This is a genomic window from Streptomyces sp. NPDC052910 (genome assembly GCF_055585605.1).
The window spans coordinates 597685-651031 of record NZ_JBVJJR010000004.1; the positions used below are offsets into that span (position 1 = coordinate 597685).

The window sequence follows — 53347 nt, forward strand, 5'->3', positions numbered from 1 at the left end:
AGGTGGGCGCTCCGCCCCAGCCGCCGGGGCGCGCTTCCATGCCGTCCGGCGGGGGGTAGGCGCCGTTCGGCGCGGGCGTTCCCGCGGCGGGCGGCGAGCTGTCGGTGAATTCCGGGCCGGGGCCGCCCGCCGGGTGGTGCCCGGATGCCTCAAGCGGGGCGGAGGTGGGCGTTCCGCCCCAGCCGTCCGGGCGCGCTTCCGTGCCGTCCGGCGGCGGAAAGGACCCGCTCCGCAAGGGTGCCTGCACGCCGGGCGCCGGGCTGTCGGCGAATCCCGCGCCGGTCGCCGGGGCGTCACCGGTACCGCCGGCGTAGGGATCCGGCCGCCGGGAGGACGGGTCCGCCGCCGGGACCGTGAGGGGTTCCGTCGGCGGCCACGGCGGGAGGAGGTCCGCGACCGCGCGGCGGTGCGGCTCGGGGGCGCCCTCGTCGTACGGGTCGGGGGTGGCGGGGACCTGGAGGCGGTGGACCGGGCCGGTGCCCAGGCGGGCGTAACCCCGGCCCGGGGGCACCTCGTTGACGGGCGTGGTCTGCGGCAGTTCGCCGAGCGTGCCGCGCACCTGGCCGGCCGCGACCGGGCCCAGCACCACCCGGGCCCGGGTGTGGGCGAGCACCGCCTCGGTCAGCAGCCGCTCGCTCTCCAGTTGTTCGCCGAGGGCGACCGTCACGTTGGCGGCCCGGCCGTGCCGCAGCGGCACCTGGAGCAGCTCCTGCGGGTCGGGGCGCCCCTCGGCGACGGCGAGGGCGCTGAGCGCGGCGGGCCGGTCGACGACGACCCACAGCGGGCGGCGGACGTCCTCCGGGGCCGGACGGCCCTGCTGCCGCGCCGTGTTGGTGGCGACCAGCCGCCGCTGGGTCTCCTGCGCGGCCCACTCCAGGGCGGCCACCGCGCCGGACGGCGAGGACTCCACGGCCAGGACGCCCTCCCGGCCGGCCAGGCACGCGTACTCGCCCGCCCCGCCCCCGTCCACGACCACCACGTCCCCGTGGTGCAGGACCTGCAACAACACCGACCGCAGCAGCGTGGTGACGCCGCTCGCGGGCCGGCCGAGGGCCAGCAGGTGGGGTTCGGACGACCGCTGGCCGGTGCGCCAGATGACGGGCGGCACGTCGCGCGTCCCCTCCCCGTCGGTCACCGGCAGGGTCCGCTGGACGGCCTCGGGATCGGTGAAGCCCAGCAGGACCTCGCCGGGGGCGGTCACGAAGCGCTGCGCCCGGATGCCGGCGGGCAGGGCGGGCAGCGCGGACAGGTGGAGGACGCCCTCCTCCTCGTCCCAGACGAAGCGGTACTCCCGGCCCCGGCCCGCCTTGGTCTGGAGCAGGTGCTCGATGCGGGCCCGGGCTTCGCTCTCCCCGTCGGTGAAGTAGGCGGGGTAGCGCAGCCGCAGCGCGACCAGCCGGCCCTCGTCGTCGAAGGCGTGGTCGTCGAAGGCCTGCCGCCAGACGCCCCCGTGGGAGTAGAGCGGCGTCGGGTCCAGGGGTGAGGAGAAGTACGGCACCAGGGCCTCGTAGAGCGCCTGGAGGCGGCCCTCCAGCGGGCCCTGCCGGGTGGCCGGCGCCGTGGCGCGGTCCCGGCCGCGCCACGCCCCGGCGGCCAGCAGGGCGGCGGCGGCCAGCGGGGGCCCGTAGGGGATGAGGGCGACGATGAGCATGCAGGAGGCGGCCAGCAGCAGGGCGGCGCCGCGCCGGTCCCGGGGGGTGCGGGCCCAGCCGCGCCGGCCGGCCGCCGCCAGCGAGCGCAGGCCGCGGCCGATGGTGATGACCGGGTGCAGCACGTCGCGGGCGCTGTCGGTGACGCTGTGGGCGAGCTCCCGGCCGGGGGAGGGGGCTCGGTCGGTCAGGGTGCGGGGGACTCCGCGCCGGCCCATGGCGGCCTCCTGACGTCGGGGTGGGGTGGGACTTCGGGGTGGACGGGCGCCGCGGGCGGCTGGACGGACCGGCGCCGCGCGCGGCGCGCGGTCAGAACCGCAACCCGCCCAGCAGCCCGGCGAGACTGGCGCCGCCCGCCTTGATGCTGGGGGCGATGGCGGTGCCGGCGAGGTAGAAGCCGAACAGGGCGCAGACGAGGGCGTGGCTGGCCTTGAGACCGTCCTTGCGGAAGAACAGGAACACGACGATGCCCAGCAGCACGACGCCGGAGATGGAGAGGATCATGGAAGGTCTCCTGTTGGTGGGGCGGTCACCATGAGTCCTCCCAGCGTCACAGCAAGCAGGGATCCGGACATCCGGGAAGAGGCAAGCGAGTGACGCGCGGCCGGTTCACCCGCTCGGCCGCGAGCGGGCCGTCCGGGCTCCGGGCGTGGGGCGGGCGTACGTAGGGTGGGCCCTGGGAAAGATCGGTAACCGGACCGGGTACCCCGGTCCCGAACCAGCCCGTACGGGCCCGGAGGGGCCCGCCGACGCCCGGCCCCGCCGTGGGCCCCGACCCCGAGGAACGCCGACCATGCCCGAGCCGACGCCCGCCGCCGAGCCCGCCCCCGAACCCGCGCACGACCCCGAGGTGCTCCAGTTGGCGGCCAAGGTCTTCGACCTGGCCCGGCACGGGGACACCGACACCCTCGCCGCCTACGTGGACGCCGGGGTGCCGCCGAACCTGACCAACGACCGGGGCGACACCCTCGTGATGCTCGCCGCCTACCACGGGCACCCCGGGACCGTCGCCGCGCTCCTGGAGCGGGGGGCCGACCCGAACCGGGCCAACGACCGGGGGCAGACCCCGCTGGCCGGTGCCGTCTTCAAGTCGGCGGACGAGGTGGTCCGGCTGCTGGTGGACCACGGCGCGGACCCGTCGGCCGGGACGCCCTCGGCGGTGGAGACGGCGGGCATGTTCGGACGGCAGGACCTGCTGGAACTGTTCGGCGGCGCGTGACCAGGCCGCGCGAGCGGCACACGGCGCGCCCGGCCCCGGGGGACGCAGGTTTTACGTGTGACGTGTGGGGCAAGACGCATCCGCGTGAGCCATAAGCGAATAAACAGCGCCAAAGTGCGTACCCGTACCGGAAGGGACCAACGGGACCACACATCCCCCCGGACTCTCCGACAGGTGATCATGGGCGCCGAGCGCAGACGAACCCCGAACACCGTACGGGGTGCCCCCGCCCGGGGCGGCACCTCGTCCACGGACCGGCTGCTCCGCACGCTGCTGCGGCGGAACAAGACGGCCTTGAGCATCGAGGAGGTCACGGTCGCGGACCGCCCGGAGGTCCGCCGTGCCGTGTCCGCCGCGGCGCTCGGCAACATGATGGAGTGGTTCGACTTCGGGGTGTACGCCTATGTGGCGGCCACCCTCGGCAAGGTCTTCTTCCCCTCCAGCTCGCCCGGCGCCCAGGTCATCTCGGCCTTCGCCACCTTCGCCGCGGCCTTCCTCGTCCGCCCCCTGGGCGGGCTGGTGTTCGGGCCGCTCGGCGACCGCGTCGGCCGGCAGCGCGTCCTCGCCGCCACGATGATCATGATGGCGATCAGCACCTTCGCCGTCGGCCTGCTCCCCACCTACGGGACGATCGGCGTCGCCGCGCCCGTCCTGCTGCTGCTGTGCCGGCTGGTGCAGGGCTTCTCGACGGGCGGCGAGTACGCCGGGGCCACCACGTACATCGCCGAGTACGCCCCCGACAAACGCCGCGGCTTCCTGGGGAGCTGGCTCGACTTCGGCACCTTCGTCGGCTACGCGCTCGGTTCCGGCCTGGTCACCGTGCTCACCGCCGTCCTGGGCGACGACGGGATGACGGACTGGGGCTGGCGGCTGCCCTTCCTGCTGGCCGGCCCGCTCGGGCTGATCGGCCTGTACATGCGGATGAAGCTGGAGGAGACACCCGCCTTCCGGGCGGCGGCCGAGGCCGGGGTCGCCCCCGCCGCCCCGGACGCGGACGCGGTGGCCGAGGGCACCGAGGAGGCCCGGCAGTCCGGCCACGGCCGGCTCCGCGAGATCTTCACCAAGCACTGGCACGCGGTGCTGATCTGCATGGGCCTGGTGATCGTCTACAACGTCACCAACTACCTGGTGACGTCCTACCTGCCCACCTACATGACCGAGACGCTCGGCAAGGACCCGACCACCGCCCAGTTGCTGATCCTCGGCACCATGATCGTGGTGGCGCTCACCATCACCACCGTGGGCCGCTCCTCCGACCAGTGGGGGCGGCGGCCGATGTTCATGGTCGGCAGCGCCGCGATGATCGCCCTGGCGATCCCGGCGATCCTGCTGATCCGGGCCGGGGGCACGCTGCTGCCGGCGCTCGGCTGCCTGATGCTGGGGCTGCTGCTCGTCGTCTTCGCCGGCACCGCGGCCTCCACGCTCCCCGCCCTCTTCCCGACCCGGATGCGCTACGGCGCGCTCTCGGTCTCGTTCAACATCTCCGTCTCGCTGTTCGGTGGCACCACCCCGCTGGTGGTCTCCGCGCTGCTGGAGCAGACGGGGGACCGTATGATCCCCGCCTACTACCTGATGGGCGCCGGCGCCGTCGGCTTCGTCTCGGCCTTCTTCCTGCACGAGACGGCGGGCAAGCCGCTGCGCGGTTCCGGACCGATGGTGGAGAGCCCCGAACAGGCCCGCCGCCTGGTCGCCCGCAGCCGGACCGAGGCCGGCCGCCGGGCCAGGGACGTCTGGCTCCACCTCCGCCACCCGGGCCGGGCGCACGAGGACTCCGGACACTCCGGACCGCCCTCCGACGGGCCGGGGGACGACCGCTCCTGAAACCCGCCCGCTCACCACACGGCCGCGCCGCCCTCCCGGGAACCCGGGAACGGGCGGCGCGGCCGTGTGGTGCGGCCGATGCGGCGGGCGCGCCCGGGCGGACCCGCCGCATCGGCTCAGGCGGTCCTGCCGTCCCCGGCCTCGGGGGCGGCGCCGGTCTCCGGGGCGGTGCCTGTCTTCCCGGCGGTGCCGTCCTCCTCCGTGGCGCCGGGCGCGGCGTCCGTGCCGTCGTCCGGCACCCGCAGCCGGTGGGTGAGCCGGCGGGCCTCGGCCAGCAGGGAACCGATCAGCTCCATGGCCTCCGGATCGGTCGACGCCCGCTCGGCCAGCCGCGCCCGCAGCGTCCCGTGCGCCTCCTCCACCCCGCGCAGCTCCCGCAGCAGCTCCTCCCGGGCGGCGGCCGGGTCGTCCCCGGTCACCGTGCGGCCGTACGCGCACAGGGCCCGGGCCACCCGGTGCAGGAAGTCGCCGTACGGGCGGGTGGCCTCCGGGCCGGGCAGCCGGCGCGGGTGGTGCTCGTCCGTGGCCTCGACCAGGGTGCGGGACAGCCCCTCCAGATGGTCGACGACGTGCTCCAGCGTGTGCGCGGTCTCCTCGTACGACGGCTTCGCCCGCCACAGGAGCTCGCTTCGGCGCCGGTGCGGGTTGAACCGCGCGCTCTCCTCCGCCCAGCCGATCGCCGACCGCACCCCGCCCAGCAGCCGGGGCAGCCGCCGGACCCGCTCCTGCCAGCCCACCGCCCGGCCGTGGTCACAGCCCTCGGCCACCCCCTCGGCCATCGCGTCCAGGACCGTTCGGCACTCGGTGACCACCTCGCCGATGGCGTCCCGGGCGCTGCGCAGCGAGACCGGCGGCAGGACGAACGCGTTCACCGTCACCCCCACCACCGCCCCCAGCAGCGCGGCCAGCACCCGGTCGACGGCGATGTCCACCGACCACTCGCCCCCGGCGAGGGTGAAGAGCGCCGAGGTGGCGCCCGCCAGCCCCTGGTCGCCGAAGTGCTGCCAGTTCCCGACCAGCAGCGCCACCGGCAGCACCACGGCCATGGCCGTCATGGTCCCGCCCAGCAGCATGCCGCCGGCCGTCGCCATCACCGTCCCGAGGGCGATGGCCGCCGTCTGCTGGGCCGCCTGGGCGAGCGACCGGTAGACCGTCGTCCGGACCAGCAGCAGCGCCACCCAGGGCGCCATCAGCGCCAGCGTGTTCTTCAGCAGCCAGGCGGCGAGGGCCCAGGCGGCCACCGACGCCAGGGTGGCCTTGAAGGCCAGGACCACCAGCTCTCGCTCCCGGCCGGGCCCCTGCCAGGCCCGGCGCAGCGCCCTCCCCGCCGCCGAGACCTCTTCCACCGTTCTGCGCCACATCGTTCTCTCTCGCCACACCTCTTGTGTGTGCCACGTCCGGCCGGATCCATGTCCGCCCGACCGGCCCACGAGACCGGGGCGCCCAGTTGTGAGAACGCTTTCTTACGTGCGTTCACTATCAACTCCTCATGCGCATCACCACCTCACGTCACGTCGTCCGCGCCGTGGCGGTCGCCCTCGCGGCGACCCTCCCGTGCGTCACCCTCGCCACCACCGCCGACGCGGTCCCCGCGCCCTCCCGGGCCGCGGCGGCCGGCCCCCGGGTCCACGGCGGCCTCGTCGACCTGCCCGTCCGCGGCGGCACCGCGACCGTCGACACCGCCACCCTGCGGGTGACGGCCCGCTTCGCCGGCGGCGGCACCGCCGAACTGTCCGCCCCCGCCGCGGGGGCGCTCGGCACCCCCGGCCGCGTCACCGTCACCGCCGACGGGGCCCGCTGGGACTACCCGCGGACCGGACTCACCGTCACCGCCCGCGCCGACCACGGCCGGCTGCTCGTCTCCCTCCGGGCCGGCGGCACCGCCGACACCACGCTGAACTGGCCGGTCACCGGCGCCGACCGGGCCGCGTCCAGCCTCCAGCTCCCCCGCGGCGAGGGGCTGTCGCTGCCCGTCGCCGACCCCTTCTGGAACTCCCCGCGCGCCGGCCTGGTGGACGGCGAGATCCCCGTGGAATCCGGCCTGTCCCTGCCCCTGTGGGGGTACGGCCTGGGGCAGGGGCGGGGCGTCGGCTACCTGGTGCCGACGGACATCGGCACCACCCTGCGCGTCACCTCCGAGAGCGGCCGGCTGCGGACCGCCGCCGCCCACCGCTTCTCGCGCGGCGACGCCACCACCGAGTACACCGTCGCCTTCGCCCTCACCGACGGCTCCCCGGTCGCCCCCGCCCGCGAGTACCGCGCCTGGCTCGCCGAGCACGGGCGGCTCGGCAGCCTCCGCCGCAAGGCCGAGGCCCTGCCCGCCACCAGGAAGCTGCTGGGCGCCTTCCACGCCTACACCTGGGGGCAGGCCCGCACCGCCGACGGCGTCCGCGCGCTGCGCGCCCTCGGCGTGGACCGGATGTGGCTGGGCTACGACGCCGACGACACGCCGATGGACGCCAAGGCGGTCGCCGCGGCGAAGGAGGCGGGCTACCTCGTCGGCCCCTACGACTCGTTCGCCAACGGCCAGGACCCGAAGACCTCCGACGCCCCCACCTCCGTCTGGCCCGGCACCGTCTACCCCGACTTCTGCGTCCGGCGCGCCGACGGCAAGCGGGAGCCCGGCTTCCACGACCGGGGCTGCTACCTCAGCTCGGAGGCGTTCGAGAAGGCGGAGTCCGGCAAGCACTACCTCGCCGACCGCGCCCGCGCCATGACCAAGAACGGCGCCGACAGCTACTTCCTGGACGTGGACGCGGCCGGCGAGCTGTTCCGCGACCACAGCCCGGCCCACCCGATGACCAAGGCCCGCGACCGCGCCAACCGGCTGGCCCGGATGGGCCGGCTGGCGCGGCACGACCGCCTCGTCCTCGGCTCCGAGTCCGCCGGCGCCTGGGCCAACGGCGTCCTCGCCTTCGACCACGGCTCCGGCACCCCGGTGGCCGACGGACTGTGGAAGGCCGAGCGCGACAAGGAGAAGTGGGGCGGCTACACCCCCGCCAAGGCCCCCGGCATGTTCTTCAAGCCCGCCGAACTCCCGGCCGACGTCGCCAAGGCGATGTACGACCCCGCGTACCGCGTCCCCCTGTACGAGACCGCCCTGCACGACTCCCTCGTCAACACCGAGCGCTGGGAGCTGCCCTACGACAAGCTCCCGCGGCAGAAGACGACGCGGGCCCTGCTCGCCATGCTCTACAACACCCCGCTCAACTTCGTCCTCGACGGCCCGTCGATCAAGGAGCGGGGTGCCGAACTCGCCGCCCTCCAGCGGTACTTCTCGCCGCTGCACAAGGCGGCGGGAACGGAGGCGATGACGGACTTCCGGACGCTCACCGGCGACCGCACGGTCCAGCGGACGGTCTTCGGCAACGGCGTCCTCACCGTGACGGCCAACTTCGGCACGGCCGCGTACCAGGGACTGCCGGGCGGCTGCGTGGACGCCGAGCTCAAGGGCGACGCCAAGCCGCGGCGGCTCTGCCCGGCGGACGTCAACCGGTAGCGAGGGGCGCGCGGACACCGGGCACGCCGCCCGGCGTCCGCGCCCGTCAGGACGGCCGGTCGGCGTGCGCCGTCAGGGGAGATCCCGCGGACCGAAACCGGCGAACACCGGCCCCGGGGAACATCGGTACAGTGGTGATCGATGAGAACGATCATGGTCCGGTAGGCACGAGTGTGCTGACGCGGTTCTCGTCCTAGCGGTGGGCCTTGCGCTGGGCCGGGACCGCGGGGGCGCCCTGGCCGCCGTCGAGCGGCCGGCACGGGCGAGGAGCTGGTGGTACACGGCGGGGACGGCGCCGACGTGCAGGGTGGGGCCCTGGCGCGCCGTACGGTCACGCCGTGGTCGAGCGCCGCGTTCGGCGGACTACAGCTCAGCTCGCCCGGGGCCTGGCGTCATGTCCGGTGGGGAGCGTGTCGGTCACAGCGGGAGGGGAGACTGCCGCACGCGCGGGGGTTGCGAAAAAAGCGGCCAGGCGGCCGTCCTCCGGTTCCTCCGACATGCTCGGCCGGTACTCCTTCCAACTCCCGGATATCCCGGGTGGGATGCGGCCCCTACGCGACCCGGACACCGCCGACGAGCAGTGGTGGCGCTCCAGCGGCACTCCCAGTCGCCCGGGATTCACGACAAGATTCTCCGGTCGTCCTGTCGATTCTCCCTCCGGCCATTCGTCATGCCTGCGCAACCGACCCGCTGCACGAGGAGCCCATCGTGAAGTACCTGCTGCTGATCAACACCCCGTCACCCGATTCCGACGAAGAGCGACCGGCCGAAGGACCGACCGTGGAAGAGTTCATGGCGTTCGACAAGGCCGTCTCCGACGCCGGCGTCAAGCTCGACGGCAACGCCCTGGACATCTCGAACGCGACCACCGTGCGCGTCCGCGTGAACGGCGAGCGCGTGGTGACCGACGGGCCGTTCGCCGAGACCCGGGAGATCGTCGGCGGCTATTACCTGATCGACGTCCCCGACCTCGACGCCGCGCTCGACTGGGCGGCCCGGTGCCCTGGCGCCCGGTACGGCACTGTCGAGGTCCGTACGGTCTGGGAGCCCGACCAGTCGTGAACGAGCAGCGAGCGGCCCGCTCCGTGGAGGCGGTGTTCCGCGAAGACCGGAGCCGGCTGCTCGCTCTGCTTGCCGCCCGGTTCGGTGATCTCGACCTTGCCGAGGAGACCGCCTCCGAGGCGATCGAGGTCGCGCTGGAGCGGTGGCCGGTCGACGGGGTGCCGGACAAGCCCCTGGCGTGGTTGCTCACGACGGCGCGCCGCAAGGCCATCGACCGGATCCGGCGCGACCGGGCGTACGCGCGGCGGCTGGCGGTGCTGCAGGTGGAAAGCGACCGGGGCGCTGCCACGGACCCCGTCGAACCCGGCTTCGACGACATCCCCGACGAACGGCTGCAACTGTTCTTCACCTGCTGCCACCCGGCCCTCTCACCGGAGGCACGCACCGCGCTGACACTGCGTTTTCTCGCGGGCCTGACGACACCCGAGGTCGCCCGGGTGTTCCTGGTGCCCACCGCGACGATGGCCCAGCGCATCGTGCGCGCCAAACACAAGATCCGCAGCGCGCGCATCCCGTTCCGCGTCCCGGGGCCGGACGAACTGCCCGCACGGCTGCCCAGCGTGCTCCGGGTCATCTACCTCGTCTTCACCGAGGGCTACGCCGCCAGCTCCGGCGACCACCTCGTCCGCCCCGACCTCGCCGAGGAAGCCATCCGGCTCGCCCGCATCCTGCACCGGCTGCTCCCCCGAGAACGAGAAGTGACAGGGCTGCTCGCACTGCTCCTCCTCACCGAAGCCCGGCAGGCGGCCAGGATCGACGCCAAGGGAGGCCAGGTGCTGCTCGAAGACCAGGACCGCGCCCTCTGGGACGCTGATCTCATCGCCGAAGGGCAGCGGCTCCTGGTGCCGGCCCTGACCGGTCCCGGTGTCGGGACCTACGCGGTACAGGCGGCCATCGCGGCGCTGCACGACGAGGCGACCTCCTTCGACACGACCGACTGGCCGCAGATCGTTGCCCTGTATGACGTGCTGCTCCAGATCGAGCCGTCCCCGCTCATCGCGCTGAACCGCGCCATGGCCATCGCCATGCGCGACGGTCCCGAAGCGGGTCTCACCCTGCTGGACGGCCTCACCACGTCCGGAGAACTGCGCGGTTACCACCTGCTTCCCGCAGCACGAGCCGACCTGCTGAGAAGACTGGGCCGCACCACCGAGGCGGCAGCCGCCTACCAGGCCGCACTCGAACTCGTCGGCAACGAACCGGAGCGAGCCACGCTCGCCCGCAAACTCGCGGAACTCACCCGCCGGTGACCAGCCTCACCGACCCCGGCTCCGGCCGCCCGGTCACCGCCGGACGCCGGGGCGTTATCGGCCCTGGCACTGGTGGGCTCGCCTATTGAAGGGTCGCCAATTCCTCGTGAGGTTCACCCTGCTCGTGACCGTGCGTGCCTGCCGACAGCGATGTCAGCGGCCGCTGCCAGGATGATCGCCATGACACACACCACGGGGATGGTCCGTCAGGACGCGGCGGATCTCGCAGAAGCCCTTCTCACCCACGCCGACGCCGAGCTGGACCGGCCATTCCCCATCCTGACGCACCAGGAGGCAAGTGGCCTGGTCGAACGCCGTGAGGCCCTGCGGCCGGCCTACGAGGCCATCGTGGCGCGCATCGGCCGGCCCACATTGCCGGGCGGCACCACACACGGACCCAGCGTCCGGTGGAGCAACCACGAGCGGACACTGCTGCTGTCCGGGGACCATGGCGCAGTGACACTGTCGGCGCACCACGCAGAATCGTTCGCCCGGGACGAGTTCTGGAGCTTCGACTCGGGCCGCCTGCCCTACACGTGGCAACTGGATCGCCACGGCCCCGGCCATGATCACGGCTGGACCTTCAACGGACATTCGGCAGCAGACGACTGGAACTCGGCAGAGGAGCGACTGGCCGGGATGCTCGCCTCCTGGGCGGAACACATGCCCCTGCAGGCCCCGGGCGACTGGGCGGGCTTCAAGCTCTGGGCGTCACGGGACTGGGGACGCACCATGATCGTGTCCTTCAATCCGTCAGACACGAACCGCGAGTTCCACCTCGCCATCGAGGACCGAGACCATGAGCAGACGCCCGAGCGCGCAGCGCAGATGCGCGCTCGGGGCTGGCAGAACGTGGACGAGCACCGATGGTGGCGCACCGAGCTCCCTGAGACGGATCCAACGGCAGCCGCCCTGCTCGCGCGAGTGGTCGTCACCGATCTGCGGGCCCGCGGCACTACATGCCCGGCCGAAGTGACCGCCTGGGACATCAGTGCCGGCGACGACGGCGAACTGTGGGTTCCCGGCCTTGGGGTCGAGGTACATCCGCGCCGCGGAGAGCACTACTAGGTCGAGCGGCGCCCGTACCAGCAGGTTCTCGGGGTGCGAGACTGGTGGGCCCGCATGTTGAGGTGTCGCGTATTCGCCGGTCTTGCCATTGCTCCGGCTGCTCTTCGTAGCTACGGCGGCGTCGGGAGGGGAGCCGGTCGTGGGCATTGGGGACTGCGTGTTCTGCGCCATCGCTCAGGGAGAAGCGGAGGCCAGTGTTGTCCATGAGGACGAGACAGTGCTGGCGTTCATGGATCTTCAACCTGTGACTCCTGGCCATCTTCTGGTCGTTCCCAGGACACACGCGGTCGGATTGGAAGACCTGGATGTCCGGACCGGGGCGAGGATCTGGGAGGTAGCACACCGTCTTGGGCGGGCACTGCGTCGCTCGGGTCTCCGTTGCGAGGGCGTCAACCTGTTCCTGGCTGACGGTGAGGCCGCCTTCCAGGAGGTCTTCCATGTGCACCTTCATGTCTTTCCGCGGTTCGCGGATGATGGGTTTCGGTTGGATGCCGAGTGGCGAGTGCGTGAGCGCAGTGAGCTCGACGCCACTGCAACAGCCGTGCGTGGAGGGCTGTCCCAAATCCGCGATGGCGTCTTCGGAGCGGGTTCATCGTGAGCGTGAGTGGCCGCCGGGGGCGTATCGGCTCCAGGTGCCGCCGGCTTCGGTGACCGGCCTTGCGGCGGTCTTGTCGTGGTAGCCGAGGGCCTTGGCGATGACGGGGGCCGGGGCTTGGAGGACGAGGTGGCGGATCGATGAGGTCCGGGCCCGCTGGAGAGGAACACCGAGCTCGCGCAGTCCCTCCCGCAGGGTGCCCGGGTGCATCGGCTGGTTCGCCCGGCAACCTGGGAAAAGCCAGCGGGAGTCAGCGTTCACTGCCGGGGTTCTGCCGGGCAGGGCCGTCATGTGGCCCAGCAGCAGGGTCGCGACCGGTTCGGGGACCGGCGAGGGAGGGTCACCGAGCCGCAGCAGAACGTGGGCGTCGTCGCGAAGGACGTCATCGGTGGTCAGACGGACGATCCGGCTCATCGGTCGAGCGAAGAGGAGGACCAGACAGGCGGCGATCCGGACGCGTGGTCCGCTGCTGCCGTCGGCAAGCACCCGTCGCAGGGTGGCGAGTCGTTGATGCCGGCCGAGGGGGTGCGGGTTCGTCGTCGGCCTGTTCGGGAGGGACAGGCGGGGCATGCGGCGGGTGTCCATGCGCCATCGCAGGAATGCCTGAGCCGGTCGCCGGGTGGCGTACTTCTCCGCATGCCAGGCATCGAGGTCGGTCCGAGTGGCCGCATCCAGAGCGACGCCGCGTTCGGCGAGCCACTGGAGGAAGGCTGCGGCCTGGGTGACCTGCTGTCGGCACTCCTGCGTCGTGCCGGCGCCCAAGGAGTGTTCGCGGGCTTTGGTCCGGAGCTTGCGGAGCCGGTGCCAGTGCGCGAAGTGCTGGAGAAGCCGGGCATGTTCGGGGCTTTCGGTGGAGCCGAGGCGTTCGGCGAGCCACCGCTCGAAGAGCAGGAGCCGGCGGTCGAAGCGGGGAAGGATGCCGCTGTCGATCAGCAGGTCGCGGAGGTAGGCGACGGTCCGCCGGTTCGGGAGGCCCTGGAGGGCCTCGTGGGTGAGCGGGACGTGCCCGGAGGCAAGGTCGCGTAGCAGTGCTGGGACCTGGGGGTTGCGCAGCCAGATCAGGCGGCCCTTGGGCCGTTCCATGTCCACCAGCAGGTCATGCAGGGGCACCAGGCGGGGGTGGATGCGGCCGGTGCCGTCGTCCAGGAGCACGGCGAGCTGGTCGGCGAGCGTGCAGCGTTCGCAGAGGCGTCCGCCCAGCAGCATGCCCTCGAATCCGCACCGGGCGCAGAAGAAGTTGCGGGTGATGCCGGCGCAGTCGCGGCAGATGGCGGCCCCGTCCGGGCTTCTGCCGGGAAGGAGGCGCCTGGTGCCGCTGCCGTGGCACTGCCCGCGGGTGTGCATCGCCCGTTCGAAGCAGGTGCGGCAGATCGGCCCGTCGCTCCACTCGGCGGCCTTGGCTGCTCGTCGGCCGCAGCGTGTGCAGTCGCGGACGTGCCAGCGCTCGTATTGCTCGCGGTTGCTGTAGGCCGGGCTCATGACTCCGGGGTGAGGCGGACGCGCTTGGGCCGTCGGGCGGACAGGTCGATCGGGGCCTCTTCGCCGACCGCACGGCGGGCCGGGAGGTTCTGTGCGGAAATGGCGATCAGGTCGGCCGGTGTGCAGTCGAGGATGTCGCAGAAAGTGGCAAGCACCGGCAGGGACAGCCGTTCGGGGGTCCCGGAGACCAGGCGGTGAACCTGGGAGGAGGAGAGGGTGATGCCGCGTTCGACCAGGCGCGGCATCAGCTCGGCGACGGTGAACATGCCGCGGATGGCCATGAATTCACGCAGCCGCCACCGGTAGCTGATCTGGCGTGGCATCACGAGGTCCTTCCCGGCCGCAGGGCGGCCTCAACGGTGGCGTCCAGGGCGCGACGCAGCGTGCGCGTGCGGAAGTCGGAGGAGACGCAGGTGTAGATCGCGGTCGTTGAGGCGTACTCGTGGCCGACCTGATGCTGGACGAACAGCGGGTCGAAGCCGTCCTCGATCAGGTGGGTGATGGAGGACCTGCGCAGCGAGTGGAACTCCAGCGCGGGGTCGAGTTTGAGGGCGTCCCGGTAGGCGGCGAGGCGGAACATCTCGGAGACGTGCACGGTGTCGCCAGGCCGGGCGTAGGCGAGCAGATCGCGGAACTGCGGGCGCTGGAGGGGGTGGAGGCGGCTGGAGGTGACGCCGTCCTCCTCGACGACGAACGGGTCCTCGATCCCGGCCGTCTCCGCTCTCGGCGGGGGCGGCGGGCTGGTCTGCTTGCCGGGAATCGGATCGCCAGCAACGGGGTTGGTGGGGGACGAGCCGTTATTGGAGGGTCATGCGAGCGATTCAGGTGTACGAAGTGGGCGGTCCCGAGGTGCTGCGGGAGGCCGAGGTGGACCAGCCGCGGCCGGGTCCGGGCGAGGCGGTCGTGGAAGTCGCCGCATCCGGGGTCAACTTCCTCGACGTCTACCACCGCGAAGGCCGGTACAGCCTCCCGCTGCCCTTCACCCCGGGGACCGAGGGCGCCGGCACGGTCGTCGAAGTCGGGCCCGGCGTCGCTGACGTCGCAGTCGGGGACCGGGTCGGTTGGGTGGAGATTCCCGGCACGTATGCCGAGCGGGCCGTCGTGGACTCCTCCCGGCTGGTGCCGCTGCCCGACGACATCGGCTTCGAGACAGCCGCCGCCGTGCTCCTCCAAGGCATGACCGCGCACTATCTCGTCAAGGACGCCTACCCGGTTCAGGGGGGCGACACGGTGCTCGTACATGCGGCCGCTGGTGGCATGGGGCTGCTTTTGACCCAGCTCATCACCCATCTCGGCGGCAGGGTGATCGGCACGACGTCGACCACGGCGAAGGCCGAGTCGGCGAAGCGTGCCGGGGCCGTTGAGGTGATCCTTTCCTCCGCAGTCGACGATCTCGCAGCCGAGGTGAGGCGGCTCAACGGCGGTCAGGGACTGCCGGTTGTCTTCGACGGCGTCGGCGCGCACACCTTCGATGCGAGCCTAGCCAGCCTGCGGACGCGCGGCCATCTCGTGCTCTTCGGCGCGGCGAGTGGTGCCGTGCCGCCGTTTGATCCGATTCGGCTCGCCCGCGGCGGTTCGCTGACCCTGATCCGGCCCAGCCTCGGGGACTTCATCGCCGATCGGTCCGAACTGCTCCGACGGGCCGCCGATGTGTTCGAGTGGGTGCGCTCCAAAGCGCTTGAGGTCACCGTAACGGGCCGTTACGCATTGTCCGAGGCCGCCCAGGCCCACAGCGATCTGGAGGCTCGGCGTACCACCGGCAAGCTGCTCGTCGTACCCGATGCGGCCGCTATACCACGCAGGTGAAGTGCCTGACCACGTTCGCCAAGAAGGGCGGCAAGGAGCTTCGACGCCGAGTTCGCCAAGGTGATCAAGGGCAGTGACATCACCCCGCGCGCTCCCCGGCAGCGGTGCGCGACGGCGGTGAAGCGGCTGACCAAGGCGAGGTCCCGCAAGCTCATCACCGCGCTGGTCGGCCACGACCAGTCCGGCCGGCCGCCGTCGTCGATCGTTTCCTCGGCCCGTGAGCGGGCAGACGGCCCGCGCCGGCCCTGGGGCCGAGGACGCCGGGCGGGCCGGGGCCCCCGCGGGTGACATCTACCCATGAGGGGCGGGCCCAGGGAACGCCGTAGCACTCGTCAGGTCGTCCACGACCGCGGACAGGCCACCCGCGCGGTACGCGGCCCGCTGACGGTGCGCACCCGTCCCGTGGACGGCCAGCCGGTCGAGGAAGGCCGTGGCCCTTTCCAGGTCCCCCAGTTCCTCCAGCACCGCACGGATGTGGTCCACGAGCCGCCTGGCGCGTTCGGGCGCGGGCAGCATGCGTCCGGACAGGGGATCCAGGCCCTGTCCGGGCCAGCCGTCGCGTGTGCCGCGCCAATAGACCCCGCGCAGCAGCTCGCTGCGCAGCCGCGGGCCGTTGTCGCCGTGCTCGACCAGGCGGGCGCAGGTCACCACCAGACCGCGCACGAGGGCCGCCAACGCCGCCGAGTCGGCGGGCTCGGCCGGCACGTCCATGCAGCGGACCTCCAGGGTCGGCAGGTGCGGGTGCGGGCGGACGTCCCAGAACGGGAGTTCGGCGAAGGACATCGCTCCCGCCTCGGCCATGGCCGAGGCGATGCGCCGGTAGTCGTCGAAGGACTCGACGTACGGCTGCGGCCCCTGCCCGGGAAGGCGCAGGCGGATCACCGAACGCCAACTCGCGTAGCCGGTGTCCCGGCCGTCGTAGAACGGTGAGTTCGCGCTCATCTCCACCAGCATCGGCAGCCACGCACGAAGGTGATTGCCCACCAGGGCCGCCACTTCCCGGTCGGGCAGGGACACGTGGACGTGCAGCGAGCAGACGGCGAAGTCGTCCATCAGCGACCGGAACAGGTCCACACCGGCCCGGTACCGGGGGTGATCGCCCACGGGTACCCTGCCGCCGCCTCCGATCACCGGTGTCCCGGACGGGCAGATCCGCAGGCCCTCCACGGCCGCGTACGCGGCAACGCTCCGGCGCAGTCGCACCAAGTGCGCGTGCAGTTCGTCCGTCGTGGTGCACGGCGGTGTCCGCACCTCGAGCTGCAAGTCCGTGAACTCGCCGGCCACCGCGTTCCCCAGATCCCGGGCAGCCCGGTCCGCCACCCGCGGCCCGGCCGGTGCCACGGCACGGGTGTCGGCGCGCACCAGGAAATACTCCTCTTCCACCCCCACCGTCGGCATCCCGCCGCTGTCCCCCATGCCTCCCGCTTCTCCCGGTCCGGGAAGCCGGGAATCCGTTCCGTGTGCTTCGCCGTCGCCTTCCACCAGGCCAGACTCGGCTCTCCGCCCCGCCCTGTCACACCCACCCCGCAAACGGCCCATCGCTTCCGGCCCGGGTTCCGCCGGTCATCCCTCCCGGCGGACCGCGGGAACGCGGGGCGCCGCGGGTCAGCCTCGTAGCCGGGTGTCATAGACCCCCACGCCGATGAGAAGCAGGCAGCGCGCGCCGGGGCCGGGGGCGGGGCCGCGTCGCATGGGGGCGACGTAGTGGCTGACGTGGGGGTCGTAGAGGCCGTAGGACTCCAGGGGCTGGTCGAGAGTGAAGGCGGCGTGGACGTCGTCGGGCGCGATCTCGTCGGGCCGGCGGCCGGCGCACTGGGGGCGGGCGATGAGGTTCTCGCCGCCGACGATGTTCGTGCGGCTGATCAGATGGGCGAAGACAAAGGTGTCGTCACCGTCTTGGTGGATGCGGTCGGGTGAGGCGACCGCGACGTCCTGTGCCGTGCTCGGGGCGAACTTCATCAGGTGGACCTCGAAGTACAGCGGGTTGCGCCGGTACTCTCGGCGCCACTGGGTCCGCTGCGCGTCGAAGCGCAGTAGGTGCGTCAGCAGGGCGTTGTGGCGCACCTCCGCCGGGATGGCGGGCAGCGTCCGCCCGTCACGGTGGTCGGGGTGGCGGGTCTGCACGAACTCCGCGACCGCGCCGTACTCGGCGTCGGGCTCGCCGGGGATCCAGGAGATGGTCCGGTCCCAGGGCAGGCAGACGGCACGGGAGTAGCGGCGGAACCGGTTTTCCGTGGGGGCGGCGTACGGATCGCGGGGCAGGTCCTCGTAGGCCCGGGTGAGCCGTGCGAGGTCCTCGGGCCACGAGCCGCCGTAGGCGTCCGGTTCCATGTCCTGCGGGCCGTAGTAGGCGTAACCCCGCTCTTGGAGAACACGGCAGTCCTCCTCGGCCCTTGACGTGCCGGGCACGGCACGTTCGGTGCGGATGTCAGTCACTGCCTCCTCCTCACCGTGCTCGGCCCCGTGCGATGGACGCGTGCCGGCCGCGCACACCTTCCTCACGGTCCCCCAGGGTGGGACTCACCGCCGCGCCGGCCGGCCCCGAACGGGTGACGGGAGCGGAGCCGCCGTGACGGGCCGCTCCGGCGCGGATCACGCGGGGCGGCGCCGGACGGGTTTCGGGCGCGTCCCACCGCTCGCTCCGCGCTCTCGGCAACAATGCCGGCACAGACCGCCGCCGTCTCGCCTCCCGGACCGGGGAGGGGAAGCTTCCCCCATGCCGTCGTCAGGGCGGCGGCTCCCCGCCCGCCGCCGGATCCTCCCCGGCCGGGCGGATGCCGGTGGCCGCCGCCGACGCCAGGACCCTCTCCACCGTGTCCGCGTCCTCCGCCCGCTTGTCCTCGCGGTAGCGGAGCACCCGGGCGAAGCGCAGCGCCACGCCCGCCGGGTAGCGGGAGGAGCGCTGGAGCCCGTCGTAGGCGATCTCGACGACCAGTTCGGGGCGGACCGTCACCGTCCACCCGTCGTCGTGCACCGCCAGCTCGCCCAGGCGCCGCGTCTGCCACTCCAGCATCGCGTCCGTCAGGCCCTTGAACGTCTTGCCCAGCATGGCGAACGACCCGTCCGCCCGTCGTGCGCCCAGGTGCAGGTTGGAGAGCTTCCCGGTGCGCCGGCCGCTGCCGCGCTCGGCGGCCAGCACCACCAGGTCCAGGGTGTGCACGGGTTTGACCTTCAGCCAGGAGGCGCCCCGCCGGCCCGCCGTGTACGGCGCGTCGAGGGCCTTGAGCACGACGCCCTCGTGGCCGCGCCGCAGCACGTCCTCCGCGAACGCCCGGGCCGCGGCCCGCGTCTCCGGGTCGCCCGGGTCGGCGGCCACCAGCCGGCGCACGCGCAGCGGTTCGGGCACCACCCGGGCCAGCTCGGCGTGCCGGTCCGCGGTGGAGAGCTCCAGCAGGTCGCGGCCGTCCACGGCCAGCGCGTCGAAGAAGACCGGCGACAGGGGCAGACCGCCCGGTGCGCCGGACCGGGTGCCGACCCGGCCCGCGACGTCCTGGAACGGGTGCGGCCGGCCGGCCGCGTCCAGGGCGATCACCTCGCCGTCCAGAACGGCCGACGTGACGGGCAACTCCAGGGCGGCGGCGGTCAGTTCGGGCAACCGGTCGGTGATGTCGTCCAGGGTGCGGGTCCAGACGCGGACCTCGTCGCCGTCCCGGTGGACCTGGACGCGGATGCCGTCCAGCTTCTCCTCCACCGCGCACGGCCCGAGCCGGTCCAGCCCCTCGTCGACGTCCTTGGCCGTCTGCGCGAGCATCGGCTGCACCGGGCGCCCCACCCGGAGCCGGAACGCCTCCAGCGCCGCCGGGCCGTCCGCCAGCAGGGCCCGGGCCACCGTGCCCAGCGAGCCGCCGAGCATCACCGCCCGCCGCACCGCGTCCGGCGGGGTGCCCGTGGCCGCCGCCAGCCCCTCGGCGGCCAGCGCGTCCAGCGCCCCCTGCCGCAGTTCGCCGCCGATCAGCCGGAGCAGGAAGTGCTGTTCCTCCTCGGTGGCCCGGGCCAGCAGCGCGTCCACCCGGCGCTTCCGCTCGGTCTGCGCCCCCTTGCCGGACACCGCCGCGATCGCGGTGAGGGCCGCGTCCACCTCGGCGACGGTCAGCGAGGGCGCCGTTGCCGGGGGAGGCGGGTTCCGCAGGGTGCTCCAGCCGATGCCGGTCCTGCGCTGGGGCAGCCGGCCCGCCAGGTACGGCACCACCAGCGGCCCCTCGTCCGGCTCCGCGTCCCGGAACAGCCCGGCCAGCAGCGCGGTCTTCGCGGACCGTGCGCGCACCGCCGCCACCTCGGCGGACACCCGGGCGAGCTCGGCCAGCAGCATGTCCCCATCGTGCACCGGGACCGGCCGGGCCGCAGTCCGGGGTCAGGCGCCGTGCCGCTCCCAGAACGCGCAGTGGTGCGCCGCCGCCGCGTCCACCGGCCCGGTTGCGCCCGCCCCGGGGGCCAGTGACAGCACCCGCGGCGCCCGGCCGGCGTACCGCGGCCACCGTGGGGCGGGGGCGGAGGTCCGCGCGAACCGCGTCCACGCCTGGGTCATCCGCTCGGACAGGGCCCGCTGCCCGGCCGTGAACGGCGCCGGGACGTCGAACAGGTACGTCAGCTCGAACCCGTGCGCCGCCCCGTACGGCACCTCGGGGACGGCGGGCAGGCCGAAGACGTTCGGCGCGTTCCGGTCGGCGAACTCGTACCCGTACACCGGGACCCGCGCGGCGAGCAGCCGGTTCGCGCGCAGGGTGGTGCAGGTCCAGGAGCGGTCGGTGAGGACGGCGGCCCAGGCCAGGGCGGGTGTGGGGTACGCGCGGGCCGGGTAGCGCGCCTCCACGGCCCCGGCCGCGTCCCCGAAGGAGCCGCGCAGCCGGGCCCGGTAGTCCCGCTCGTCCCGGACGGGGAACGCGGCGAAGGCGTCGGCCACGAAGTACCGCATCTCGTCCCGGTTGGTGCCCTGGACCACCGGCACCCGCCGGAAACGGCCCGCCCGCAGGGCCCGGCCCGGCTCCTCGGGCAGCAGCCGGTTGCCGTAGGAGACGGAGGAGAACCCCCGCATCAGCTCGGGCGTCGCCAGCTTGGCGGCGGGCAGTGCCCGCAGGCAGCGCAGGGCGTCCGCCGCCCGCCCGCAGCCCAGTCGGCGCGCGGCCGCCGCGCCGGCCGCGCGGGTGTCGCGCTCCCGCGCCCACGGGGACCAGGCGGGCCTCTCGGGTGTCACGGCTCCCTTCGGCATACTCGTCAGACACGACCCGCTCTGCAGGATCGCGCTCCGGAACAGCCCGGCGGACCCCGGCGCGACGAGGTGCACGCAGGCGCTCAGGGCGCCCGCCGACTCGCCGGCAAGCGTCACACGCCGGGGGTCACCGCCGAACCGGGCGACGTTGTCCCGTACCCAGCGCAGGGCGGCCCGCTGGTCCGCGAGGGCGAAGTCCGGCGCTCCGCCCAGCGCGGGGTGGCCGAACAGGCCGAAGACGCCGAGCCGGTAGTTCACCGCCACCACCACCGCGTCCCCCCGCGTCGCGAGCCGTCCGGCCGGGTAGTCCACGGCCGAACCGCGGACGAAGGCCCCGCCGTGCAGCCACACCAGCACCGGCCGGCCCCCGGCCGGCGCCCGCCCGGCGGGCCGGGTGACGTCGAGCCGCAGGCAGTCCTCGGACCCGACGGACGCTCCGGTCCGCAGGTCCGCCTGCGCGCACCGCGGCCCGGGCGCGGTGGCGTCCCGCACACCCCGCCAGGGCCGGACGGGCACCGGGGCGTGCCAGCGCAGGGCGCCGGTCGGCGGCTGGGCGTACGGGACGGCGCGGAACGTCTCGTACGTTCCGTGCGACCGCCCCCGGACGGCCCCCTGCGCGGTGCGCACCACGGGACCGGCGCCATGGGGCGCGGCATGGACGGGCCCGGGGGCGGCGACGGCCGCGCAGACGAGGAGGACGGCGGCACCGGCGCGCAGGGCGGCGCCGCGGCGGGCGGGGCGGGTGGAGCGGGGGTGGCCTGCGGGGCGGAGGTGGGGCATGCTGACGCTCCTTCGTGGGGAGGCGCGCCCGGTCCTCCGGTCCTCGGCGCGGCGCGCGCGTGCCTTTCGGGCTTCGAGTTTTTCCGGGTATGGCGGGTGCGTGCTTCCCCGGGCCTCATGAGACACGTGCGTCCCGGGAGGCACGCGTCCCCGGGCGACCGCTGACACGCGCCTCCCGGGATACTGCCCGCCCACCGGGTCCGTACGGCACGCGTATCACCGGATCGGTGTGACCGGCCGGGCCCGTTCCGCCGTTCGCCACTCCGGTTGGCCCGGACGCCGGCGCGTCACCCCGGGCGCGTCACCCCGGGCGCGCCGCCTCGCGCTCCCGTCCGGCCGCGTCGCTGATCCGCAGCAGCAGCGCGATCATCAGCCAGTTGGCGACCAGCGAGGAACCGCCCTTGGCGAGGAACGGCAGCGCCTTGCCGGTCAGCGGGATCAGCCCGAGCACACCGCCCGCCACCACGAACACCTGGAGTGCCAGCGCCGCCGCCAGCCCCACGGCCAGCAGCTTGCCGAACGGGTCGCGGGAGCGCAGCGCCGTGCTCAGCCCGCGCTGCACCAGCAGCGCGTAGACGAGCAGCACCGCCATCAGCCCGGCCAGGCCCAGCTCCTCGCCGACGGTGGTGAGGATGAAGTCGCTGCGGCCGGCGAACCCGATGAGCTCCGGGTGGCCCAGGCCCAGCCCGGTGCCGGAGAGACCGCCGCTGCCGAACGAGAACAGGGCCTGTGCGGCCTGGTCGGAGATCAGCCCCGGGGGCCGCTGTTCCTTGGGCAGGTAGATGTCGAAGGGGTGCAGCCAGGCCACGATACGGCCCTTGACGTGCTGTTCCGTCGAGCCGACGGCGGCTGCCCCGACCACGGCCATCAGCAGTCCGCACAGCACCCAACTGGTGCGTTCGGTGGCCGCGTAGAGCATCACCACGAACAGCCCGAAGAAGATCAGGGAGGTGCCGAGGTCCCGTTCGAGCACCAGCACCAGCAGGCTCAGCACCCACACGGCGAGGATGGGCGCGAGCTGCCGGCCGGGCGGCAGGCGGAAACCGAGGACCTTGCGGCCGGTGAGCGCGAGGGCGTCGCGGTGGGCGACCAGGTAGCCCGCGAAGAAGATCGCGATCATGGTCTTCACGAACTCGCCGGGCTGGAACGACAGCGGCCCCAGGAAGATCCACCGCTTGGCGCCGTAGGTGTCGCCGGGGAACGCGGCGGGTGCCATCAGCAGGATCAGCGCCACGGCCATCGTCAGGTAGATGTACCGCTGGAGCCACCGGTGGTCCCGCAGCGTGACGAGGACGCCGACGCAGACGGCGACGCCGATGACCGTCCAGAGGAGCTGGCCGGGGGCGGTCCCGGGGGAGTGGTAGCGCGCCGCGTAGGCGTGGTCGAGCCGGAACAGCAGGACGAGGCCGAGGCCGGACAGCAGGGTGGCGAGCGGCAGGATCAGCGGGTCGGCGTGGCGGGCCCACCGGCGCAGGACGAGGTGCGGCACCAGGGCCAGGCACGCCATGGCGCCGGCGAAGCCCGGCAGGCCGTCGGGGACCCGCCCGGAGGTGGCCAGACCGGCGTACAGGTAGCCGAGGACGCTGACCGCGACGGCCAGGCACAGCAGCACCGCCTCGTGCAGGCGGCGGCGTCCACGGGAGGCCGGGGCCGCGGCGGGAGCCTCGTCGCCGCCGTCCGCCACGCGTACCGGTTCCACGCTCACACCCGTCATGATGATCGGCCCGGGCCGCGGGAAACCCGGGAGGGCTCATGATTCCTTCGCAATCCGGCGACTCCCGTCCCATCCTCGACATTCGCTATGTGCACGCCACCAGCGTCACATATCCGACAAGGAGGACTGCTCTCCGGCGCTCCGTGGTAGCCCTGCGTCATGATCGGATCGCCAGGGTGGCTCAGGGGTGTTCCGGTGCCGCCCCCGGTGACGGGCCCGCCTCGGCGCGGGCTTTCGCCCCGGTGGCGTAACCGGCCCGGGGCGGCACTGGTTGTCCCCTCGGCGGCGCGCGGTCCCGCGGGCCGCCGCTCACCGGGCCCGCGGCGCGGGCCCCTCGTGACAGGACGGAGAGTGGTTCATGAGCAAGCGCCAGAAGGGCCGCAGGCACCGCCGGGTCAACCGGACCCCGCGGCCGGTCGGCGGCTCGTCCCGCCGCCCGGAGGTCCGCCGGGAGCCCCGGCCGGAGACGCGCGCGGAGGCGCCGGTGACGGTACGGGTGGAAGCGCCGTCGGCGGCGCGCGGGGAGGCGTCGGCGTCAGTGCGCGGGGAGGCGCCGGCCGAAGCCGGGACGAAGGCGGCGGCGGAAGGCCGGGCGGAGACGCTGGTGGGGCCTCGGGGTGAGGTCCGTCCGAGTGCCGGGGCCGAGGCCGGCGCCACGACCCTGCCGGATGCCCGCGCCGAAGTCCGTCCCGGCGCTCCCGCCGAGGCTCGTCCGGACACCCCCGGCCGGGTCCGCCCGGACACCTCGCCCGAGGTCCGTTCCGGCGACCTTCCGGCGGGGCGGCCGGGGGCCGTCCCCGGACTCGGCCGGCACGAGGCCCGCACCTGGGACGGGCTGCGCTCCCGCGGAGCGGACGGAGCGTCAGTCGACGATCTCTGCGCGGCCGTCGGCTACCAGCCGCGCACCATCCTCAAGCACGTCACGGGACTGGCCGGACACGGCCTGGCGGAGCAGCGCGGCGACCGCTGGTACGCGCGGACCGGCGAGGGGGTCCTGGCCGGGGCGCAGGGCGGCTGACCGGCCCCGGCGGTCGCCCGTCGGCGGATTCGTTCATCCGCCCGGGTGAATGCCCGTGAACCCATGCGGTGTCGAGGTCTGATGATCTACTCTCGCCCGCATGCCCGACATGGATGAGATCATCGGACGGATCCGCCGTGACATGGACACACAGTTGCGCAAACGCGCGCGGCGGGCGCTCGGCGAGGGAGTGGACCGGGCCGGCTGGGCCGCCGAGGCCGGCCCGCCCCCGCAGGGTGTGACCGCGCCCCCGGCGGCCGGGGGCGCGGAGGCGGTGGCGGCCGCCGCGCGGCGGGCCGCCGGTGAGGGCGCGGGCTCCGCGGAGGTCCTGACGCACTGAATCGCCGGGGCTGTGGGATGTGCCCCGGCCGCTGTGGCGGGTGGACAAGGTGTGGACGGGGCAAGGGCCCGCGCCGCCGCTCGTGGGGCGGTCGCGCGGGCCCGGTCGTCCGCCCGCGCCGCCGCGGGCGGGTGTCGGACCGTCAGTGCCGGGCGGACGCCGGCCGGACCGGTACGGACGCCCGCCGGCCGGTCAGCGCCGGGCGCGGGCCCTGCTCACGCCCATGCCCGCCAGGGCGAGGGCGACCACACAGCACAGGGCGCCCACGATGACATTGCTGACGTTGGCACCGGTGGTGAACGAGTGCCCCGACACGACCCAGGGCGAGATGATCGTCCAGGCGCCGATGGCCAGAGCGGCCCAGCTCATGGCGTGGGTGCGTTCGTAGGCCGATCCGAAGCCGCCGACCAGGAGGGCGAAGGCGACGCCGGTGATCAGGTTGTTCGCGGTGAGGGTGGAGAAGCCGTTGAAGCCGACGATCCAGGGCGAGGCGGCCAGGTAGACGCCGCACAGCAGGGCGAGAGCCTCCACGGCCTGGGCGGCGGGCATCGCCGTCGTCTCCTCGGAGTGGGCGCGGAGCGCCATGATGTCCGGGTGCTGGTCGATCCGGGGTGACGTAGGGGCGGTCACGTCAGCCACCTTCCTTCCCAAACGAGGATTCGGACCTTCTTGTAGTTTAACCGGATTGGCGGCAAGTTCACCTGAAAGGAGCCGTATGCCGGGTTCACCCGGCTCACCGGAAAGGTCCGGGATCGTCCGTTCCGGTGACGCGGCCCCGCCCTCGCGTACCGGACGAATGTGCGGGGAAGGCATTGCCTTCCGGGGCCGGTGCCCCCGGCCCATCGCACGACACCCCAGGGGGAGGTACCACCCATGGACAACCCCACAGGACAGGAAGAGCGGGTCCAGCCGCGCATACCGGTCCTCGACACCACGACGGGCCCCACGCCCGTCGGCCCGCCCGCCCGGCGCGCGGCCCCGCGCGGCGAGTACGACCCGGCGGGCGACGACGACGATCCCGAGCCGCACATCGTCCGCGGCACGGACTGACACCACCGGCGGACCCGGCCACCGGGCCCGCCGGCGCGGGCGGCCCGCCCGCACCCCGTGAGGGCAACGCTCACGGTGCGTTCCCCGGCCGGAAAGATCCCCGTGGCCCGCGGCACGCCCGGACCGCCGACAACAGCGGTATGCGCGTCGCCATCGTCACCGCGTCATTTCCCCCGGACGTCAACGGCATCGCCCACCAGACCTGGGAGACCGCCCGGCAACTGGCGCTCAGCGGCCACGAGCCGCTGGTCGTCACGCCCTCCCGGCCGTCCGGCCGGTGCGCGGGCGGCATCCCCGGCGAAGGGCGCGCGCCCGTCGTCCCCGTCGTCAGGGTTCCCACGCTGCCGCTGCCGGGGCACCCCGCCACCGTCCGCAGGCCGCCGCTGCCCGGCGGCCAACTGGCCCGGGCCCTCGCCGACCACCGCCCGCACGTCGTCCACCTGGCCACACCCGGCCGGCTCGGCGCGCGCGGCCTGGCCGCCGCCGCCCGGCTCGGCGTCCCGACGGTCTCCGTCCAGCTTGCCGGCGCCCCCGACCGGGGAGCGTTCCGGCCGAACGCCGCCGAGGCCGCCTCCTGGCGGCGGGCCCGCGCCCTGCACACCGCCGCCGACCGCGTCCTCGCACCCTCGACGGAGACCGTCGGCGCCCTGGCCCACCACGGTGTGCCCGGCGCCCACCTCTGGCCCCCCGGCGTGGACGCCGACCGCTTCCACCCCGACCGCCGCGACCTCGCGCTGCGCCACGCCCTCGCCCCCGGCGGGGAACTGCTGGTGGGCTACGCCGGCCGGCTGGCGCCCGCCAAGCGGCTGGACCTGCTGGCCCCCGTGTGCGCCCTGCCCGGCGTACGTCTGGTGCTGGCCGGCGACGGCCCGTCCGCCGCCGCCCTGCGGACGGCCCTGCCCGGTGCCCGCTTCCTCGGCTGCCGCCGGGGCGACGACCTCGCCCGGATCCTGGCCTCCCTGGACGTCTTCGTCCACCCCGGCCGCCGGGAGGCCTTCTGCCACACCGTCCACGAGGCGCTCGCCAGCGGCGTCCCCGTCGTCGCGCCCGCCGCCGGCGGCGCCCCCGACCTCGTCCGCCACGCCCGCACCGGCCTGCTCGTGCGCCCCGACGACGCCCGCGCCCTCGCCGAAGCGGTCCTCACCCTGGGGGCCCGCCGCCGCCAGCGCGCCGACTACGGCCTCGCGGCCCGCGCCTCCGTCCTGGGCCGTACCTGGCCGGTGGCCGTCGACGAACTCCTGGGGCACTACAGGGAAGTGGAGGTGCGGGGGGTGCGGGCGGGGGTGAGCGGGTGAGGCGCCCGCCCGGCGGGACGGGCGGGCGCTCCCGGGTCGCCGGCATCGCGGCCGCGCAGCGGGGTCCCCGAGCTCCCTCGGCGGAGGGCACCCCCGACGGGCCGGATCACGCTCGCGTCACCGCGAAGCGGACCGGCGTGCCCGGTGGCGCCTGGGCCGCCGCCGCCAGGGCCGGTTCGGGGACGACGCCGATGACCGGGTAGCCGCCCGTCGTCGGGTGGTCGGCGAGAAAGACCACCGGGCGGCCGTCGGGAGGGACCTGGACGGCGCCCAAGACCATGCCCTCGGAGGGGAGTTCGCCCGGAACCGAGCGTTCCAGGGCGGGGCCCTCGGTGCGCAGGCCGATGCGGTTGCTCGCCGACGACACCCGGTAGGCACCGCGCGCCAGCGCGTCCAGGGCCGCCGGGGCGAACCAGTCGGCACGCGGGCCGGGGACGAGGGGCAGCACCAGCACGTCGGCGGGGGGCGCCGGCCAGGGGACCGCGTCCACACCGGCGGGCGGGCCGCACGGAGGGCCGAGCGGGAGCACCGCGCCGTCCGTCAGCGGCTCGGGGCCGAGGCCGGAGAGCAGGTCACGGGAGCGGCTCCCCAGGACCGCGGGGACGGCCACCCCGCCCGCGAAGGCGAGGCAGGAACGCAGGCCCGCGCGGGCCCGGCCCACGTCGATCACCGTGCCCGCCGGGACCCGCACCGGAGCGCCCCAGGCGACCGGCCGGCCGCCCGCCCGGACCGCGCAGGGCGCTCCGGTGACCGCGAAGGTGACGGCCGCGTCGACGCGTACGGCACAGCCGTCGACCGTGGTCTCCAGGGCCGCGTACGTCTCGGGGTTGCCGACGAGCCGCTGGGCGAGCCGGTGGGCGGGGGCGTCGAGGGCGCCGGAGCGGGGGACGCCGAGGTGGGCGTGGCCCGGCCGGCCCAGGTCCTGGACGGTGGTCAGCGCGCCCGCGCGGACGACCGTCAGGGCGGTCATCCGCGCACCTCGAAGCGGACCCGGGTGCCGGGGGCGAGAAGCGCGGCCGGTGTGCGGCCGGGGTCCCACATCACGGCGTCCGTTCGGCCGACGAGCAGCCAGCCGCCGGGGGAGGAGCGAGGGTAGACGCCGGTGTACGGCCCGGCCAGCGCGACGGAACCGGCGGGGACGGCGGTGCGCGGGGTGGCCCGGCGGGGAACGTGCAGCTCCGGTGGCAGGCCGGTCAGGTAACCGAAACCGGGGGCGAAACCGCAGAAGGCGACCCGGAAGTCGAGGGCGGAGTGGACGCCCGCCACCTCCGCCGCGCCGACGCCCCACAGCGCGGCCACCTCGGCGAGGTCCTCGCCGTCGTACCGCACCGGGATCACGACGGGTTCGCCCCCGGCCGGCGGCAGCGGCGGCACGGTCCAGCGGGCGAGGTCGGCCGCGAGGGCGTCCGGATCGGCCAGCCCGTCGAGCAGGACCGTGCGCGCGGCGGGCACGATCTCGGTGACCGGCGGCAGGGTGCCCGCCGCGCGGCGGCGCAGGAGTTCGGCGTGCAGCGCCTGGGCGGCGGCGGTGTCGGCGACCTCCACGAGCAGCGCGTGCCGCCCGACGCGCAGCGGGCGCGGGGCGCCGTCGTCCCGGCGGCCGCTCACGCGAACGCCTCCAGCCGGACACCCGCCGCCTCCAGCGCCGCCCGCACCCGCCGGGCCAGCGCCGCCGCGCCGGGCGTGTCGCCGTGCAGGCAGAGCGAACGGGCCCGGACGGTGACCTCCTCGCCGGTGAGCGCGGTGACGGCGGCGTCCCGGGCCAGCCGTACGGACCGGGTCACGACGGCCTCCTCGTCGGTCACGACCGCGCCTTCCTCGCGGCGCGGGACGAGCGTGCCGGCGGCGGTGTACGCGCGGTCGGCGAACGCCTCGGCCACGGTGGGGAGTCCGGCCTCCCCGGCCGCCGCGAGCAGCCGGGACCCGGGCAGGCCGAGGACGGGCAGTCGGCCGCCGGCGCGCAGGACGCCCGCCACCACGGCCGCCGCCTGTCCGGCGTCGGCGACGGCGCGGTTGTAGAGCGCGCCGTGCGGCTTCACATAGGCGACGTCACCGCCGGCCGCCCGGGCGAACACCCGCAGCGCGCCGATCTGATAGGTGATCTCGTCGGCGAGTTCGTCCGGCGGTACGTCCATGGCGCGGCGGCCGAAACCGGCCAGGTCCCGGTAGGAGACCTGGGCGCCGATGCGGACGCCGCGGGCGACGGCCTGTTCGCAGACGCGCCGCATGGTGGAGGGGTCACCGGCGTGGAAGCCGCAGGCGACGTTGGCGCTGGTGACGACGGACAGCAAGGCCTCGTCGTCGGTCAGCCGCCAGCGCCCGAAGCCCTCGCCGAGGTCGGCGTTGAGGTCGAAAGCGTCGGAAGCGGAAGCGCCGGAAGCGTCGGGAGCGTCGGAAACGGAGGCGTCGGGAACGGGAGCGGGGTGCGTCACGGGCGGTTCTCCAGCATCGTGTCGACGATGAGCTGCCGGGCGTCGTCAAGGTAGGCGGTCAGTTCGGCCTCGGCGCGGTCCGTCCGCCCCTTGGCGAGATACCGTTCGATGGTGCGGTTGCGGATCAGGAACGGCTGGTGGAAGCCGCGCGGCGACGGCATCGCGTGGAAGGCGAGCCGGAGTTCGGCCAGCAGCCGGTCCATCGTGGCGTCGATCCGCGGACTGCCGCTGAGCGCCGCCAGGGCGCGGTGGAAGCGCAGGTCGGCGGTGGCGACCGTGCGCCAGTCGCCGTCGTCGGCCGCCCACTCGGCCTCCGCCACGGCCATCGCGACGGCCTCGCGCAGCGCTCGGGGTGCCTGCTCGGCGGCGCGCACCCCGGCGATCTCCAGGGCGGCGCGCAGCCGGTAGATGTCGGCCACGTCCGCCGGGCCGGGCGACCGGACGAACACGCCCCGGTTCAGTCGGTGTTCGACGAGGTTGTCGTGGACGAGGAGGCGGAACGCCTCGCGCAGGGTGTTGCGCGAGACGCCGAGATCCTGGCCGAGGGCCTCTTCCGAGAGCTGGGTGCCGGGCGACAGGACACCGCCCTCGATGCGGTCGCGGAGCACGGCGGAGACGCGCTGCGCGGTGGAACGGGCCATGACTTCTCCCGGGGAGAGAGTGACCGGTGTGTCTCGTGAGCGGGGGCGGGGCGGTCCGGTGGTGAAGGCCGCGCGCGAACCCTTGAGGATTGTTGAACAACATCTTAGCCTCCTCGGCAAGCGACCTCACCCTTTTTCCCGGCGGGCGGAGGCGCGAACGGGCCCATAACTCCCGGTCGTTCCGGGGGATTTCGCTGTTCCCCGGGATTCCTTGACACCTGCGCACCGACACCTGCGCACCACATCGTTGAACAAACGGAAGGCGGGGCCCATGCTCGTACTCCTGGGCGTCCTCGTGGTCGTGGCCGGATTCGCCACGCGACGCAACCCCCTGCTGGTGGTCGGCGTCGCCGGCATCGTCACCGGCCTGCTCGGCGGCCTCTCGCCGCGCGAGGTACTGGCCGCCTTCGGCACCGGCTTCGCCTCCAGCCGGGGCGTGACGATCTTCGCCGTGACCCTGCCGGTCATCGGCCTCCTGGAACGTCACGGCCTGCAGATCCAGGCCCGCCGGCTCGTCGCCCGCTTCGCCCGGCTCACCACCGGCCGCTTCCTCGCGCTGTACCTGCTGCTCCGCCAGTTGACCGCCGCGGTGGGCCTGGGCGGCGTCTTCGGGCACGCGCAGACCGTGCTCCCGCTGGCCGCGCCGATGGCCGAGGGGGCCGCCGAACGCCGGCACGGCGGGCCGCTGCCCGCGAAGGTCCGGGAGCGGGTCCGGTCCTTCGCCGCGAGCGCCGACAACGTCGGCTTCTTCTTCGGCGAGGACGTCTTCCTGGCCGTCGGCTCGATCCTGCTCATCACCGGCTTCGTCAACACCACGTACCACACCCGACTGGAGCCGCTGGAGCTCGCGCTGTGGGCGATTCCGACCGCCGTGTGCGCCCTGGCGGTGCACGGCTGGCGGCTGCTGCGGCTGGACCGGACGCTGCTCGCCGTGCCGCGGGGGGACGCCGTGGCCCCGGGGGCCGATGCGTCCGCTGTCGCGCCTGTGTCCCCGGTTGCCGGCACGGCCCCTGCCGGAGCGGCTGCCGCCGGAGCGACTCCTGCCGACGCGCCCCCGGCCGCTGACACGCCGTCGTCCACCACCGAGCCGTCCACCGCAAAGGCGTCCACCACCGAGCCGCCCACCGCAAAGCCGCCCGCCATCGAGCCCTCCACTCCCAAGCCCTGCGCCGAGGCGCCACCCGGCTCCGCCCCGCCCCGGGGCGGGCGCGGAACCGGCCCCCGCTCCCGGCGGGAGGCAGGCCGATGATCAAGGCGGAGTGGTTCTTCTGGCTCGTCGGCGGCCTCTTCCTCGTCATGGCCGCCCAGATGCTCGTCGACGGCGACAACGAGCGCCCCCGCGGCAGCGCCGCCTTCTGGGGCCTGCTCGGCGCCGGCTTCGTCTACGGGACCTGGGTGGCGGACGGCAGCGCGCCGCCCGAACCGCTCGGCGCCGCCGTCCTCGTCATGATCTGCCTGGCGGGCTTCGGGCGGACCGGGCGCGGCGTCCCGTCCGCCGAGAAGGCGGCGAAGGCGGCACGGCGCCGGCTGGAGGGCGCCGATCGGTTCGGGGGGCGGCTGTTCCTCCCCGCCCTCACCATCCCCGCCGTCGCGCTGGTCTGCGCCGTCGGCCTCAAGAAGGCGCACTGGCACGGTCGGCCGCTGTTGCAGAAGGGCAGCGAGACCATCCTCGGGCTCGGCATCGGAGCCGTCGTCGCGCTCGTCGTCGGGATGGTGCTGGTCCGTGAGCGGAAGCCCGCCGAGCCGGTGGCCGCCGGGCGTTCGATGCTCGAATCGATGGGCTGGGCGCTGCTGCTGCCCCAGTTGCTCGCCACCCTGGGCGCCATCTTCTCCGTCGCCGGGGTCGGCGGCCAGGTCCGCCGGATCACCACGGCCGTGCTCCCCGGGGGGTCGGTCTTCCTCGCGGTCGTCGTCTACTGCGCGGGAATGTTCCTGTTCACCGTCGTCATGGGCAACGGCTTCGCCGCGTTCCCCGTGATGACCGCCGCCGTCGGCTGGCCCGTCCTCGTCGAGCAGGCGCACGGCAACCCGCCGGCCGTGCTCGCTGTCGGCATGCTCGCCGGCTTCTGCGGCACCCTCGTGACGCCGATGGCGGCCAACTACAACCTCGTGCCGGCGGCCCTCCTCGAACTCACGGACCAGTACGGCCCCATCAAGGCCCAACTGCCCACGGCATTCGTCCTGCTCGGATGCAATATAGCCATCATGTACCTTTTCGCGGTGTGAGGGGGGGTGAGGGTCGCCCGGCGCGAGCAGGTCCCGCCGCCCCTTCCACCGCTCCACCCACCGTGCCGTTTCGTCCTATGTCAGGGCGACCGCCTACGCTGTGCGACGTGACTTCTCCAGCCCCGGCGGCCGTTCCGCCCCAGCTCAACGGGCCCACGCCCACCCGAGCTCCCGGCCATGCCCGGGCAGCGACCCCCGTCGCCCCGGGCCCGGCCGCCGACGAGGGCCTGGCCCGGCGCCTGCGCGCGCTCGCCTGCACGGCGCCACTGCACGACCTCGACGTCCGCAAGGCCAACCTGGCGGGCGAATACGGCGTCTACGCGATGGCCGAGGTGGCCCTGGCCGCCATCGACCTGGTCACGCTCACCATGGACTTCGACACCGGCGCCGACCACGAGCAGATAGTGACCCGGCTGCTGCCGCGCGTCGCCGCCCAGGCGCCCGAGCGCCCCGCGGCCGAGCACGAACGCGTCGCCCGGTGGGTCCTGGAGAACCTCGTCAACGTCGGCAGCGTCGACCGCGGCTTCCGGGCCGTCTACGGCACGTTCGGCACGGACGGCGCCTACGTCCGCCGCGACTACGACTTCAAGCTGATCGAGGAGGTACCGGGCCCCGGCGGCACGGTCTTCCTGCGCACCACCGACGAGGCCGTCAACGTCCTCGTCGGCGCCCTCGACACGGACGTCACCAGCGCGCAGATCGCCGCCGAGGTCAAGCTGGAGGTCCTGGTCAGCCGGGGCCGCCTCGCCGACGCCCAGCTCGCCGCCGAACAGGCCCGCTACCGCACCGTCCAGTACGCCGAGACGCTCCGCAAGACCCTCGACGCCACCCGCCGCAACGTCCGCGCGGTGGACTGGCTGCGCACCGTCCCCGACATGATCGACGAGGCGCTGGAGCACGTCGCCGAGCGCTACCGGCACGAGAACGCGATCCTCACCAACATCCGCAAGGTCCGCGACGAGGCGTCCACCGGCGTCGACCCCGAGCACAAGCGCCGCGCCGCCGAGCTGGTCGACATCGTCAAGGACTGCATCCGCCGCCACACCCAGCTCCAGTCGCGGCTGCTGGAGGCCGGCCCGTTGTTCCGCGCCGAGCAGGACCGGCAGGCCTTCGCCACCCCGTCCTCCGGCGCCGGCCTCGACCTCTACGGGCAGCTCCTCGCCCCCGTCCTGCCCCTCCCGCTCGAACAGGCGGGCCGCGTCACCGACGCCTTCTTCGCCCGCGGCACGGGCCTGCGCACCCCGGCGTCCGTCCGCGTCGGCGACCTCGTCGACCTGCTGCTCACGCCGCCCACCGAACGCGAGCACCTCGGCGCGGAGATGCCGGAGCCGGACCTCATCGCGACGCCCGACGACAGCCGGTTCAGCGAGGAGCAGCTCGCTCATGCCATGGAGCTGCTGACGCTGCCGCCGGACGCGCCGCGGCGGCTGTCCGGCCTGCTCGCCGAGGCGCGCCGGCGGGATCCGGAACTGCCGTACCTGGTGGCCCTGCTGGCCGTGCACGCGGCCAGTCCGGCCGTCGGTACCGCCTATCGGCAGGGTGAGCGGTCGTTGCTGTTCGCCGTGGACGACGGGATGGTGCTGGACGATCCGGAGTTCGGTGGGGCCGACCTCGTCGTGGGGACGGCGTTGCTCGACGCGGCCGGGATGGCGGCGGACCGGTCGGAGGCGTCGTGAGTGCGCCCCGGACCCTCCCTTTCACCGTTTCTTGCGGGGGCTGCGCCCCCGCACCCCCGAAGCACCCTGCGGGCGCTGTCCTCAAGCGCCGGACAGGCTGGAGTGCGCGCCCCATTCAGCCTGTCCGGCGCTTGAGGACGAGCGGCGGAGCCGCGATCAGCGGGGTCTGGGGCGCAGCCCCAGGAATCGGCGAAGGGGCGGGACCGGGGCACCCCTCCCCAAAGACCAGCCAAAAAGCACAGGAGCACCGACCGTGACCGACCACGAACCCGACGAGACGGCGTACCCGGAAGCGCCGGCCGCGGAGCCGGAGCGCCCGGCCAACGCCCCGTTGACCCCCGCCGACGCCGCCGACGCCGCCAGGCTCGTAGCCTTCGGGCTCCAGCCCAAGCTCCAGCCCGCCCGCGACGCCGACTACGCCGACCTCCTGCGCCGTCACCGTGACGACCCCGCCTTCGCCCGTCTCGCCGACGCGATCGCCGCCGGGCTCGGGCTCGTCGTGCTGGAGGTGTCCACCCGGGCCGGCATGGCCGTCACCGCCGCCGAGGACTCGGTCTTCGCCGTGCGGATAAGCGACTACGCCCGCCGGGCCACCGCCGACTCCGGCGACCGGTTCCTGCACGGACTGGCCCACCTCGCCGTCGCCGCCATGGCGTTCCCCCGGCCCGAGGACCTGGCCGACGACGGGTACATCGGCCGGATCACCGTCAACGGGGTCGACGCGTTCGTCCGGCAGGCGTGCCGCCGGCTGGAGGAACGGGCGGCGGAGACCGGGGAGAACACCGACCCGGTCACCGACGCCCCCGGTCTGGAGGCCGCCTGGCGGGTCTACGCGCGGCGCAGCGCCACCGGTGCCACCAAGGACGCGCGCCGCCTGGCCGGTTCGACCACGGGCATCATCGCCAAGGCCGTCGCGTTCCTCGTCGACTCCGGCTTCCTCCAGCGCACCGGCGACGACGCGGGCGGCGCCTACCGCACCACGCCGCGCTACCAGCTCCAGGTCCGCGACATGGCCGGCAGCGCCGCCATGACCGAGCTGCTGGAGCTGGGCGTCGTCCCGGTCGGCGACGGCGTCCCCACGCTGCTGCCGCCGGACGACGCGGAGGACCTCGAGCTGGTCGCCGACGCCGGCCTGCCGTTCCACTCCTGACCGTCTCCTGACCGTTCCAGCCCACCGATCTGCGACAAACGAGAGTCCGCCATGTACGAGCTGTCCCGGGTCCGCCTCTACTCCATCGGGCCCGCCGGTGCGCGCTACGCCGACACCGTGCTGGACCTGCGGGGGGTGGGCGCGCCCGTACCGTCGCCCGCGCCCGCGCAGGCGGATTTCTTCGAGGACGAGCCCGTCGGCCCGCCGCGCCGCCCCGCGCCCGCGGGCGTGCTCTTCCTGGAGAACGGCGGCGGCAAGTCCGTCCTGCTCAAGCTGATCTTCTCGGTGATGCTGCCGGGCCACCGCAACACCCTCGGCGGCGCCAGCTCCGGTGTGCTGCGCAAGTTCCTGCTCGCCGACGACTGCGGTCACGTCGCCCTGGAGTGGCAGCACGTCCTCACCGGTGAGACGGTCGTCGTCGGCAAGGTCAGCGAGTGGCGCGGGCGGCAGGTCTCCAACGACCCGCGGAAGTTCGCCGAGGCGTGGTACTCGTTCCGCCCGGGCCCGGGGATGAGCCTGGACGCGCTGCCGGTCGCGGAGTCGACCGCCATGCGCCCGCGCGCCGAGGGCGCCTCCACCGCCCGGGGCCGCCGCCGCACGATGAAGGGGTTCCGCGACGCCCTCACCGAGGCCGGCAAGGCGTACCCCAACCTGGACGTGGTCTGGGAGGAGGTCCACGAGCGCTGGAACGAGCACCTCGGCGAGCTCGGTCTCGACCCCGAACTCTTCCGCTACCAGCGGGAGATGAACGCCGACGAGGGCGAGGCCGCCGGTCTCTTCGCGGTCAAGAACGACTCGGACTTCACCGATCTGCTGCTGCGCGCCGTCACCGACACCCGTGACACCGACGGCCTCGCCGACCTCGTCCACGGCTTCGCCCACAAGCTCGGCCGCCGCGCCGAGCTCACCGCGGAACGCGACTTCACCGCCGGCTCCCTCGACCTGCTCTCCCGCATCGTCGACGCCGGCGCCCGCCGTGAGCAGGCGCGGGGAGTGCACGCCGGTGCCGAGCGCCGCACCCGGGTCCTCGCCCGCCGGCTCTCCGCGCGCGCCGCCGAGGAGCGGGGCCGCGCCGCCGAGCTCGCCGACCAGGTGGCCGCCGCCGCGCACCGCGTCACCGACGCCGAGACCACGCGCGAGCACGGCTCCCGGATCGCCGCCGAACTCGCCTACCGCCACGCCTCGCTGGCGCTCGCCGCCGCCGAGAAGGCCGCCGCCGTCCGGCGCCGCGAGCTCAACGACGCCCGGACCCTGCACTCCGCCTGGCAGGCCGCCGAGATCGTGCTGCGGCACCGGGCCGCCGCCGACCGCTCCGCGCGCGTCGCCGCCGCCATCCAGGAGGCCGAACGCGACGCCGCGCCCGCCCTCGCCGCCCGCACCCGGGCCGCCAGTGCCCTCGTCCGCGCCCTCAACGCCGCGGCCGAGCAGGGCGAACGCCTCGCCGACGAGCAGGAACAGCGCTCCGCGGTCCTCCAGGAGACCGGCGAGGCCGCCCACCGCGACGCCACCGCCGCCGCCACCGAGGCCCAGCGCGCCCGCAGCGAGGCCGGCCACCTGCGGCAGCGGCTCGCCGAGGTCGAGCAGGAGACCGCCGACGCCGTCCGCGCCGGCTGGCTCGACGACAGCGCCCCCGACGCCGACCCGGCCCGCGCCGCCCTGGCCGCCAGCGACGCCGAGAAGACCGCGGCCGCCGCCTACGAGGCCGCCAAGGAGGCCGCCCGGACCGCCGCCGACCAGGCGAAGGAGACGGCCGCCGCCGAGTCCCGCGCCGAACTGGCCGCCGCCCGCTCCGCCGACGCGGCCACCGCCGCCGCGGGCGCGTACGACGCCGAGCGCCGGCTCGCCGAGTCCCTCGGCGCCGAGCCGCGGCTCGCCGAACTCCTCGGCCTGCCTCAGCCCGCCGCCGGCCAGGTGCCCGCCCAGCGCGGCACCGCCGCCCGGGAGGGCGCGGGCCCGCTCACCGCCGAGGAACTGGACCGCAACGCGGACGCCCTCCGCGAGCTCCTGGACGACACCGTCGCCTCGGCCGAGCGGCAGTTGTTCGACCTGCGCACCGCCGCCGCCGACGATTCCCGCATCCTCGGCGCCCTCGGCGACGGCGGCCTGCTGCCGGCCGGCCCCGACGTCCTCGCCACCGTCGAGTACCTCGGCGAACACGGCATCCCCGCCCTGCCCGGCTGGCGCTACCTCGCCCAGGCCGTCGACCCCGCCGACCACGCCCGCGTCCTGGCCGCCCGGCCCGAGCTCGTCGACGGCGTCGTCATCACCGACCCGGACGCCCACGGCCGCGCCCGCGAGGCACTGGCCGACGCCTCTCTGCTGCCGCGCTCCGCCGTCGCCGTCGGCACCGCCGCCGCCCTCCTCGCCCCCGTGCCCGAGACCGACGGCGACAGTGGCGTCTTTCTCGTGCCGCCGAACCCGGCCATGCACGACGAGCGGGCCGCCGACGAGGAGCGGCACGCCCTGCGCGAGCGTGCCGCCGCCCGCGACGAGGAGATCCGCGCCGTCGCCGCCCGGCTCGCCGGCGACCGCGCCCTCGCCGCCCGGCTCACCTCCTGGCGGTCCGGCTGCCCCGAGGGCCGGCTCGCCGAGCTCGCCGCCGAGGCCGAACGCTGCCGTACCGCCGCCGAGGCGGCCCAGGAGGAGCTGACCGCCGCCCGGACCGCCCGCGCCGAGGCCGACGAGACCGCCGCCGAGACCGCCCGTGTGCGCGACGAGCGCCAGGAGGCCGCCCAGCGCGCCCGCCGGGTCGCCGACGCCCTGGCCGGCCTCGCCCACCGCCTCCGCGAACGCGCCCACTGGCAGACCCGGCTCCGCGAACTCGCCGAGGAGGCCGCCGAGTACGAGGAGCGCGCCGCCGCCTGCGTCGACCGCGCCCGCGCCGCCGACGAGGACCGTCGCACCGCCCAGCGCGCCGCCGACGACGCCCACCGCACCGCCCGCGCCCTGCGCGCCGAGCGCGCCGAGATCGCCGGCGCCCCGGACGACGTCCCCGACGACGCCGAGGCGTCCACCGACTCGCTGCCCGCCCTCCGCGAGGCCTACCGCGCCGCCTCCCAGGTGTACGAGAAGGTCGGCGTCGGCGCCGACCTGCGCGCCGAACAGGCCCGCGCCGAGAGCGACGAGAGCGCCGCCCGCGCCGAACTCGACCGCCTCACCAACAAGGTCCGCGTCCGCGCCGCCCAGTTGCTGGAGGGCACCGACGGCGCCGACGGCCCGTCCCGCCAGGCCGCCGCCGCCCGCGCCGAGGCCCTCGTGCAACTGCTGGAAGGCCGCGCCTCCGCCGCCAGCGAGCAGCTCGGCCGGCTCCGCGGCGAGGCCGAACGCCTCGCCCCCGCCGACGGCGAGTCCCACACCGAACTCCCCGACGAGCAGGTGCCCGCCGACGCCGACCAGGCCAAGGAGCTGCTGCGCACCGCCACCGCCGAACTCGCCGCGCGCACCGACGCGCTGGAGGAGGCCAGGACCGCCCACGCGAGCCTGCTCCGCTCGCACCGCGCCGCCGAGGACGCCGCCGGCGGCTTCGACGACACCGCCGCCCTCCTGCGCGACCTGCTCCGCGACAACGCCCCCGACGAGGAGGAGGCGGCCCCCGAGCCGTACACCGGCACCCTGGAGGAGGCCCGGCAGGCCGCGGCCGAGGCCCGGCGTTCGCTGCGCGGCTGCGCCGGCGACCTCTCGGCGGCCGAGGCGGCCGTCCGCGAGGCCAGCGACATCCTCGTCCGGCACGCCAACTCCACCCGCTACGAGCAGGTCCGCACCCCCGCCCGCCAGCAGATCCGCGAACTTCCCGCCTCCGCGCTGCCCGAGCACGCCGCCGCCTGGGCCGACGCCTTCGCGCCCCGGCTGCGCGTCCTCACCGACGAGCTCGACCAGTTGGAGCGCAACCGCGACGGCATCGTCGACCGGCTGCGCGGCCTCGTCGAGTCCTCGCTCACCACGCTGCGCTCCGCCCAGCGGCTCTCCCGGCTGCCCGAGGGCCTGGGGGAGTGGTCGGGCCAGGAGTTCCTGCGCATCCGCTTCGAGGAGCCGGACCAGAGCACCCTCACCGAACGCCTCGGCGAGGTCATCGACGAGGCCACCCGGTCCGCCGTCAAGAAGAACTCCGACCTGCGCCGCGACGGCATGTCGCTGCTGCTGCGCGGCGTCGGGGCGGCTCTCCGGCCGCGCGGCGTCGCCGTCGAGATCCTCAAGCCGGACGCGGTGCTGCGCGCCGAGCGGGTGCCCGTCGGGCAGATGGGCGACGTCTTCTCCGGCGGCCAGTTGCTCACCGCCGCCATCGCCCTCTACTGCACGATGGCCGCGCTGCGCAGCAACGACCGCGGCCGGGACCGGCAGAAGCACGCGGGCACGCTGTTCCTCGACAACCCGATCGGGCGCGCCAACGCCACCTACCTGCTGGAGCTCCAGCGGGCCGTGGCCGACGCCCTCGGCGTGCAGTTGCTGTACACCACCGGCCTGTTCGACACCACGGCGCTCGCCGAGTTCCCGCTGGTCATCCGGTTGCGCAACGACGCGGACCTGCGGGCGGGGCTGAAGTACATCAGCGTCGAGGAGCACCTGCGGCCCGGGCTCCCGCAGCCCGACCCGGAGTCGGAGCCGGTGCACGGCGAGATCACCGCGACGCGGATGTTCCGGCGGCCGGAGGAGGAGGCTGCGCGGGAGCGGGAGCCTGCGCCGGCCGGGCGCTGACGGGGGCGCCTGCGGCGGGCGGTGCCCCGGCCCCGCCCCTTCGCCGTTTCCCGGGGCTCCGCCCCGGACCCCGTGATCGCGGCTTCGCCGCTCGTCCTGAAACGCCGGACGGGGTGATCGCGGCTCCGCCGCTCGTCCTCAAACTCCCCCAGAGGGGGCACCCCCAGACGGGCCGGAAGTGCCCGCTCAGGTACGATCCAGCCCGTCCGGCCACCCCCGTCACGGATACCGGGGCCGCCGCACCCGCCGTACCTCCCGTGCCGTACTGCTCGGCACGGAGATCACTCCGTGCCGCTGGCGCCACACCTGACGCGTCACCCACACGTCGAGGACGCCCCACGTCGTCGCCACGGTGCCCACCACCGCGGCGACCAGCACCGGGAAGGCCAGCCACGACCCGGCGAGGGTCAGCAGCACCGCCGCCATGGCGATCGTCGTCGTCAGCGCGACGAGGAGCACGGCGCGCACCGCCGCCGCGCGGACCGGATCGGGCATCCGCGGCCGGTGGACCGGTTCCTCGGTCCACAGCGGCGCGCGCGCCCGTGAGCGTCCGTCCGGCCGTCTGCCCGGCCCTCCGTCGCGAACCCTGCTCATGGCGGCTCACCTCCCCCAGTGGCTGCCCCCGCTCGGGGCTTATCCCGCAGGAACGTCAAAAATAACCCGAGCCGGAGACCGCGTGCCGGGGCGCGGGCGCCGGGGCGCGCGAAAGCCCTCTTCAGCGCGGTGGCGCGGGCCCGCGCGCGGGCGGGTCGGCCGGCCGGGGACCGCCCCGGACGAGGGCGACTTCCGGCCGGTCCGGCTTGATCGCCCGGTTGGTCCCGCACCGCCCCCGGGCGCGGAGCGGACCGCCCACCCCCGGAAGAAGTCCCCCGATCACGGGAGATGTCAGGACGACACGGCCAACCCCCCTTCCCCAGCCGGTCGTACAGCCCTTCGAGGCGTAATCCCCGCAGTAGTAGGCTCACGCCGCATCACTGTCGGAGCACCACCCCCGTCGCGCCGCGGGGTGCAGTGGGGGAGGCCATGCGCTTTCGCGGGAAATCGATCCGCCGGAAGATCGTGGCACTGTTGCTGGTGCCACTGGTGTCCCTGACCGTCCTGTGGGTGTTCGCCACCGTGATCACCGGGATGGAGGCGGACCGCCTGCTCTCCGCCGCCGAGGTCACCCGCGGCATCGGCCACCCGGCCGAGGACGTGGTCGACGCCCTCCAGAAGGAACGCCGCCAGGCCCTCGTCGTCCTCGCCACCCCCCGCTCCCACGACGCCGGCGCCGTCCGCGCCCGGGCCGCCGCCCTCGCCGGGCTCCGCGCCCGCCAGCGCGCCACCGACAAGGCCGCCGCCCGCCTCCGCTCCGGCGCCTCCGGCGACGTGCGCGACGACATGAGCTCCACCGCCGCGGACTGGTTCCGCGCCATGGAACGCCGCCTCGCCGGCCTCGGCGCCCTGCGCGCCAAGGTCGCCGGCGGCACCGTCACCCGCGACGGCGCCTTCCACGCCTACAACGAGGTCGTCGACCCCCACCTGGACTTCCTCAGCCTCCTCGGCTCCGTCCAGGACGCCGGCCTCGAACAGCAGCGCCGCGCCCTCGTGGGCCTCACCCACGCCCGCGAGTCCCTCTCCCGCGAGGACGCCCTCCTCGCCGCGGCGCTCACCGCCCGCACCGTCACCGCCCGCGAACTGCGCCTGCTCGCCGACCGCATGGCCGAACGCAGGATCCTCTACGCGACCAACCTCCCCGTCCTGCCCGCCCGGGACCAGAAGACCTTCGACGACTACTGGCGGGGCACCAGCGCCCGCACCCTGAAGAGCACCGAGGAGGCGGCCGTCTCCGCCGGGCCCGCCAAGGCCCTTCGCACCGTCGACGGAAAGCGCTGGGAAGCCACGGCCGGTACCGTCCTCGACGACCTCGCCCGCCTCGGCCGCGACGCGCAGGAACGCCACGAGGACCGGCTGGAACCCGTCGCCACCTGGGTCCTCACCAAGGCCGCCGTCGCCGGCGTGCTCGGCCTCGCCGCCCTCGTCTGCTCCGTCGTCGTCTCCTGGCGCGTCGGCCGCGGCCTCGTCAGGGACCTGCGGCACCTGCGCCGCGAGGCCCACGAGGTCTCCGGCGTCCGCCTGCCCGCCGTCCTGCGCCGCCTCGCCGCAGGCGAACAGGTCGACGTCGAGACCGAGGCACCGCGCCTGGAGTACCCGACCGACGAACTCGGCCAGGTCGGCCGGGCCCTCAACTCCCTCCAGCGGGCCGCCGTCGAAGCCGCCGTGAAACAGGCCGAAATGCGCCGGGGCGTCTCCGACGTCTTCGTCAACATCGCGCGCCGCTCCCAGGTCCTGCTGCACCGTCAGCTCGCGCTGCTCGACACCATGGAGCGCCGCACGGAGGACGCCGACGAACTCGCCGACCTCTTCCGCCTCGACCACCTCACCACGCGCATGCGCCGGCACGCCGAGGGCCTGGTGATCCTCTCCGGCGCCACCCCCTCCCGCCAGTGGCGCAAGCCCGTCCAGTTGATGGACGTCGTCCGCGCCGCCGTCTCCGAGGTGGAGGCCTACGAACGGATCGAGCTGCGCCGGCTGCCACCACTGGCCGTCCAGGGGCCCGCCGTCGGCGACCTGACCCACCTGCTGGCGGAACTCCTGGAGAACGCCACCGTCTACTCCCCACCGCACACCGCCGTCCAGGTCGTCGGCGAGCGGGTGCCCAACGGCTTCACCCTCGAAATCCACGACCGCGGCCTCGGCATGAGCGCCGACGCCCTCCTGGAGGCCAACCTCGGCCTCGCGGAGGCGCCCGAGTTCGACCTCTCCGACACCGACCGGCTCGGCCTGTTCGTCGTCAGCCGGCTCGCCCGCCGCCAAGGCGTCCGCGTCTCGCTCCAGCCCTCGCCCTACGGCGGCACCACGGCCGTCGTCCTCATCCCCGCCGCGCTCATCGACGAGACGCCCCCGAAGGGCGCCGCCCCCGGCAAACCGGTCCGGCAGGCCGCCCGTCCGGTCGGACCGGTCGAGCTGGAACCGCCGCTCTCCCCCCTTGAAAAACGTGGCTCGGAGGACCCACTGGGCGCGGACGACCCGATCGGCCCACGCGGCCCTCGCCTCCCGGCCGACGCGCGCGGCGCGCGCCAGGAGCCCTGGAAGTCCCGGATCCCGCCGGACGCCCGGGCCCACGCCCGTCCCGCGGACGACCCCGCCGCCCGCCATCACCCGTCCGCGGCCCCCGCGCCCGGCCCGCGCGGCGCCGGCCGGGGCCCCGCTCGTCCCGCCGACGAGCCCGCCGCCCGTCACACCACGGCCCCCGCGCCGGGCCCGCGCGGCACCGACCGCGGCCCGGGCCGGCGTCCGGGCTCCGGCACGCACGGCGCCCCGGCCGGGCTCGGGACGGCGGGCCCTGCCGGCTCGACGACGGCGGGCCCCGCGACAGCCGGTCCCGGGGCGGCCGGTCCCAGAACGGCCGGTTCCGGAACGGACGGTCCCGGGGCGGCCGGTCCCGCGAAGAACGGCCCCGAGACGGACGACGGCCTGCCCCGCCGCCCCCGGCCGCCCGTCCTCGTCTCCGACCACGGCCGCCCGGTCGGCGACCCACAGGACCGCCCCGCCCGCCCGGACCACGGGGACCGCCCCGACCACCGGGACCGCCCGCACCGGCGGGACGGCGCGTACCGGCGGGACGGCTCGGACGACCCGGACCACCCGTACGCCCCCGACCGCCCGTACCTCTCGGACCTTCCCGACCTCCTGGACGAGCCCACCCCGCCCACCGGCCTGCCCCGCCGCGTCCGGCAGGCCGGTCTCGCGCCCCTGGCCAGGGAGTCCCTCCGGGCCGCCACCGAGCCGGACGACCACGAGACCGCGCACGACCCCGACCGCGACCCCGACCGCGATCCGGACGAGGTCCGCGCCCGGATGACCTCCCTGCAACGGGGTTGGCAACGCGGCCGGGCCGGCGCCCCGCCCCCCACCGAGCACGACAGCACAGGAACCATCAACGAAAGGGACGGTCGATGACCGCCATACGCAACGCGTCGGCAGACACCGCCGCGGCACAGCCCGCGGGAAACGGCAAGCTCAACTGGCTCCTCGACGACCTCGTCGAGCGCGTCGGCACCATCCGCAAGGCCCTCGTCCTCTCCGGTGACGGCCTCGCCGTCGGCTCCTCCGCCGGCCTCGGCCGCGAGGACGGCGAACACCTCGCCGCCGTCGCCTCCGGCTTCCACAGCCTCGCCAAGGGCGTGGGCCGCCGCTTCGACGCGGGACAGGTGCGCCAGACCGTCGTCGAACTCGACGACGCGTTCCTCTTCGTCACCGCCGCCGGGCAGGGCAGCGCCCTCGCCGTCCTCGCCGAAGCGGACTCCGACATCGGCCTGGTCGCCTACGAGATGACCCTGCTCGTCAAGCGCGTCGGCGCCCACCTGGCCAGCGCCCCGCGCACCGGCGAGGCCGCCGGCGGATGACCGGACCGAGGGCCGGAGACGGCGGGACCCCTGACACGGCCGGAGAGCCACAGCACTGGTACGACGACGCGGCGGGCCCGGTGGTCCGCCCGTACGCCATGACCCGTGGCCGCACCCGGGGCGCCGGGGAGCACCGGCTCGACCGCACGGCGTTCGTCGTCACCGTGCGGCCGCCCGACGGCACCGACGACCGGCTCGGCCCCGAACACCTCCGCATCGCGGAACTGACGGCCGAGGACCCCCGCTCCGTCGCCGAACTCACCGACCGCCTCGGCCTCCCCTCCGTCGTCGTCCGCGTCCTCGTCGGCGACCTCTTCGAAGCCGGCATCGTCCGCGTCGACCGGCCGATCCCCCCGGCGGAACCACCCGACGAGAGCATCCTCCGCCTGGTCATCAACGGCCTGCGGACGCTGTGAGGCGGGCGCGCGGGGCGTGCGAGGCGCGCGGTCGCGGTGCGGGGGAGGCCCGGGGCCGGACTCCCGCCGCCGGCCGGCTCGGGGCGACAGCCCCCGGACGCGCCGGAACGCCGGCCGGGTCCGGCCAAGTCCGGGTACTCGGCCCGCAGACGGCGGGGTACCCGCGGCGGGCCGGGCAGGGGCACGCCCGGCCCTGGCCGGCGCGCCGCCGGTCGGCGGCCGGGGCCCGACCGGTGGGCAGGGCTCGACCGGCGGCCAGGGCTCGACCGGTGGGCGGCCGGGCACTCGCGGAAGCTCCGGGCATCCGGTCACGAGGTGGCGCGGTCGCCCGTGACGGTTGCGCGGAGGACCGGGCGATCTCGCGCGGCATGTGTTGCCGGCACCTTCCGCGCGGACGGGAGCCCGCCTCGCTCAAACCCCTCGTACCCGCACCGGAAACCCCACCTCCGCCGCCCCCTCCCGCTCCACCGCCACCACCCCGTCCCGCCACCGGGTCGTGAACCGCACCACCTCGGCACCCTCCTCGTCGGCGTCGACGACCAGCACCCCACCCCCTGTCCGCCCCACCGCCGGAGCCCACACCTCCAGTTCCACCCCGCCGTCCGCACCCGCCACCGGAACCACCGCCCCCGCCCGCGCCAGCACCGGGATCCGGTGCAGGGGCGCGTCGAGGAGCACCTGGCCAGGCCCCTCGTGCGCCCGGCCCGTCGCCGTGTCGTACCACCGCCCGCGCGGCAGCCGCACCGCCCGCCGATCGGACCCCGGCTCCAGCACCGGGGCCACCAGGAGCGCGTCCCCCAGCAGGAACGCGTCCTCGCAGTCGCGCAGCGCCCGGTCCTCCGGCGCACGCCACCACACCGGACGGACGTACGGCGCGCCCGTCAGCCGCGCCAGATGGGCCAGCGTCACGAAGTACGGCAGCAACCGCACCCGCTCCCGCAGCGCCGCCCCCGCGTGCTCCAGCACCTCGGGACCGAACTCCCACGGCTCCCGGCGCCCAGCCGAGATCGCCGCGTGGGTGCGGAACAGCGGAAGATAGGCGCCCAGTTGGAACCACCGCAGGTACAGCTCCGGCGACGGCGACCCCGTGAACCCGCCCACATCGGGCCCCGAGTACGGCACCCCGCACAGCCCCAGCCCCAGCACCAGCGACAACGACGCCCGCAACCCCGGCCACCCCGTCGTCACATCACCCGACCACGTCCCCCCGTACCGCTGCATCCCCGCCCAGCCCGACCGCGAGAACAGGAAGGGCCGCTCGTCCGGCCGCAGCGCGCGCAGCGCCTCGTATCCCGCCCGGGCCATGCCCAGGGCGTACACGTTGTGCGCCTCGCGGTGGTCGCCGCCCCGGCCCTCCAGCGCGTGCCGCGCCGACCGCGGCAGTGTGTGCTCGCCGAACGCCGCGAACGCCGCCGGCTCGTTCATGTCGTGCCAGAACCCGGAGAACCCCTCCGCCAGCCGCTCCGCGTACAGCCCGCCCCACCACCGGCGCGCCTCGGGATCGGTGAAATCCGGGAACACCGACGTACCGGCCCACACCTCGCCGCGCACCGGCCGCCCCCGCCCGTCCCGGACGTACGCGCCGGCCGCCGCCCCCGCGTCATACACCTCCCAGCCCGGCTCGGCCTTCACCCCCGGGTCCACGATGGACACCAGCCGGATGCCCTCCTTGAGGAGCTCGGTGGCCAGCCCGGGCAGATCGGGGAACCGCTCCCGGTCCACGGTGAACACCCGGTGCCCCCGGTAGTGGTCGATGTCCAGGTGCACGGCGGACAGCGGCAGGCCGCGCTCCCGGTACCCGGCCACCACCCGCCGCACCTCCGCCTCGCTGCCGAACCCCCACCGCGCGTGGTGGTACCCCAACGCCCAGGCGGGCGGCACCGCCGCGGCGCCGGTCAGCCCCGCCCAGCCGCGCAGCACCCGGGCGGGAGCGCCCGCGATCACCCAGTAGCGCAGCGGCCCCCCGGACATCCGCACCTCGCAGCGGCCCGGCCGGTCGTGCCCCGAACCGGCCCCCTCCTCGCCCTCCCACACCAGCACCCGCCCGTCCCAGGAGTTGTCATGGAACACCAGGTGCGTGCCCGCGTCCGCCACCACCAACTGCACCGGCATGGTGACGTACAGCGGATCGTCCCCCGGCTCGAACGAGCCCCCCGGGTCGGTGTTCCACAGTCGGTACGCGCCCTCCCGCAGCCGCGGCCCCGACGACCGGCCGCCCAGCCCGAAGAAACGGGCGTCCGCCGGCACCTCCGACCGCTGCGTCCACCGCGGGCTCCCCGCCGCCCCCTCCGATTCGGTTGTCCCCTCCGATCCCGCCGCCCGCTCCGCTCCCGCCGGGTCCACCGGATCCCACCAGCGCGGCGGCTGGTCGCGCCGCAGCAGCACCCCGCCCGGCGTCCGCACCTCCACCGCCCCGTGCCGCGACACCACCACCAGCACCCGCTCCGACACCACCCGCCAGCCACCGTCCGTGTCCGGCTCCAGCACCGCCCGCTCGTCCGCCTCGGGCACCGGACCCGCCAGGGCGTACGACGGCCCGGGCTCCGCACCGTCCCACCCGCAGAACACCGCGCCCCCGGCCGCCACCCGCACCCGCAGCGACGACCGGGCGAACCGCACCACCCCGCCACCCGGCTCCGGGACGGCCCCGCACGCCGGCCCCGGCACCCGCGCCCGCTCGGCCACCGGCCCGTACGCCCCCTCGGCGTCCACCCGCCGCCGCCACCACGCGGCCCGCACCGACCGCACCACCCGCGCCGCCCCCACCGTCCTGAACGACGTCACCCACTTGACCGACCGTCCCAGGTCATGCGCATCCATGGCCCTCACCCTGCCACCGACCCCCCACCCGACGGAGCGGGTTCGCCACCCGTTCACCCAGCGGTGACCACCGGCCTCCCGGCCGCCGCCGCACGACACCCCTGGTGCGGAAGACGATCACATGGCATCGTCCTCGTCAGCCGCGCGCGCCGGCCCACACCCAGGGGACGCCCACCGCACGGCGGCCACGCCCACGACGCGTACAGCCGGGAGCAGCCACGATGACCACCGCACCGCACCACGCCGACCAGCCGACGCCCCTCTGGCGGCCGGACGCAGAACGCGTCGCCCGTGCCCAGGTCACCCGCTTCCACGCCCGCGCCGCCGAACGGCACGGCGCCCCCGCGCCCACCCCCGGCGACCCCGAGGCGAGCTACGCCGCGCTCCACCGCTGGTCCGTCGCGGCACCCGAGCCCTTCTGGCAGGCCGTCGCCGAGTGGTGTGACGTCCGCTTCTCGCACCCGTACGAGCGGGTGCTCGCCGACGCGTCCATGCCCGGCGCCGTCTGGTTCCCCGGCGCCACCCTCAACTACGCCGAGCACGCCCTGCGCACCGCGGAGGACCCGGCCCGCGCCGGCGAACCGGCCCTGCTGCACACCGACGAGACCCTCGAACCGCGCCCCGTCACCTGGGCCGAACTCCGCGCCGAGGTCGGTTCCCTGGCCGCCGAACTCCGCCGCCTCGGCGTCCGCCCCGGCGACCGGATCAGCGGCTACCTGCCCAACATCCCCGAGGCCGTCGTCGCCTTCCTCGCCACCGCCGCCGTCGGCGCCGTCTGGACCTCCTGCGCGCCCGACTTCGGCGCCCGCAGCGTCCTCGACCGCTTCCAGCAGGTCGAACCCGTCGTCCTGTTCACCGTCGACGGCTACCACTACGGCGGCAAACGCCACGAACGCGCCGACACCGTCGCCGAACTCCGCGCCGGACTGCCCACCCTGCGCGCCGTCGTCCACATCCCGCTGCTCGGCACCCCGGCGCCCGAGGGCGCCCTGGAGTGGGACGACCTGACCTCGGGCGACGTGGAGCCGGCCTTCGAGCAGGTGCCCTTCGACCACCCGCTGTGGGTCCTTTACTCCTCCGGCACCACCGGCCTCCCCAAGGCCATCGTCCAGTCCCAGGGCGGCATCCTCCTCGAACACCTCAAACAGCTCTCCCTCCACTGCGACCTCGGCCCCGGCGACCGCTTCTTCTGGTACACCTCCACCGGCTGGATGATGTGGAACTTCCTCGTCTCCGGCCTCCTCGTCGGCGCCACCGTCGTCCTTTACGACGGCAGCCCCGGCCACCCCGACACCGCCGCCCAGTGGCGGGTCGCCGAACGCACCGGCGCCACCCTCTTCGGCACCTCCGCCGCCTACGTGATGGCCTGCCGCAAGGCCGGTCTCCACCCCGGCCGCGACCTGGACCTCTCCCGCGTCCGCTGCGTCGCCACCACCGGCTCCCCGCTGCCGCCCGACGGCTTCCGCTGGATCCACGACGCGGTCGCCGAGGACCTGTGGATCGCCTCCGTCAGCGGCGGCACCGACGTGTGCAGTTGCTTCGCCGGAGCCGTCCCCACCCTCCCCGTGTACATCGGCGAACTCCAGGCCCCCTGCCTCGCCACCGACCTTCAGGCGTGGGACGAACAGGGCAAGCCCGTCGTCGACGAGGTCGGCGAACTGGTCGTCACCGCACCCCTGCCGTCCATGCCCCTCCGCTTCTGGAACGACCCCGACGGCCGGCGCTACCGCGAGAGCTACTTCGAGACCTTCCCCGGCGTCTGGCGGCACGGCGACTGGATCACCCTCACCTCCCGAGGCACCGTCGTCGTCCACGGCCGCTCCGACTCCACCCTCAACCGGCAGGGCGTCCGGATGGGCTCCGCCGACATCTACGAGGCCGTCGAGCGGCTCCCCGAGATCAAGGAGTCCCTGGTCATCGGCGTCGAGGAACCCGACGGCGGCTACTGGATGCCCCTCTTCGTGCACCTCGCCCCCGGCGCCACCCTGGACGATGCCCTCCTCGACCGCATCAAACGCACCATCCGCGAACAGCTCTCCCCGCGACACGTCCCCGACGAGGTCATAGCGGTCGAGGCCATCCCCCACACCCTCACCGGCAAGCGCATCGAGGTCCCCGTCAAACGCCTCCTCCAGGGCACCCCGCTCGCCCGCGCCGTCAACGCCGGCTCCGTCGACAACCCCGACCTGCTCCCGTTCTACGCGGACCTCGGCCGGCGCCGCCGCCACGGCTGACCTCATCGCCGCTCACCCCCCGGTGCGTTGTCAGTGCCCTCGATTACTCTGAGTGAGCATTGATTACCGCACTGAGGGGGAGTGGCAAACATGGCGCACGAGAAAGCGCACCACGCGGCACACACCGACGACGTCCGCACCCGGCGGAGCGCCCGCCGACGCCTGCGCAAGGAGGTCCCCAGCACCGTCGCCGTCCTCGCCGACGAGCGCGACTTCGCCGCCATGCGGCGCTACACCAGCTTCGGCTTCCACGACCATCCGGGCTACCTCCGGCACGTGGACGGCCTGCTGCGCGCCCTGGCCGCCCAGGGCACCTACACCAGCGTCGCCCTGTTCGACCCGGCCGACTACGCCGCCTACTGCGCGGATCTCCGCCTCGACCCGGACAGCGCCACCAGCCGCACCCGCTACACCGCCGAGGTCGCCGCCGCCGGCACCACCGTCGCCTACGACGGACGACCCGTCACCCGGCTCCTCCCCGACCTCATCGACGCGGCCGAACAACAGGCCACCTGGGAGTACGCCACCGAACTGCTCACCGAAGACGACTGCCGGCGCTGCGGCGAGGACACCGGCCGGGCTGCCTTCGCCCGCGCCTCGCTCGCCCTGCGCCGCATCGTCGAGGCACTCGGCCCCGGCGGCCACCACCTCGTGTGCAGCGTCCCCGCCGACGGCGACGCCCCGCTGATCGCCCTCCTGCAGACCGAATGCGGCCCGGACGGCGGACTCCGGCTCGACGAGCCCTCGGCCCTCGTCTTCTGCACCGTCCTGGCCGCAGGCATCGCCACCGACCGCCCCGGCGGCATCGTCGCCCGCACCACCGCCCCCGGCCGGCCGCCCACCGTCCGCGGCTGGACCCTCCGCGCCGGCTGGCCCCGGCCGCTCAACGAGGCCGAGGTCTTCTCCGCCTACTGCACCGACCCCGCCACCGGCGAACCCGTCCCGCCCGAGCACGGCGTGAGGTACGAGGCCGGCATCGAACTGGAGGAGACGACATAGAGGAAGACGACACAAAAGAACGGGAGGGGTGCCTGCCACCCGGCAGACACCCCTCACTCCGCTCACTCCACGGTCACCCGCTTCCGCGGGCGCCGCTCACTCGCCGGACAGCACCGCCTGCGCGGCGAGCCGCGCCTCCTCGGCCGTGTCCGTCGCACGGGCCGCGGCGGCGGCACGCTCGCACTGGGCGAGCGTGTGCTTGGCCAGCGTGGCGCGGACGTAGGGAATCGAGGCCGCGCCCATGGACAGGCTCGTCACGCCGAGACCGGTCAGCACACAGGCGAGCAGCGGATCCGACGCGGCCTCACCGCACACGCCACAGCTCTTGCCCTCGGCCTTGGCCGCCTCGGCGGACAGGGCGATCAGGTCGAGCAGCGCGGGCTGCCACGGGTCCTGGAGCCGGGAGACGGCACCGACCTGACGGTCGGCGGCGAAGGTGTACTGCGCCAGGTCGTTGGTGCCCAGCGACAGGAACTCGACCTCCTGCAGGATCGAGCGCGCCCGCAGCGCGGCGGACGGGATCTCCACCATCGCGCCGAACTTCGCCCGCAGCCCGGCCTTGCGGCAGGCGTCCGCGAACGCCTTGGCGTCCGTGCGGTCGGCCACCATCGGGGCCATCACCTCGAGGTAGACCGGCAGCCCCTCGGCCGCCTTGGCCAGCGCGGTGAGCTGGGTGCGCAGCACCTCGGGGTGGTCGAGCAGCGTCCGCAGACCACGCACGCCCAGCGCCGGGTTGGGCTCGTCCGCCGGGGTGAGGAAGTCCAGCGGCTTGTCCGCGCCCGCGTCCAGCACCCGCACGACGACCCGGCCCTCCGGGAACGCCTCCAGCACCTTGCGGTACGCCTCGACCTGCTTCTCCTCCGACGGCGCCTTCGCGCTGTCGTCCAGGAACAGGAACTCGGTGCGGAACAGGCCGACGCCCTCCGCACCCGCCTCGACCGCCGCCGGCACGTCCGCCGGACCACCGACGTTGGCGAGCAGCGGCACCTTGTGCCCGTCGGACGTGGCGCCCGGACCGGAGGAAGCGGCCAGCGCCGCCTTGCGCTCCTCGGCCGCCTTCGTCAGCTCGGCGCGCTTCTCCTCGCTCGGGTCGACGAAGATCTCGCCGGTGCTGCCGTCCACGGCCACGACCGTGCCCTCGGCCAGCTCACCGGCGCCCGGCAGCGCCACGACCGCGGGCACCCCCAGCGCACGGGCCAGGATGGCGCTGTGGCTGGTCGGCCCGCCCTCCTCGGTCACGAAACCGAGCACCAGCGCCGGGTCGAGCAGCGCGGTGTCGGCGGGCGCCAGGTCCCGGGCGATCAGCACGTACGGCTCGTCGCTGTCCGGCACGCCCGGCATCGGCACGCCCAGCAGGCGGGCGACGATCCGGTTGCGCACGTCGTCCAGGTCGGCGACCCGGCCGGCCAGGTACTCGCCGGCCCCGGCCAGCAGCGCACGGTAGGCGGCGAAGGCGTCGTAGACCGCGCGCTCGGCGGTGCTGCCGACGGCGATGCGCCGCTCGACGTCGGCCATCAGCTCCGGGTCCTGCGCCATCATGGCCTGGGCCTCGAGCACGTGCTGGGCCTCACCGCCGGCGAGGTTGCCCCGGGCGATCAGATCGGCGGCCACAGCCTCCACGGCCTGGCGCGCGCGCCCCTGTTCGCGCGGCGCCTCGTCCGTCGGGATCTGCTTGGCCGGCGGCTCCAGCACCGCCGTGCCCATGTGCCGGACCTCGCCGATCGCCACACCGTGGCTGACGCCGACGCCTCGCAGCGTTGCTTCCATCATGTCCTCTCGAAGGGGACCACCGGCCGCGGCCGGTGGCGGAACGCGTTCCTGTTGCGTTCGGCTGAACCGTTTCCGCCGGTGCCCCGGCGGCTCTGCTACTGCCAGGTGAAGAGCTGGTCGCCGGCCTTGACGTCGCCGTCCTCGCGCAGGTCGCCGAGCACCTCGGCGGTGGCCTCCAGTGCGATCACGGGGGAGACGGGCGACTTGCCCGCCGCCTCGACGGCGGCCGGGTTCCAGCGGATGACGGCCTGGCCGCGCGTCACGTTGTCGCCCTTGTTGACGAGCAGCTCGAAGCCCTCGCCGTTGAGCTGAACGGTGTCGATGCCGAGGTGCGTCAGAACGCCGTGCCCCTCGGAGTCGACGACGACGAACGCGTGGGGGTGCAGCGAGACGATGACACCGTCGACGGGCGAGACGGCCTCGGAGGGCTCACGCACGGGGTCGACGGCGGTACCGGGTCCCACCATCGCGCCGGAGAAGACCGGATCGGGCACTGCCGCGAGTCCGATGACGCGTCCGGCGATCGGGGACGACACGGTGGTCATGGGAAGCCTCCCAGGGGTGGAGATTCATCACGCACCGTCACTACCTGTCCCGGACGGTGCACTGATCAGAGCCTAAGTCATAGGAACTGACGGTTCCGCACGAGCGCGCCCCTCGTCCGTCCAGTGCGCTCCGTAACCGATTTGCCTCCTCCGGCCGGGGGCCTGTACTGTCGGATTCCTGCCCACGACCGGAGCCCGCAGCAAAGCTGACGAGCACGGTACGGGGGCGGCACTCCATTCAGATGTGATCCCCTCTCGGGAACGCTTGTGTCTGTCTGCGTGCATTGAGTTTTCGATGCACACGGAAAAGGCGGGTGGCGAGAGAGACGGAAAACGCCTGATAGAGTGGTGGAACACCGAAGGGAAGCGCCCGGAGGAAAGCCTGAGAGAGTCTCTCGGGTGAGTACAAAGGAAGCGTCCGTTCCTTGAGAACTCAACAGCGTGCCA

The 53347-nt window shown here is 74.7% G+C and carries 41 protein-coding genes and 1 pseudogene; 22 read left to right on the forward strand and 20 right to left on the reverse strand.

The window, feature by feature from the left end; genetic code table 11:
* Window positions 1-1867: hypothetical protein (locus ACZ6X9_RS19025; RefSeq protein WP_469779128.1), on the reverse strand; the 1867-nt coding region annotated here is incomplete at its 3' end.
* Between the two features lie 91 nt (window positions 1868-1958).
* A complete protein-coding gene (locus ACZ6X9_RS19030) occupies window positions 1959-2153 on the reverse strand; it encodes a hypothetical protein (RefSeq protein WP_004948848.1) in 195 nt (64 codons plus the stop codon).
* Window positions 2154-2442: 289 nt separating this feature from the next.
* On the opposite strand from ACZ6X9_RS19030, the gene ACZ6X9_RS19035 reads away from it, so the two are divergent.
* Window positions 2443-2868 (forward strand): ankyrin repeat domain-containing protein, encoded by a 426-nt coding sequence (locus ACZ6X9_RS19035; RefSeq protein ID WP_469779129.1) that lies wholly within the window; start codon window positions 2443-2445, stop codon window positions 2866-2868.
* A 180-nt stretch (window positions 2869-3048) separates the two neighbouring features.
* A complete protein-coding gene (proP, locus tag ACZ6X9_RS19040; RefSeq protein WP_469779199.1) occupies window positions 3049-4689 on the forward strand; it encodes a glycine betaine/L-proline transporter ProP in 1641 nt (546 codons plus the stop codon).
* A gap of 116 nt (window positions 4690-4805) precedes the next feature.
* On the opposite strand, the gene ACZ6X9_RS19045 is transcribed toward proP, so the two are convergent.
* On the reverse strand, window positions 4806-6050 hold the full coding sequence (locus ACZ6X9_RS19045) for an FUSC family protein (RefSeq protein WP_469779130.1): 1245 nt from the start codon (window positions 6048-6050) through the stop codon (window positions 4806-4808).
* Between the two features lie 128 nt (window positions 6051-6178).
* Between ACZ6X9_RS19045 and ACZ6X9_RS19050 the strand changes: the two genes are divergently transcribed.
* The 5 genes from ACZ6X9_RS19050 (at window position 6179) to ACZ6X9_RS19070 (ending at window position 12166) form a co-directional block, all read left to right on the forward strand.
* Window positions 6179-8188 carry a glycoside hydrolase gene (locus ACZ6X9_RS19050; RefSeq protein WP_469779131.1) on the forward strand — a complete coding sequence of 670 codons (2010 nt, stop codon included), beginning with the start codon at window positions 6179-6181 and terminating at the stop codon, window positions 8186-8188.
* 708 nt (window positions 8189-8896) lie between these two features.
* Window positions 8897-9250 carry a YciI family protein gene (locus ACZ6X9_RS19055; RefSeq protein ID WP_469779132.1) on the forward strand — a complete coding sequence of 118 codons (354 nt, stop codon included), beginning with the start codon at window positions 8897-8899 and terminating at the stop codon, window positions 9248-9250.
* Window positions 9247-10500 carry an RNA polymerase sigma factor gene (locus ACZ6X9_RS19060; protein ID WP_469779133.1) on the forward strand — a complete coding sequence of 418 codons (1254 nt, stop codon included), beginning with the start codon at window positions 9247-9249 and terminating at the stop codon, window positions 10498-10500. Before ACZ6X9_RS19055 ends, ACZ6X9_RS19060 begins: the two co-directional genes overlap by 4 nt.
* 180 nt (window positions 10501-10680) lie before the next feature.
* Window positions 10681-11568, forward strand: coding sequence for a hypothetical protein (locus ACZ6X9_RS19065; RefSeq protein WP_469779134.1), 888 nt, complete (start codon window positions 10681-10683; stop codon window positions 11566-11568).
* Between the two features lie 139 nt (window positions 11569-11707).
* Entirely contained in the window at window positions 11708-12166 is a 459-nt protein-coding gene (locus ACZ6X9_RS19070) for an HIT family protein (protein WP_223770740.1), read from the forward strand.
* Here ACZ6X9_RS19070 and ACZ6X9_RS19075 read toward each other — a convergent pair.
* Genes ACZ6X9_RS19075 through ACZ6X9_RS19085 form a run of 3 tightly spaced genes read right to left on the reverse strand, consistent with a single transcriptional unit; the run spans window position 12158 to window position 14237 of the window.
* A complete protein-coding gene (locus tag ACZ6X9_RS19075; RefSeq protein ID WP_469779135.1) occupies window positions 12158-13642 on the reverse strand; it encodes a hypothetical protein in 1485 nt (494 codons plus the stop codon). The genes ACZ6X9_RS19070 and ACZ6X9_RS19075 overlap by 9 nt on opposite strands.
* Window positions 13639-13965 carry a helix-turn-helix domain-containing protein gene (locus ACZ6X9_RS19080; protein ID WP_469779136.1) on the reverse strand — a complete coding sequence of 109 codons (327 nt, stop codon included), beginning with the start codon at window positions 13963-13965 and terminating at the stop codon, window positions 13639-13641. Before ACZ6X9_RS19080 ends, ACZ6X9_RS19075 begins: the two co-directional genes overlap by 4 nt.
* The gene (locus tag ACZ6X9_RS19085) at window positions 13965-14237 is read right to left on the reverse strand and encodes a tyrosine-type recombinase/integrase (RefSeq protein ID WP_469779137.1); all 273 of its coding nucleotides are present in this window, start codon (window positions 14235-14237) and stop codon (window positions 13965-13967) included. Before ACZ6X9_RS19085 ends, ACZ6X9_RS19080 begins: the two co-directional genes overlap by 1 nt.
* A gap of 215 nt (window positions 14238-14452) precedes the next feature.
* Between ACZ6X9_RS19085 and ACZ6X9_RS19090 the strand changes: the two genes are divergently transcribed.
* Window positions 14453-15448, forward strand: coding sequence for a quinone oxidoreductase family protein (locus ACZ6X9_RS19090; protein WP_469779138.1), 996 nt, complete (start codon window positions 14453-14455; stop codon window positions 15446-15448).
* A gap of 291 nt (window positions 15449-15739) precedes the next feature.
* On the opposite strand, the gene ACZ6X9_RS19095 is transcribed toward ACZ6X9_RS19090, so the two are convergent.
* From ACZ6X9_RS19095 to ACZ6X9_RS19115, 5 genes are all read right to left on the reverse strand, one after another.
* Window positions 15740-16864 carry a carboxylate-amine ligase gene (locus ACZ6X9_RS19095; protein WP_469779139.1) on the reverse strand — a complete coding sequence of 375 codons (1125 nt, stop codon included), beginning with the start codon at window positions 16862-16864 and terminating at the stop codon, window positions 15740-15742.
* Between the two features lie 189 nt (window positions 16865-17053).
* Window positions 17054-17884, reverse strand: coding sequence for a 2OG-Fe dioxygenase family protein (locus ACZ6X9_RS19100; protein WP_469779140.1), 831 nt, complete (start codon window positions 17882-17884; stop codon window positions 17054-17056).
* 289 nt (window positions 17885-18173) lie between these two features.
* On the reverse strand, window positions 18174-19757 hold the full coding sequence (locus ACZ6X9_RS19105) for an ATP-dependent DNA ligase (RefSeq protein ID WP_469779141.1): 1584 nt from the start codon (window positions 19755-19757) through the stop codon (window positions 18174-18176).
* A 42-nt stretch (window positions 19758-19799) separates the two neighbouring features.
* On the reverse strand, window positions 19800-21434 hold the full coding sequence (locus ACZ6X9_RS19110) for a carboxylesterase/lipase family protein (protein ID WP_469779142.1): 1635 nt from the start codon (window positions 21432-21434) through the stop codon (window positions 19800-19802).
* A gap of 301 nt (window positions 21435-21735) precedes the next feature.
* On the reverse strand, window positions 21736-23148 hold the full coding sequence (locus tag ACZ6X9_RS19115; protein ID WP_469779143.1) for an FtsW/RodA/SpoVE family cell cycle protein: 1413 nt from the start codon (window positions 23146-23148) through the stop codon (window positions 21736-21738).
* A 358-nt stretch (window positions 23149-23506) separates the two neighbouring features.
* Between ACZ6X9_RS19115 and ACZ6X9_RS19120 the strand changes: the two genes are divergently transcribed.
* Window positions 23507-24166, forward strand: coding sequence for a hypothetical protein (locus ACZ6X9_RS19120; RefSeq protein ID WP_469779144.1), 660 nt, complete (start codon window positions 23507-23509; stop codon window positions 24164-24166).
* A gap of 100 nt (window positions 24167-24266) precedes the next feature.
* Complete coding sequence (locus ACZ6X9_RS19125) at window positions 24267-24506, forward strand: hypothetical protein (RefSeq protein ID WP_469779145.1); 240 nt, start codon at window positions 24267-24269, stop codon at window positions 24504-24506.
* Window positions 24507-24698: 192 nt separating this feature from the next.
* On the opposite strand, the gene ACZ6X9_RS19130 is transcribed toward ACZ6X9_RS19125, so the two are convergent.
* Window positions 24699-25136: an SPW repeat protein gene (locus ACZ6X9_RS19130; RefSeq protein ID WP_469779146.1), complete on the reverse strand. Its 438-nt coding sequence runs from the start codon at window positions 25134-25136 to the stop codon at window positions 24699-24701.
* A 243-nt stretch (window positions 25137-25379) separates the two neighbouring features.
* Between ACZ6X9_RS19130 and ACZ6X9_RS19135 the strand changes: the two genes are divergently transcribed.
* The gene (locus ACZ6X9_RS19135; protein ID WP_469779147.1) at window positions 25380-25556 is read left to right on the forward strand and encodes a hypothetical protein; all 177 of its coding nucleotides are present in this window, start codon (window positions 25380-25382) and stop codon (window positions 25554-25556) included.
* Between the two features lie 140 nt (window positions 25557-25696).
* Window positions 25697-26851 carry a glycosyltransferase gene (locus ACZ6X9_RS19140; RefSeq protein ID WP_469779148.1) on the forward strand — a complete coding sequence of 385 codons (1155 nt, stop codon included), beginning with the start codon at window positions 25697-25699 and terminating at the stop codon, window positions 26849-26851.
* 106 nt (window positions 26852-26957) lie between these two features.
* Here the strand turns inward: ACZ6X9_RS19140 and ACZ6X9_RS19145 are convergent, their stop codons facing one another.
* The 4 genes from ACZ6X9_RS19145 to ACZ6X9_RS19160 all read right to left on the reverse strand — a co-directional run bounded on the left by ACZ6X9_RS19145 (window position 26958) and on the right by ACZ6X9_RS19160 (window position 29924).
* Window positions 26958-27821, reverse strand: a complete 864-nt coding sequence (locus tag ACZ6X9_RS19145; protein WP_469779149.1) for a 5-oxoprolinase subunit C family protein — start codon at window positions 27819-27821, stop codon at window positions 26958-26960.
* The gene (locus tag ACZ6X9_RS19150) at window positions 27818-28459 is read right to left on the reverse strand and encodes a 5-oxoprolinase subunit B family protein (protein WP_469779150.1); all 642 of its coding nucleotides are present in this window, start codon (window positions 28457-28459) and stop codon (window positions 27818-27820) included. Before ACZ6X9_RS19150 ends, ACZ6X9_RS19145 begins: the two co-directional genes overlap by 4 nt.
* The gene (locus tag ACZ6X9_RS19155) at window positions 28456-29160 is read right to left on the reverse strand and encodes a LamB/YcsF family protein (RefSeq protein WP_469779200.1); all 705 of its coding nucleotides are present in this window, start codon (window positions 29158-29160) and stop codon (window positions 28456-28458) included. Before ACZ6X9_RS19155 ends, ACZ6X9_RS19150 begins: the two co-directional genes overlap by 4 nt.
* A gap of 119 nt (window positions 29161-29279) precedes the next feature.
* The gene (locus tag ACZ6X9_RS19160) at window positions 29280-29924 is read right to left on the reverse strand and encodes a GntR family transcriptional regulator (protein WP_469779151.1); all 645 of its coding nucleotides are present in this window, start codon (window positions 29922-29924) and stop codon (window positions 29280-29282) included.
* 271 nt (window positions 29925-30195) lie between these two features.
* Between ACZ6X9_RS19160 and ACZ6X9_RS19165 the strand changes: the two are divergent.
* The 5 genes and pseudogenes from ACZ6X9_RS19165 to ACZ6X9_RS19185 all read left to right on the forward strand — a co-directional run.
* Window positions 30196-30849, forward strand: a pseudogene (locus ACZ6X9_RS19165) (DUF969 domain-containing protein); the annotation flags it as partial.
* A 320-nt stretch (window positions 30850-31169) separates the two neighbouring features.
* Complete coding sequence (locus tag ACZ6X9_RS19170; protein ID WP_469779152.1) at window positions 31170-32150, forward strand: DUF979 domain-containing protein; 981 nt, start codon at window positions 31170-31172, stop codon at window positions 32148-32150.
* A 107-nt stretch (window positions 32151-32257) separates the two neighbouring features.
* Complete coding sequence (locus tag ACZ6X9_RS19175; RefSeq protein ID WP_469779153.1) at window positions 32258-33826, forward strand: hypothetical protein; 1569 nt, start codon at window positions 32258-32260, stop codon at window positions 33824-33826.
* 253 nt (window positions 33827-34079) lie between these two features.
* Window positions 34080-34976 (forward strand): hypothetical protein, encoded by an 897-nt coding sequence (locus tag ACZ6X9_RS19180; RefSeq protein WP_469779154.1) that lies wholly within the window; start codon window positions 34080-34082, stop codon window positions 34974-34976.
* 51 nt (window positions 34977-35027) lie between these two features.
* Window positions 35028-39668: a coiled-coil domain-containing protein gene (locus ACZ6X9_RS19185; RefSeq protein ID WP_469779155.1), complete on the forward strand. Its 4641-nt coding sequence runs from the start codon at window positions 35028-35030 to the stop codon at window positions 39666-39668.
* A 219-nt stretch (window positions 39669-39887) separates the two neighbouring features.
* On the opposite strand, the gene ACZ6X9_RS19190 is transcribed toward ACZ6X9_RS19185, so the two are convergent.
* Entirely contained in the window at window positions 39888-40262 is a 375-nt protein-coding gene (locus ACZ6X9_RS19190) for a hypothetical protein (RefSeq protein WP_469779156.1), read from the reverse strand.
* 429 nt (window positions 40263-40691) lie between these two features.
* Here ACZ6X9_RS19190 and ACZ6X9_RS19195 point away from each other — a divergent pair, with 429 nt between their 5' ends.
* The 3 genes from ACZ6X9_RS19195 to ACZ6X9_RS19205 are packed head-to-tail and all read left to right on the forward strand — an operon-like array spanning window position 40692 to window position 44532.
* The gene (locus ACZ6X9_RS19195) at window positions 40692-43670 is read left to right on the forward strand and encodes a nitrate- and nitrite sensing domain-containing protein (RefSeq protein ID WP_469779157.1); all 2979 of its coding nucleotides are present in this window, start codon (window positions 40692-40694) and stop codon (window positions 43668-43670) included.
* Window positions 43667-44116, forward strand: a complete 450-nt coding sequence (locus ACZ6X9_RS19200; RefSeq protein WP_469779158.1) for a roadblock/LC7 domain-containing protein — start codon at window positions 43667-43669, stop codon at window positions 44114-44116. The genes ACZ6X9_RS19195 and ACZ6X9_RS19200 overlap by 4 nt, the downstream gene beginning before the upstream one ends.
* On the forward strand, window positions 44113-44532 hold the full coding sequence (locus ACZ6X9_RS19205) for a DUF742 domain-containing protein (protein WP_469779159.1): 420 nt from the start codon (window positions 44113-44115) through the stop codon (window positions 44530-44532). The genes ACZ6X9_RS19200 and ACZ6X9_RS19205 overlap by 4 nt, the downstream gene beginning before the upstream one ends.
* 411 nt (window positions 44533-44943) lie before the next feature.
* On the opposite strand, the gene ACZ6X9_RS19210 is transcribed toward ACZ6X9_RS19205, so the two are convergent.
* A complete protein-coding gene (locus ACZ6X9_RS19210) occupies window positions 44944-47352 on the reverse strand; it encodes a glycoside hydrolase family 31 protein (RefSeq protein ID WP_469779160.1) in 2409 nt (802 codons plus the stop codon).
* Between the two features lie 221 nt (window positions 47353-47573).
* On the opposite strand from ACZ6X9_RS19210, the gene ACZ6X9_RS19215 reads away from it, so the two are divergent.
* Window positions 47574-49586 (forward strand): acetoacetate--CoA ligase, encoded by a 2013-nt coding sequence (locus tag ACZ6X9_RS19215; protein WP_469779161.1) that lies wholly within the window; start codon window positions 47574-47576, stop codon window positions 49584-49586.
* A 90-nt stretch (window positions 49587-49676) separates the two neighbouring features.
* The gene (locus tag ACZ6X9_RS19220) at window positions 49677-50585 is read left to right on the forward strand and encodes a hypothetical protein (protein WP_469779162.1); all 909 of its coding nucleotides are present in this window, start codon (window positions 49677-49679) and stop codon (window positions 50583-50585) included.
* Between the two features lie 96 nt (window positions 50586-50681).
* Here the strand turns inward: ACZ6X9_RS19220 and ptsP are convergent, their stop codons facing one another.
* Together ptsP and ACZ6X9_RS19230 are read right to left on the reverse strand one after the other, a co-directional pair.
* The gene (gene ptsP / locus ACZ6X9_RS19225) at window positions 50682-52352 is read right to left on the reverse strand and encodes a phosphoenolpyruvate--protein phosphotransferase (RefSeq protein ID WP_469779201.1); all 1671 of its coding nucleotides are present in this window, start codon (window positions 52350-52352) and stop codon (window positions 50682-50684) included.
* 98 nt (window positions 52353-52450) lie between these two features.
* Entirely contained in the window at window positions 52451-52900 is a 450-nt protein-coding gene (locus ACZ6X9_RS19230) for a PTS sugar transporter subunit IIA (RefSeq protein ID WP_469779163.1), read from the reverse strand.
* Window positions 52901-53347: the final 447 nt, after the last annotated feature.

Excerpts from the sequence above, each read along its gene's own strand:
- ACZ6X9_RS19145 (WP_469779149.1), bottom strand. The coding sequence starts at position 27,821 with ATGACCGCCCTGACGGTCGTCCGCGCGGGCGCGCTGACCACCGTCCAG.
- ACZ6X9_RS19125 (WP_469779145.1), top strand. The coding sequence starts at position 24,267 with ATGCCCGACATGGATGAGATCATCGGACGGATCCGCCGTGACATGGAC.
- ACZ6X9_RS19080 (WP_469779136.1), bottom strand. The coding sequence starts at position 13,965 with ATGCCACGCCAGATCAGCTACCGGTGGCGGCTGCGTGAATTCATGGCC.
- ACZ6X9_RS19135 (WP_469779147.1), top strand. The coding sequence starts at position 25,380 with ATGGACAACCCCACAGGACAGGAAGAGCGGGTCCAGCCGCGCATACCG.
- ACZ6X9_RS19220 (WP_469779162.1), top strand. The coding sequence starts at position 49,677 with ATGGCGCACGAGAAAGCGCACCACGCGGCACACACCGACGACGTCCGC.
- proP (WP_469779199.1), top strand. The coding sequence starts at position 3,049 with ATGGGCGCCGAGCGCAGACGAACCCCGAACACCGTACGGGGTGCCCCC.
- ACZ6X9_RS19110 (WP_469779142.1), bottom strand. The coding sequence starts at position 21,434 with ATGCCCCACCTCCGCCCCGCAGGCCACCCCCGCTCCACCCGCCCCGCC.
- ACZ6X9_RS19160 (WP_469779151.1), bottom strand. The coding sequence starts at position 29,924 with ATGGCCCGTTCCACCGCGCAGCGCGTCTCCGCCGTGCTCCGCGACCGC.
- ACZ6X9_RS19115 (WP_469779143.1), bottom strand. The coding sequence starts at position 23,148 with ATGACGGGTGTGAGCGTGGAACCGGTACGCGTGGCGGACGGCGGCGAC.
- ACZ6X9_RS19205 (WP_469779159.1), top strand. The coding sequence starts at position 44,113 with ATGACCGGACCGAGGGCCGGAGACGGCGGGACCCCTGACACGGCCGGA.
- ACZ6X9_RS19120 (WP_469779144.1), top strand. The coding sequence starts at position 23,507 with ATGAGCAAGCGCCAGAAGGGCCGCAGGCACCGCCGGGTCAACCGGACC.
- ACZ6X9_RS19050 (WP_469779131.1), top strand. The coding sequence starts at position 6,179 with ATGCGCATCACCACCTCACGTCACGTCGTCCGCGCCGTGGCGGTCGCC.
- ACZ6X9_RS19095 (WP_469779139.1), bottom strand. The coding sequence starts at position 16,864 with ATGGGGGACAGCGGCGGGATGCCGACGGTGGGGGTGGAAGAGGAGTAT.
- ACZ6X9_RS19075 (WP_469779135.1), bottom strand. The coding sequence starts at position 13,642 with ATGAGCCCGGCCTACAGCAACCGCGAGCAATACGAGCGCTGGCACGTC.
- ACZ6X9_RS19185 (WP_469779155.1), top strand. The coding sequence starts at position 35,028 with ATGTACGAGCTGTCCCGGGTCCGCCTCTACTCCATCGGGCCCGCCGGT.
- ACZ6X9_RS19195 (WP_469779157.1), top strand. The coding sequence starts at position 40,692 with ATGCGCTTTCGCGGGAAATCGATCCGCCGGAAGATCGTGGCACTGTTG.
- ACZ6X9_RS19200 (WP_469779158.1), top strand. The coding sequence starts at position 43,667 with ATGACCGCCATACGCAACGCGTCGGCAGACACCGCCGCGGCACAGCCC.
- ACZ6X9_RS19140 (WP_469779148.1), top strand. The coding sequence starts at position 25,697 with ATGCGCGTCGCCATCGTCACCGCGTCATTTCCCCCGGACGTCAACGGC.
- ACZ6X9_RS19190 (WP_469779156.1), bottom strand. The coding sequence starts at position 40,262 with ATGAGCAGGGTTCGCGACGGAGGGCCGGGCAGACGGCCGGACGGACGC.
- ACZ6X9_RS19230 (WP_469779163.1), bottom strand. The coding sequence starts at position 52,900 with ATGACCACCGTGTCGTCCCCGATCGCCGGACGCGTCATCGGACTCGCG.
- ACZ6X9_RS19065 (WP_469779134.1), top strand. The coding sequence starts at position 10,681 with ATGACACACACCACGGGGATGGTCCGTCAGGACGCGGCGGATCTCGCA.
- ptsP (WP_469779201.1), bottom strand. The coding sequence starts at position 52,352 with ATGGAAGCAACGCTGCGAGGCGTCGGCGTCAGCCACGGTGTGGCGATC.
- ACZ6X9_RS19090 (WP_469779138.1), top strand. The coding sequence starts at position 14,453 with ATGCGAGCGATTCAGGTGTACGAAGTGGGCGGTCCCGAGGTGCTGCGG.
- ACZ6X9_RS19030 (WP_004948848.1), bottom strand. The coding sequence starts at position 2,153 with ATGATCCTCTCCATCTCCGGCGTCGTGCTGCTGGGCATCGTCGTGTTC.
- ACZ6X9_RS19210 (WP_469779160.1), bottom strand. The coding sequence starts at position 47,352 with ATGGATGCGCATGACCTGGGACGGTCGGTCAAGTGGGTGACGTCGTTC.
- ACZ6X9_RS19045 (WP_469779130.1), bottom strand. The coding sequence starts at position 6,050 with ATGTGGCGCAGAACGGTGGAAGAGGTCTCGGCGGCGGGGAGGGCGCTG.
- ACZ6X9_RS19215 (WP_469779161.1), top strand. The coding sequence starts at position 47,574 with ATGACCACCGCACCGCACCACGCCGACCAGCCGACGCCCCTCTGGCGG.
- ACZ6X9_RS19035 (WP_469779129.1), top strand. The coding sequence starts at position 2,443 with ATGCCCGAGCCGACGCCCGCCGCCGAGCCCGCCCCCGAACCCGCGCAC.
- ACZ6X9_RS19105 (WP_469779141.1), bottom strand. The coding sequence starts at position 19,757 with ATGCTGCTGGCCGAGCTCGCCCGGGTGTCCGCCGAGGTGGCGGCGGTG.
- ACZ6X9_RS19170 (WP_469779152.1), top strand. The coding sequence starts at position 31,170 with ATGATCAAGGCGGAGTGGTTCTTCTGGCTCGTCGGCGGCCTCTTCCTC.